Origin of the sequence: Pantoea alfalfae (genome assembly GCF_019880205.1) — a bacterium.
Classification (GTDB): Bacteria; Pseudomonadota; Gammaproteobacteria; order Enterobacterales; family Enterobacteriaceae; genus Pantoea; species Pantoea alfalfae.
Window position 1 is genome coordinate 2,756,988 of the sequence record NZ_CP082292.1, and the last position, 57,671, is coordinate 2,814,658.

Consider the following 57,671-nt stretch of genomic DNA (forward strand, 5'->3'; position numbering starts at 1 on the left):
ATCACGGTCAATCAGGCCGGTTTTATCGACTCCCTTACCCCGGAAAGCCACGCGGATCAGGCTATCCGCCTCAACGGCGAGGTGATCCCGGCGATCGCCAACCTGCACTCGCACGCCTTCCAGCGGGCGATGGCGGGTCTGGCGGAAGTGGCAGGCGATCCACAGGACAGCTTCTGGACCTGGCGGGATCTGATGTACCGCATGGTGCAGCGTCTGACGCCAAAGCAGGTGGGTGATATTGCCGCTCTGCTCTATATCGAGATGCTGAAAGGCGGCTACACCCAGGTTGCAGAGTTTCATTATCTCCATCACGACCCCAGCGGCGCGCCCTATAGCGATGACACGATGCTGCAACAGCTGATTGAAGCAGCAGAGATCGCCGGTATCGGCCAGACCCTGCTGCCGGTGCTCTACAGCTACAGCGGCTTTGGCAGTCAGCCCGCGGCGGCGGGTCAGAAGCGTTTTATTCAGCAGACCGAACACTACCTGCAACAGCAGGCGCGGCTGGATGCGTGGCAGCAGCAGCGGCCCCTGCTGAACCGTGGTCTCTGTTTCCATTCGCTGCGGGCAGTAAGCGAAAGCCAGATGCACGAGGTGCTGGCGGCCAGCGATCCGGCGCTGCCGGTGCATATTCATGTGGCTGAACAGCAGAAAGAGGTCAATGACTCGCTGGCGTGGAGCGGCGAGCGCCCGGTAGCCTGGCTGCTGAACCGCTTTGCGGTAGATACGCGCTGGTGCCTGATCCACGCCACCCATCTGGATGAGAGCGAACTGTCGCGCCTCGCACAAAGCGGCGCGGTAGCGGGTCTCTGTCCGACCACCGAAGCCAACCTCGGCGACGGCATTTTCCCGGCGGTGGAGTATATCGCGCAGGGCGGACGCTGGGGCATCGGCTCCGACAGCCATGTCTCGCTGAGCGCTCAGGAAGAGCTGCGCTGGCTGGAGTATGCGCAGCGGCTGCGCGACCAGCGTCGTAACCGGATTACCCTGCCCGGCCAGCCGTCGGTGGGCGACCTGCTATGGCAACAGGCGGCAGCGGGTGGCGCTCAGGCGTGCGGCATTCAGCAGGGCACGCTGGCGGTGGGACAACGCGCCGACTGGCTGGTGCTGCGGGATGAGGCGTGGCTTGGCAGCGTGGGTTCACATGCGGTGCTGAACCGCTGGCTGTTTGCCGGACAGCGCGATCAGATTCGTGACGTTTACGTGGCCGGTAAAGCCGTGATTGAAGATGGGGTACATCCGCAGCAGGCTGCATGTGCCGCACGCTTTGCTCAGGCGATGGCGGCGCTGCGATGATCACCCTGTTCACTTACGAGGCGCTGGCGGTCAGCCGCTGGCGCAATGGTGGCGGCGAAACCCGCGAGATCATCAGCTTCCCGCCCGGCGCAGATCGCTTCGGCTGGCGCGCCAGTATTGCGACCCTGGCACAGGATGGTCCCTTCTCTGCTTTTCCGGAGATCGATCGGGTGATTACCCTGCTGCATGGCGATCCGGTGTTATTAACCGCGCCTGACGTGCAGCATCTGCTGACGCCGCAAAAGCCCTGGGCATTTGCCGGAGAACTCGCCTTAACGGCGCAACTGCAGGGCAGCGTCAGCGAAGATTTTAATATCATGACGCGGCGCGGTGAATGGCAGGCCACGGTTGAAGTGGTTGCCGCGCCGGTCAGTAGTCTGCATGGCGTCGCCTGGGTGCTGGCAGGCGCATGGCAGACCGCGGACGGAGAAAGGCTGAGTGCGCAACAGGGCGCGTGGTGGGTCGATGTAGAAACAGTACTCAGCCCGTGCGAGCCGGATGCGCGGCTGCTGTTTACCCGACTTAGCGCCTATCCCGGCACGCGTAATGGTTGCAGGTAGTCTGGACACGGACAGCGCGGAACAAGCAGGCGTACACGTAGTACGTGAGGATGACTCGCTGCGCTCGCCTCTTCAGGGCCGCACTTCAGGGCGTTCAGGTTGCTAAAGCAGCCTGTGTGAGCACTGCCCAGGTGCAGACTGACAAATAAAATAGCCTGATGGGCTCGGCTCTTAACCGTGTCCTCTGAAGCGGCCCATTAGTTTGTAACGTGAGCCGGGATAGAGCAGTCGCGCATAGGTGACGATTTTCGTGTCGCTCCAGGTCTGACGGCGAATCAGCAGGCAGGGTTCATGTTCATCCAGCGACAAATGTTTACGCTGACGCGCATCGGGGAGCACCGCTTCAACAATGTGCTCACCTGCCGTTAGCGGCGCGACCCGCATCAGATAGGTATAGGGCGTCATCTGCTGATAATCCTGCGTCAGGTAGTCGGGCGCGACCAGCGGATTGACCAGACGGTCCTCAAGCTGCACCGGCAGATCATTTTCGTAATGCACAATCAGCGAATGGTAAAGCGTCTGTCCTGTGGTGAGCCCCAGCACGGCTGCCTGCTCAGGATCGGCTTTGTCCTGGCCGATGGCGAGAATTTTACAGCTATGCTGATGGCCGCGCTGAGCGATCTCATCAGCGATGTTATGCACCTCCAGCATAGCGGTGTAACCTTTCATCTCCGCCACGAAGGTGCCGACGCCCTGCATCCGCACCAGAAAACCTTCGCTGGTCAGTTCGCGCAGCGCCCGATTAATGGTCATGCGGCTGACGCCCAGCTCATTCACCAGTTCACTTTCTGAAGGCACACGCTGATTCGCTTTCCACAGCCCTTCACGGATCTGGCTGACGATGGCCTGCTTCACCCGCTGATAAATCGGGGCGGGCTCATCGCTCATTGCCGCCGCCAGTTGTGCCAGTGCCGTATGCTCGACCATTTGCTGTTCCTTATGCTGAAAGTCCCTTAAGTTTACTGTCTCACTGCGTGAATGTATATACATCCAGTAGCGCGCGCCGTGCCCCACTGGTGCAGTCTGCGCATCCTGATGGTGCACTCTCTCAGTCGCGTTTAACCCGCGACCCGCGCCGGGCGGACATTCGATTTTTGTGATCGGTCTGGCACGGCACTTGCTTAGTATGCTTGATTGTATAGACAAGCATAGACAAGAATTAACGCTTATGTTTCACTCGCATTATTCCGCTGGTTCAGGGCAAGGAAAGCAGCTTAGCCACGCCAGCACACTTGTATAGACAGGAGTAGACTATGTCAGGTTCGTTTCAGGCATTGCGCCTGGTGCCCGGCGAGGTGGACCTCGCCACATTACGCGCTATCTATCAGGGTAACGTCACGCTGAGTCTTGACGACAGTGCGCGTCAGGCGATTGCGGCGGCGCAGCAGACCGTGGAGACGATTGTCGCCTCCGGCAACGTGGTGTATGGCATTAATACTGGCTTTGGCAAGCTGGCGCAGACGCAAATACCGGCCAGCCGGCTGGCGGATCTGCAGCGCAATCTGGTGCTGTCACACAGCGTTGGTCTGGGCGATCTGCTGCCCGACAATGTCACCCGTCTGGTCGTCGCCACCAAAATCATCAGCCTGGCGCGCGGTCACTCTGGTGTGCGTATCGAACTGGTTGAGGCACTGCTGGCGCTGTTCAACGCCGGCGTGATGCCCTGTATTCCGGAAAAAGGCTCGGTCGGCGCCTCCGGCGATCTGGCACCGCTGGCGCACATGTCGCTGATGCTGCTGGGCGAAGGTCAGGTGCGGGTCAATGGCACGCTGATCCCGGCAACAGAGGGACTGGCAAGCGTGGGCCTGTCGCCATTTGTGCTCGGTCCGAAAGAGGGTCTGGCGCTGCTCAACGGCACCCAGGTTTCGACTGCACTGGCGCTGCGCGGCCTGTTCGAGTGTGAAAACCTGTTTGCCGCCGGTCTGATGGCGGGTGCGCTGTCGCTGGAAGCGATCAAAGGCTCGCTGAAACCGTTCGATGCCCGCATCCACAAGGCGCGCGGCCAGCAGGGCCAGATTGCGGTCGCAGCGGCCGTCAGCACCCTGATTGAAGGCAGTGAAATTCTGCAGTCGCATACCCATTGCGGCCGCGTTCAGGATCCCTACTCCATCCGCTGCGTGCCCCAGGTAATGGGTGCCTGCCTGGACAACGTCAGCCACGCGGCGCGGATTCTGGAAATCGAAGCGAACGCCGCCTCGGACAACCCGCTGGTATTCAGCGACAGCGGCGATGTGATCTCCGGCGGCAACTTCCATGCTGAGCCGGTGGCCTTTGCTGCTGACATTCTGGCGCTGGCGATTGCCGAAGTCGGCGCCATCTCTGAACGGCGACTGGCGCTGCTGCTGGACAGCGGCTTATCCGGCCTGCCCCCCTTCCTGGTGCGTGACGGCGGCGTAAACTCCGGCTTTATGATCGCTCAGGTCACCGCCGCCGCGCTGGCTTCTGAGAACAAATCGCTGGCCCATCCGGGTAGCGTCGACAGTCTGCCCACCTCTGCGAATCAGGAAGATCACGTCTCAATGGCGACCTACGCCGCGCGCCGTCTCGGCAGCATGTGCTTTAACAGCGCCGCCGTGGTGGGTATCGAGGCGATGGCTGCCGCGCAGGGTATTGAATTTAACCGGCCGCTCAAAAGCTCCTCGCTGATTGAGCAGGCCATCGACACCATCCGCGAGCAGGTCGCCTTCCTTGAAGACGATCGTCTGCTGGCGCCCGATATCGAGGCAATGCGTCAGTGGGCAAGTCGCGCTGACTGGCCTCAGGCATTGACCGCGCTGCTGCCGAGCATGCGCCCAACTTCTTGAATTAAGGAATCCTTCATGAGCGAAACTCTTTCTCAGGCTGTGGCACGTGAGATTCGTGCACCACACGGCACTACGCTGCACTGCGCCAACTGGCTGATTGAAGCGGCTTACCGCATGATTCAGAACAACCTCGACCCCGATGTCGCCGAACGTCCGGAAGATCTGGTGGTGTACGGCGGCATTGGTAAAGCGGCACGCAACTGGGAGTGCTTCGAGCAGATCCTGCGTTCGCTCCGGGCGCTGCAGCCGGATGAGACGCTGCTGATCCAGAGCGGCAAGCCGGTCGGCATCTTCCGCACACACGCGGATGCGCCGCGCGTGCTGCTGGCGAACTCCAACCTGGTGCCGCACTGGGCGACCTGGGCTCACTTCCATGAGCTGGATAAAGCGGGTCTGATGATGTACGGCCAGATGACCGCCGGTTCCTGGATCTACATCGGTGCGCAGGGCATCGTGCAGGGCACCTATGAAACCTTTGTGGAAGCGGGCCGTCAGCACTACAACAACGACCTGAGCGGACGCTGGATCCTCACCGCCGGACTGGGCGGCATGGGCGGCGCACAACCGCTGGCGGGTGTACTGGCCGGAGCCTGTGTGCTGGCAATTGAGTGCCAGGAGTCACGCATCGATTTCCGTCTGCGTACCCGTTACGTGGACTACAAAGCCACCACGCTGGATGAAGCGCTGGCGTTAATCAGCGAAGCCACCGCCGCCAAAAAAGCGATTTCGGTCGGCCTGCTGGGTAATGCCGCCGAAATCCTGCCGGAGCTGGTGAAACGCGCTCAGGCGGGCGGACCAAAGCCGGACATCGTGACCGACCAGACGTCGGCGCACGACCCGATTAATGGCTATCTGCCGATTGGCTGGGATCTGGCGCGCTGGCAGCAGGAGCGCGTCTCACAGCCGAAGGCGGTAGAAAAAGCGGCGCGCGCCTCAATGGCGGTTCATGTCCAGGCGATGCTCGACTTCTGTCATATGGGCATCCCGACTGTGGATTACGGCAACAACATTCGTCAGGTCGCGCTGGATGAGGGTGTCAGCAACGCGTTTGATTTCCCTGGCTTTGTGCCAGCCTATATCCGTCCGCTGTTCTGCGAAGGCAAAGGCCCGTTCCGCTGGGTCGCGCTCTCGGGCGATCCGGAAGATATCTACAAGACCGACGCGAAACTCAAAGAGCTGTTCCCGCACCATAAAACGCTGCATCGCTGGCTGGATATGGCGCAGGAGCGCATCGCCTTCCAGGGCCTGCCTGCCCGCATCTGCTGGCTGGGACTGGGTGAACGGCATCTTGCCGGTCTGGCATTCAACGAAATGGTCCGCAACGGCGAGCTGAAAGCGCCGGTGGTCATTGGCCGCGACCATCTCGACTGCGGCTCGGTCGCCTCTCCTAACCGTGAGACCGAAGCGATGAAAGATGGCTCAGATGCGGTATCAGACTGGCCGCTGCTCAACGCCCTGCTGAATACCGCAGGCGGCGCAACCTGGGTCAGCCTGCATCATGGCGGCGGTGTCGGCATGGGCTTCTCACAGCACTCCGGCGTGGTGATTGTCTGTGACGGCAGCAAAGAGGCCGATGCCCGTCTGGGTCGCGTATTATGGAACGACCCGGCCACCGGTGTGATGCGTCACGCCGACGCAGGGTATGAACTGGCGCAGCAGTGCGCGGCTGAACATGGCCTGAACCTGCCCATGCAGAAGTAATCCGTTGACTGGGGCGAGCAGCAGCTTGCCCCCTTTCTCGCCCGCTATTTCCTTCTTACCCCCTGGCATAAACATCACTTCCTTATTACTTATTCCATTTTGATTTAGCCTATAGCCAGATTTAGTCCTGACGGCGATAGACGCCGCATCACCCGACCACTAAAGTGAAATCTTCTCATTCTGTATGGAGCGCGACTCTGCATGACCCTTTCCCCTGCCCTGCTTGAAGATGCCCTGCGCTGGCGCCGTGAGTTTCATCGCCACCCCGAATTAGGTTACCAGGAACAGCAAACCAGCCAGTTTATTGCGGAAGAGTTAGCGCGGGCGGGTTTACAGGTGTTCCGTGGCCTGGCGGGCACCGGCGTCATCGGCACACTGGAAAACGGTCCCGGCCCGGTTATCGGGCTGCGTGCAGATATGGATGCGCTGCCGATTACGGAAAAAGGTGATGCTGAGTGGCGTTCTGCGACGCCAGGCGTGATGCACGCCTGTGGCCACGACGGTCATAGCGTCATTCTGCTGGCTGCCGCCCGCCAGCTGGCCGCCACACGTCAGTTCAGCGGCACGGTGCATTTCATCTTTCAGCCTGCCGAAGAGAATCTGGGCGGGGCACGCAGAATGGTGGAAGAGGGACTGTTCCAGCGCTTTCCGATGGATGCGATCTACGCCATGCATAACTGGCCGGGACTGCCGCTCGGCTCACTGGCGGTGAACCCTGGCGCGATGATGGCGTCGCTGGATTCGTTTGAAATTACGCTGCACGGCAAAAGCTGCCACGCGGCGATGCCGGAAAGCGGTGCCGACCCGATGGTGGTAGCAGCCGAGCTGATTCTGGCGCTGCAGACCATTCCGTCTCGCCGGCTCTCGCCGCTGGCGTCAGCCGTGGTCAGCGTGACGCAGATTCACGGTGGTGAAGCGATTAACGTCATCCCGGAGCAGATTGTTTTACGCGGCACGGTGCGCTGCCTGCAGACCAGCGTGCGCGAAAAAGTGCGCGGGCTGATTGATGAGTTTGTCGCGACCCTGCCGCGTCCGTTTGGCGTGAGTGGTGAGATTGACTGGCTGCCGGGCTATCCGGTCACCGCCAACCATGTGGCACCGGCTGAGCAGGTGCGCGAGGTAGCGCTCTCAACACTGGGTGCTGAACAGGTTCACTGGCAGGTTAATCCGTCAATGGCGTCAGAAGATTTTGCCTGCATGATGGAAGCCTGTCCCGGCGCGTATTTCTGGCTTGGCGCGGACGGCGAAACGCCCTCCGCGCCGCTGCACAACGCCCGCTATGACTTCAACGACGCGCTGCTGCCAATTGGCATCCGTTTCTGGCAGGACCTGGTTGAACAGGCGCTGCCGGTAGCCTGAGTTAATACCCGGCGGCGAGGATCTGCTGCTCCGCCGCCGCCAGCGAGTCACACCGGCCGCTGGCGCGCAGGCAGCAGGCGAGCTGCAGTCGCAGTGACGCAGGCACCGGACGCTGCTGATTCAGCACCTCTTCGATCCAGCGCGCAGTGACTTCTGCCGTCTTGTCTGTCGGCAGTTCAACGGCCACTTCTGGCTGACGCTCAACCCACACTTCCGCTTCCGCGCCCGCCCCCTTAATCATACTGATCGCCGGGCAGCGCTGGGGATTCGCATAGACTTCCCCTTCAGTGCCATTGAGCAGTATCGCAGGCGCATCGATGTCGCTGAAGAATTTCGCCACACGCGGTACATACTCAGGATGCGAGACGCTGGACAACCGCAGCGCCGCCCGCTCCGCAAACGGCGTGGCCAGTTTTGCCAGCGTGTGCGCGCTGTTACGCACCCCCATCCGCCAGCGCAGCGAGAGCTGTTTCGCCATTGGCGGGCAGAGATGATCGATGGTGATAAATGCCAGGCCCTGATCGAGTTTCGCCTGCGCCGCCTCTGCGGTGGTGACGGGCGCAATGCCCAGCGCGGCAAACACCGCTTCACTGGTGATGCGTGTCGCGTCGTCGCTGACGCCGTGTACCAGCACCGGGAAGCCGACTTTCACCAGCAGCAGCGCCAGCAACGGCGTCAGATTCCCCTGGCGGCGTGCGCCGTTGTAGCTGGGGATCACCACAGGCATCGGACGATTTTCCGGCGCACGCAACTGCATCATCTGCGCCTGCATCGCCTGATAAAAGCCGCGCATTTCGGCTTCACCTTCGCCTTTAATGCGCAGCGCTATCAGAATAGCGCCCAGCTCCAGATCCGGTACTTCACCCGCCAGCATCGCGCCATAGAGCGCCACGGCAGTATCAAAGTCGATATCGCGGGCATGATTTTTACCGCGACCCACCTCTTTAATGATTTTATTCAGTTCCATCACTCGCTTCCGGTTAAGTGCGCGGCTCAGCGCCGCGTGGGACGGCGTTTACGCACGGTATGCTTTGGCACCACGATGGCCGGTATCGCTGCCGGCTCTGGCGTTTCCGGCTGCTCAATCGGGAAGATCGGCAGTGCGGCTAACAAGCGGCTGCCGTAGGCTTTGCTCAGCAGACGGCGGTCGTAAATCACGATTTCGCCATAGCATTGATGGCTGCGAATCAGGCGTCCGACCTGTTGAATCAGGGTAAATGAGGCGCTGGGTAAACTCTGCACCTCAAACGGATAGCGCTTCAGGCTTTTCAGCCATTCGCCTTCGGTCAAAATTACCGGACTGTCCACCGGGGGAAAAGCGATTTTGTGGATATGCACCTGACTCAGCAGATCGCCTTTGAGATCCAGCCCCTCAGCAAACGACTGCAGGCCAATCAGAATGCTGGTGTCACCTTTGGTAACGCGCTGACGGTGCAAATCCACCAGGCGGCTGCGCGGCTGATCGCCCTGCACCAGCATCGAGAGCCGCAGGTCTGGCAGACAGGCGACAAACTGCTGCATCGCCCGGTTGCTGGCAAACAGCACCAGCACGCCTTTATGCTTTTTCTCCGCCATCTGCTGACGGAAGAAACCGGCCATCTCGGCGATGTGCTCCGCTTCGTGCGCCATCAGCGGCTCAAGTCGCATCTGCGGGATCACCAGCTTGCCCTGCTCCACATGGTTAAACGGTGAGTCGAGCGCCACAAAGCGGTCGCCCGCTTTTTCGCTAAGCCCTGACATCTCCTGCAGGCGGTTAAAACTGTTGAGCGATCGCAGCGTGGCGGAGGTGACCACCACATGCGGAATTTTGCGCCACAGCATTTTCTCCAGCTGGTCGCTGACGCGGATGCCGGCGCAGTGGAACAGCAGATGCGCCTGACCTTCGCGCAGCTCGCGGGTAATCCACTTCGATACCGGCGCGCCAGAGGCTTTTTCCATTGCCGCCAGCCGCCAGAGTTTGCTGATTGATTCGAACCAGCCAAACTGACGATTGAGCTGGAGCAGGTTGCGATGCAGCCGCACCATATCGACCTTGCCGGTCTGCTCACTCAGCGCATTAATCAGGCCTTCACTCAGTCCCCGCAGGGCATCGCTGAGTTTGAACAGCCGGGCGCAGAGATCCAGCAGCTCCTGCGGCAGCGCACCCAGCACAAAGCGGTATTCGCCCGGCTGGTTATTCGGCGGCAGCAGCGGATTCAGCGCCTGCGCGGTGATGGTCAGCAGTTCGCGCAGCTCATCACAGTGTGCTTTCAGTCGCTCAGGATTAGCCAGCGGCGGCGGCGACTTCGGCCGCATCTGCGTCATGATGCTCTCAACCAGCTTGATAAACAGGTCAAGCTGCAGGCTGCTCCAGCCCGGCGTGATGTCGGCGCTCATCTCCAGCGCATCGCGGGCCACTTCCGGCAGGTGATGTCCTTCATCCAGTACCAGCATCAGGTTTTTAGCGGGCGGCAACACTGACTCATTCTCCATCGCCGCCATCACCAGCGCATGGTTCGCCACCACCACATCCACCTGCTCGATTTCACGCCGCGCCACAAAGAACGGACATTCACGATACCAGTGGCAATGCGAACCCAGACAGCTCGCTTTGTCGGTGGAGAGGCGCTGCCAGAGGCTGTCGCTGACGTTCTCCTCGCTGTGATCGCGCAGGCCATCCCACTGGTAGCGATCCAGTGACTTCTGTAAGCGACCACACTGCGTCTGTTCTTCTTTGGTACTACTGACGGCGTCATCATCCAGATAAAGCAGCAGATCGCCCTGCTGATCGTCATCGGCCGCCATCGCCGCCAGATTGCGCGGACAGACATAGCGCCCGCGGCCAAACGCGGCGGTAAAAGTGAGATCGGGGATGATTTTCTTCAGCAGCGGCAGATCTTTCGTGAAGATTTGATCCTGCAGCGCCACGTTGGCGGTGCTGATCACCAGCTGCTTTTCCTGAGCGCGGCTGGCTGCGATGCCCGGAATCAGATAAGAGAGGGTTTTGCCCACGCCAGTCGGTGCTTCGACCGCCAGATGGCGCGCGTCGTCACCCGCCAGGCATTTCGCTACTTCAGCGATCATCTGGCGCTGCGGCGCACGTGGAATGAAATCAGGCACCTGCTGCTGAAGCGCTTTATACCACTGCGCTATCTGGCTTTTTACTGCGGCTGTCAGGGCCATGATTTGCGTTACCACACCGAAAAAATGGCCTGTATTTTTACACAGTATCCTGGCGGCGTCAGCTTTCGCGCCGAATTTTTCGTGACCCGCCGTAAAATCAGCGGTTGTCCGACAGCGGTGTTTTACGCCAGCACTTTGTACATATAGGTGGTGGCATCCAGCACGCCTGCGATGGATTCGGCATAACAGGGAATCGACCCCGCCACCTGCCAGCCCAGCGAGCGATAGAGATCGCTGGCGACATCGCCGCTGCGCGTATCCAGCACCAGCAGGGTTTTGCCCTGTGCGCGTGCCCGCTGCTCAGCGCGCTGCATCAGTTCACGGGCGATGCCCTGACGGCGCGCCTGCGGGTGCACCAGCAGTTTGCTGATCTCTGCGCGGTGGCGGCCATTAGGCATGCCGCTGCGGCTGATGATGACCGTTGCCACGATGCGCCCGCGCTGACGCGCGACCAGTAATTCGCTGTCGCCGCTGGTGATGCTGGCACTCCGCTGCTGCCAGAATCGCACCATCACCTCATCATCTTCAGCATCAATAAAACCGACGCTGGCACCGTCTGCCACGCAGCTCTGCAAAACGTCGGTCAGTTCACCCAGCAGCTGTTGCGCCTGGGCCGCGCTGAGAGTTGCGTAATCCGTCATGGTTTCGCCACCACCAGTAAGTAACGCGCGCCGTCAGTCAGGTGCGCCTCAAAAGCCGATTTACCGACCAGATGAAACCGCAGGCAGTCGCCGGGCTGTAGCGTCCACGCCTGAGACCCCATCGTGACGGTAAGACCGCCCTCGCGCAGCCAGATATGCTGCTCCAGCCCCTGAATGGGTGGCACATCATAATCGATTCGCGCACCAGGCCGTAACCTGCCCTCCACGAGTTCACATCTAAAATGAAGTGCAGGTGGTGAAATATTCCGACGGATAAAACCGCTGGCGTCATCCTGCCACACCGGCTGCTGATCCTCTTTGACCAGCTGACTGGACTCTTCTTCCACTTCACTGAGCAGGCGCGACATCGTTAAGCCGTATGCAACACACAAACGATTAAGCAGTGCCGCCGTGGGACTGGTCTCGCTTCGCTCAATGCGCGATAATGTCGCGCGGCTGATGCCGGTAGCGACAGAAAGTTCATCAAGTGACCAGCCGCGTTGCAGGCGTAATTCTGCCAGCCGCACCGCCAGTCGTTGCTCCGTATTCAGCTCCGGCATGGTGTTCTCTCATTTTTGGGAATAATTCTCTTATTTGAGATATAGCCTGGAAAAGCCGTATCAGTCAAGTTGTACATTGAGAAATGTATTGTACAACTTAATTTGCTTCGTTATGGTAATCGTACTCAGACCAATCGAAAGAGGAATTTATGACCTTATACAGTATCGGTGACGTCGCCGAGCGCTGTGGCATAAACCCAGTCACCCTGCGCGCCTGGCAGCGTCGTTATGGCTTACTGAAGCCGCAACGTACCGAAGGCGGACATCGTCAGTTTGACGAAGAAGATGTGCAGCGCATCGAAGAGATTATGCGCTGGATTGAAAGTGGCGTGCCGGTCGGTAAAGTGAAGGCACTGCTGGAAGGTGGCGATGTTGATGCACACGATGGCTGGACCACACTGCAGGATGAACTGATTAGCGTACTGCGCCACGTCAGGCCTGCTAAACTTCGTAATAAAATTGCCGCGATTGGTCGCGAACATCCGATTGATGCGCTGATTGATCACGTTTTTATGCCAGTGCGCCAGAAGCTGAGTCTGGATCAGAACACGGCCCGCACCATGTGCAGTCTGCTTGATGGTCTGCTGATCGACTATGTTGCATTTTGTCTGACCGCCAGTCGCAAAAAATCGGGTAAAGATGCGCTGATTATTGGCTGGGGCATCGACGATCGGACCCGTATCTGGCTGGAAGGCTGGCGTCTTTCGCAGCATGGCTGGCGGATTGATGTACTGGCAGAACCCCTGGATGTTCCCCGTCCTGAACTCTTTCCCGGCATGAATATGTTTGTCTTTACCGGTAAAAAACTGACCCGTCGTCAGCAGGAGCAGCTGTCACACTGGCAGGAACAGGGCTATGCCGTGCGGTTACATGAACCTACCTGATAACAAAAACGCACGCCGGGCACTTTGCCTCCTGCCTTGCGCGCGCTATTATCCCCGCCTCACTGTTAACAAGCTCAGGTTTCACCCATGAATGTCAAAAAAGCCTTTTTCGCCACGCTGTTTTTCATTATGGCTCTCGGCGGCACCAGCGGTCTGATGCTGGTGGGATATTCTCTTATTGTCCACTCACGCTAAGCCAGCGCTGCAGGCGTTCAAACAGGCGATCGCTCACTATTGCCAGCAGCGCCACCAGTAATGCTCCCTGAATCACATAGGCTGTATTAAATCCGCTCAGGCCGATAATCACCGGCGATCCCAGACTTTTTGCGCCCACCGTTGAGGCAATAGCCGCGGTGCCGATGTTGATGATTACCGACGTGCGTATCCCGGCGATAATCACCGGTGCAGCCAGCGCCAGTTCAATCTGCCACAACCGCTGCCAGCTACTCATGCCGACCCCGATGGCAATTTCCCGGCTGCTGGCGGGTATGCTATCAATGCCCGCCAGCGTACCCTGTAAAATCGGCAGCAATCCGTACAGCAGCAGCGCCACCACCGCCGGCCACGCGCCAAAGCCCATTACCGGCACCGCAATCGCCAGCACCGCCACCGGCGGTATCGTCTGCCCCGCCGCTACGATAGTTTCCATCAGCGGCCGGAAAGCGCGTCCCGCTCGCCGGGTCACCAGCACGCCACTGCCAATGCCGATCACGATGGCCAGCAGGCTGGCGGTGATCACCAGGAACAGATGCGCCAGCGTCAGCTGCCAGAAGCTCTCCTGCTGATAGAGTGGTCGCGCCAGTTCCGGAAACCAGCGGTGAAACAGCGGCCCGCTGTAAGGCATCAGAGTCAGCAGCGCGCCGTAGAACAGCACCAGCCACAGCAACGGATCCCTTAGCCTGCGCATGTGAAGCCCTCGCGCAGTTGCAGCAGGTCGCCAAAGTGGAGCACGCCCATTGGCTGCTGCTGATCGTCAACGACCGGCAGTTTATCGGTGCGCCGGGCGATAAACTGCGACAGCGCGTCCCGCAGCGTCAGCGCCGCAGCAATCGGTTCGCCCGCCAGCCACTCGCCGCGCCGGACGGCGTTACCGACCTGTTCCAGCGACAGCAGCCGGACGCCCATTTCACTGCGGCCAAAGAAGTCGCGCACAAAATCATTTTTCGGCTGGGTCAGCAGCTCTGCCGACCTGCCCTGCTGAACAATCTTACCGTTATCCATCAGCACAATGCGATCCGCCAGCGTCAGCGCTTCGTCAATGTCATGCGTCACCAGCACGATAGTGCGGCCAGACAGCCGATGAATACGCAGCATCTCCTGTTGCAACACGCCGCGCGTCACCGGATCGAGCGCGCCGAACGGCTCATCCATCAGCAGAACTTCCGGGTCCGCCGCCAGCGCCCGCGCCACGCCCACCCGCTGCTGCTGCCCACCGGAGAGCTGATGCGGATAGCGATTCAGCAGCTGCGCGTCAAGGTTCAGCAGCGCCAGCAGCGCCGCGATGCGCTCATCGATCTGCGCTCTGGACCAGCCCAGCAGGACCGGCACTGTGGCGATATTCTTCCGCACCGTCCAGTGCGGAAACAGGCCAATCGACTGAATGGCATAGCCCATGCGTCGGCGTAATATGCGGGCATCCAGCTGGCGAATCGACTCACCGGCAAAGCGGATCTCACCGCTATCAAACTCCACCAGCCGGTTGATCATTTTCAGCGTGGTTGATTTGCCGGAGCCGGAGGTGCCGAGCAGTACACAGAACTCCCCTTTGGCCACCTGTAGCGACAGATCTTTTACCGCCGCTTTGCCGTTAAAGGCGCGGGAAACGCCATCAAACTCAATCATCTTTTCTCTCCAGCAGTGAGATCAGCAGGCGGAACAGCGCATCAATGACGACCGCCAGCGCAATCACCGGGATGACGCCCAGCAACACCAAATCCAGCGCACTGCTTAACAGCCCCTGGAAAATAATCGCGCCAAAACCGCCCGCGCCAATCAGCGCCGCCACCACTGCCATACCCAGCGTCTGCACCAAGACGACACGCAGGCCCGCGAGCCAGACCGGCAGCGCCAGCGGCACATCCACCGCGATAAACTGCTGCCAGCCGCTCATGCCCGTGCCGCGCGCACTTTCGCGCACCTCATGCGGCACCTGTTGCAGCCCCACCACCACGCTGCGCACCAGCGGCAACAGCGCATAAAGCACCAGGGCGATCAGCGCCGGGGCCATACCAATGCCGCTGATACCCCAGTCACCGAGCCACGGAAAATGCTGAGCCAGACCGGCCAGCGGCGCAATCAGCAGACCGAACAGCGCCACCGACGGCACCGTCTGAATCACATTCAGTACACCAAACACGCTACCCTGCCAGCCGGGCCGCCGGAACAGCATGACGCCCAGCGGCAGCGCAATCATCAACGCAGGCAAGACTGTACCGGCCAGCAGCGTGAGATGACGGCTCAGCGCCGCATCAAACACCGCATGACGGTTGGCATACTCTTTCAGCAGGGAGAGATCGGCGAGCTGGCCACTGAACAGCAGCAACAGCGGCAGCAGCCAGACCTGCAGATTAAGCAGCAGCTGTGCCAGCCGATGCGGGGTCAGCTGCCGCACCTGATCGGTTATCAGCAGCAGGATCAGCGCACCGCTGCACCACAGGCCACTGGCAAAGCTGGTGCGTGCCAGACGGCTGCCCTGCTGACTCAGCAACGTCGCCTGATGACCGCTGAGCCAGATGATCGCCGCCAGCATCAGCTGAGCCGTCAGCAGCGCTACAATCAGCGTGACGCGCCCGGGCGGACGCCACAGCAGCAGCCAAAGCGTCACTAATGGCAGCAGTAATAGCCCGAAGCGGTTTATCTGCCAGCCCATCAATGGTTCACCCGCCACCAGACGGTTCGGGGCGAAGTTAAGAAACGGCAAGGCCACCAGCGCGAGGCTCAGCAGCGTCAGCAGCAGCAATGCCACCGGCTGCTGAGCCGGACGGCGTATCGCGTCCCGCGATATCTGCATCGGTTACAGCAGCTTTTTCTGCTGCAGCCACTCGGTCGCTACACTGCTGGCATCCTGACCGTCGACCGCGATTTTGGCGTTGAGTTGCTGCAGCGTCTTCTCATCAAGCGCGCTGAACACCGGCTTCAGCCAGTCGGCAATCTGCGGATAGGCTTTGAGGACCGATTCGCGGATTACCGGCGTCGGCGCGTAAATCGGCTGAACGCCTTTGGGATCGCTGAGCGTCTGCAGACCCAGTGCTGCTACCGGGCCGTCGGTGCCGTAGGCCATCGCCGCGTTAACGCCGGAGGTCTGTTGCGCTGCTGCGCTGATGGTCACAGCAGTATCGCCGCCCGCCAGCGACAGCAGCTGATCCTGCTTGAGGTCAAAGCCATAGGCTTTTTCAAAGGCCGGTAAAGCATCGCTGCGTTCGATAAATTCGGCTGAGGCGGCCAGCTTGAAGGTTCCGCCCTTTTTCAGAAAGGCGCTGAGATCGGTCAGCGAAGTGAGCTGGTTCTTCTCAGCCAGATCTTTACGCACGGCAATGGTCCAGGTGTTGTTGGCCGGAGCCGGTGTCAGCCACACCAGATGGTTTTTCTCCGCATCCAGCTTCTTCACCTTTTCATAGCCTTCAGCGGCATTCTTCCAGGCACTGTCTTTTTCATCGTTGAAGAAGAACGCGCCGTTGCCGGTATATTCGGGGTAGATATCGAGCTCGCCCGCCGTGATGGCACCGCGTACCACCTGCGTTGTGCCAAGCTGGATTTTATTGACGGTTTTTACGCCGTGCTTTTCAAGCACCTGAAGGATTACGTTGCCCAGCAGTGATCCTTCGGTATCAATTTTGGAGCCGACCCGCACCGGCTCCGCCGCCTGTACCATCCCCATACTGAGCAGCAACGCGCTGACTCCCACCCAACCCCGAACTCTGACCATGGCCTTTTCCTTATCGCAGTCTGTTGTTTTTACATGATGTTTTCGTGTGATGACGCGCAAGGCGCGGGACGCCTTAGCGTTGAGCCTGCTCGCCTGCTCGCCTGCCGCTGAAAGGGAGACTGGCAAGGCGTGCAGCGGAAATTATCTGCCTTAAAAGCGTAGCCTGGCGCAGCGGCGCTGCAGCTGACTTTATCGCAAATTTATAACGATTTGGGATTAAAAAATTATTATCAATAACCGAAATGAATTTACGTCTGGGCGTCTAAACGGCTATTCTCGAAAACCTGTTTTTATAATAAAAGACGTACAACATCATGTCCGACCTGACCTCTTCCGCCCATGTGGCAACAGCAGGGAGTTCGCCCGGTGGCGAAACACAGTGGATCCGCAGCGCAGCTGATGTCTCCCGCTTAGTGAACAGCGGCGACAGCGCCCGTAACAATGCCCGTATTGTGGTAGCGATTGCGCTGGGAGGCGTGTTCCTTGACGCCTACGACCTGGGCGCGCTGGCGTTTGGCATTAAAGACATCACGCGCGAGTTTAGTCTCACTCCGACCGGCACCGGCATGGTCGCCTCGGCCATCACCTTCGGCGCAATCATCGGCGCGCTGATTGGCGGCTATCTCACCGACAAAATTGGCCGTTATCGGGTCTTTATGGCTGATATGTTCTTTTTCGTGGTGGCGGCTATCGCCTGTGCGTTTGCCCCGAATGAGTATGTGCTGGCTGGCGCGCGCTTCGTGATGGGGCTGGGCGTCGGGATTGATCTGCCGGTTGCGATGGCGTTTCTGGCGGAGTTTTCAAAGCTGCGCGGCAAGGGGAATAAAGCGGCCAGCGTGGCGATGTGGTGTCCGACCTGGTATGCGGCAATCAGTATCTCTTATCTGCTGGTGCTGCTGCTTTATGCGGTGCTGCCTGAAAGCCACACCGACTGGCTCTGGCGGCTGATCCTTGGTTTTGGGGCCGTTCCGGCGATTGTCATCATCGCCATCCGCAGCCGTTATATGAGCGAATCCCCGGTGTGGGCGGCGAATCAGGGGGATCTGAAAGGGGCCGCCGCGATTTTACGCAGTGCCTGGAACATCAACGCGCAGGTGGCACCCGACGCCGGGCTGACCGCTGCCCCACCCGTGCGCAAGGCGAGCTGGCGCAACTATGGCGCGCTGCTGCAGGGCGTTTATCGCCGCCGCACGCTGCTGGCGACCATCACCTCTATCGCCTCGTCGTTTGCCTATAACGCAGTGGCGTTTGGGCTGCCGGTAATCATCTCAAGCTTCTTTGCTCAGTCGATGCTCACCACCATTCTGGTGTCGCTGGCGCTGAATCTGCTGTTCGCCTTTGTCGGCGGAATTCTGGCGGTGCGGCTGGTGCCGCGTCTGGGAGCGTGGAAGATGTCGGTGGCGGGTTATGGCTGTCAGTGCGTGGCGCTGCTGGGGCTGGCGCTGATTGGTCGTCCCGAAGGCGGTCAGGAAGCCGCGCTGGCGATTGGCATGCTGGCGCTGTTCCTGTTTGGTCAGGGATTCGGGCCGGGGTCTCATACTATGACCTTTGCGTCGCTGAGCTACCCGACGTCGCTGCGCGGCGTGGGCGTCGGCTTCAACCAGACGCTGATGCGCGGCAGTTCGACCGTTTCGCTGTTTCTCTTCCCGGTGCTGGTTGCCGCGCTGGGCACCGGCGTCTTCTGGGTGATCTTCCTGGCCCCGCTGGCGGGCCTGCTGGCGTTGCTGGCGATCCGCTGGGAACCGTCAGGTTATGATGTGGATGCAGAAGATTTTGAGCTGCCGGGGTAAAGAGCGCAGGCAAACCGCACCTCAGTGCGGTTTTTTTATGCCGTAATGACCGGGAAAGGAAAATGCTCCAGATAGTCCGGGATGCGCGGGAAGGTATGCAAAAACCACGGCGTGAACAGCTGTGGCTGCTGCTGCATCTGCTGCTCAATCAGCGCCATCGGACGATAATCAAAGGCATCGGCTTCCTGCGGATTCAGCTGCGGCAAAGTGTCGCAGACGGCAAAGAAGACGTGACCATATTCATGTTCGGTCAGGCCATTGCTCAGCTTCAGGTTATAGCTCAGCTCAAATACCGGCGTCAGCGTCACGATCATCCCCATCTCTTCACGCAGACGGCGCTCGGCGGCGTCGCGGGTCGATTCATGAGGATAAGGATGGCCACAGCAGGTATTACTCCACAAGCCACCACAGTGATATTTATCGCTGGCACGCCGCTGCAGTAACAGCTCCTGCCGGGAATTGAAGACGTAGACCGTCACCGCGCGGTGCAGTAATCCTTTTTCATGCACTTCCAGCTTTTCCATTTTGCCGGTGGGACGATCGAGGTGGTCAACGAGGATAACTTCAATAGCAGACATGGCGTTTCCTTGAGATTATTCCCAACTATTCTGGCACAGAATGAGCAGTCTGGGTGGAACATCGCGGAATTTTTACGCGTCTCAGGCGGAGATAAGCGGATGAAGCAGAGAGGAAATCAGGCCAGCAAGGCTGGCCTGACGAAGGATTACAGGCGGAAACTCTGAACCACCTGCTCAAGCTGGGTGCTCTGCGATTCCATCGCCTGCGCGGCAGCGGAAACCTGCTCCACCAGCACGGCATTCTGCTGGGTAGTACCATCAAGCTGGGTAATCGCCACGTTAACCTGTTCGATACCCAGGCTCTGCTCACGGCTGGCTGACATAATTTCGCTCATCAGGGTGGTCACACTGCTTACCCCTTTCATCAGCTCGTCCATGGTCTGACCCGCCTGCTCAACCAGCGCGCTGCCGGTATCGATGTTTGCCACGGACTCTTCGATTAACTTTTTAATCTCACGCGCCGAGTTGGCTGAACGCTGTGCCAGGTTGCGCACTTCCGATGCCACCACCGCAAAACCGCGACCCTGTTCACCGGCACGTGCGGCTTCTACCGCGGCGTTAAGTGCCAGGATATTGGTCTGGAATGCGATGCTGTCGATGACGCTGATGATATCGACCACTTTACGGGATGAGTGATGAATCTCACCCATGGTGGTGACCACCTGACGGACCACTTCAGTCCCCCGTGCGGCCACCTGCGAGGCATCAGCTGCCAGCTGGTTGGCATGCGTCGCATTGTCGGCGTTCTGACGCACGGTGCCGGTCAGCTGCTCCATCGACGCGGCCGTCTCGACAATCGAGCTGGCCTGATCTTCAGTACGGGAGGAGAGATTGGCGTTACCGCTGGCAATCTCCCGCGACGCAGCAGTAATCGCCAGTGCGCTGTCGCCCACCTGCTGGAGCAGCCCCTGCAGATAGCTGATGAATTGGTTAAAGCTCTGCGCCACGGCGTTAAACTCCGGGCTGTTGCTGGCGGGCAGGCGCTGCGTCAGATCGGCCCCACCCGTCGACAGCGCTTCGATGTTGCTGTTCAGCACGTTAAGACGTTTCATCATGGCGCGGACAAAGCCCAGCGAGACCAGCAGCAGGATGACCGCCAGTGGGATCTGCACCAGGCCCAGGCGGGTCAGCATATTATGCGACTGCGCTTTCAGCAGGCTGGTTGGCAGACTGCTGGCGAGATACCACGGGCTGCCAGGAATGGCCTGCACGAACAGGGTCTGCTCGCCCTCGCTGCTGTCATAGGTGGTTTCCAGCGGCTGATTGCCAACGCCGTTCAGCAACGTTTTCAGCGGTGCGGCCATCGGCATCTGCACGTCAGCCAGGTTCTCCAGCTTCGGCGCGGCATTGACCAGCGCGCCATTGCCCACGACTTTGCCGTCGGCTTCGACGATCAGCACATTGCCGTGAATGGTTTCACCCATCTGCTTCGCCAGCTGGTTGAAGAACCCCAGCGTCACGTCGATAGTCGCGACACCCCAGGCCGAGCCATTGCGGTAGATCGCCATGGCACAGTTGGTACGCGGCTGCGGGCTGGCAGCATCCTGATAAGCTTTTGCCCAGGCACACTGCCCTTTCGCGGCAGCCAGGCCATCTTTATACCAGGGTTGCTCCCAGTATTTATCGGCGGCGTCGGAGTTCCAGTAGGTGTTGACCTGCAGTTCATTACTGGCATTACGGGCAAAGAAGCTGCTGTCTTTCTCTTTGGCCGGATCGCGACGGTTTGGCAGGGGCCAGATACCGCCACCAAACACGTTGCTGTCCTGATACTGGTTTACCAGCGTCGGTAACAGGGCGTCGATAGTGGCGCTATCCATGACAGAGGCGGCTTCGGTAATCGCACGCTGCTGTGCCTGCACGCGGTTCATCTGTTCAACGATGCCAGAGGCGAGTGAATCGACCTGATAACGAACCAGACGACTTTCGCTGTCGACCAGCTGTGGCGCGACGAACTGATTGATGACCCAAACTGTAACGAGTAAAAGCGCAACAAAGAACGCGATCATTGTTGCGGTGAAGCGGGATTGTGTTGTTTTAAACATCTTTGTTCCCCTGAACCTGGTGCGGCGCGATTGCCTGATCGGGTTAACGGCTCGCTTAACGGGAACTTGAGATGAGCGGGATCACATATTCGAGAAATGTTTGATTTTTGTGAAAATTTAATTTCAAACTGGTACTATCACGTCCCCGACGGTTGCCGGGGAACAGACGAAGAGGCTTGATAAGACTGGCTTACTCTTCTGAATGGACCACCTGCAGGCGCGGGCGGAAAACATGATCATTGCCTTCTGCTGTTAACAATTCTCGTAACTTTTGGCCGCCATGCTCGTCAGCCTGCGCGAACTGCCGCTCGGCTTCCGTAATCGGCGTGGACCAGAGCAGCGTCGGGCGATCGCCATCGCGTTTCGGCAGCGTGAACTGTGCTGGCGCAGGTGCCAGTTCATTCGCCAGCAGGAAGCTTTCAAAACCGACCGGTGCCACTTCTGAGGCCAGCGTGTGGCCCTCCCCCAGCCAGGTGAGTCGCGCCCATGGCAGATGCACGAACTCCGCCAGCGCGCTCGCCATCTGCACCGCGTTGCCTTCGGTCATCACTTCACCATCGACCGCCATGCCCAGCTCGATACGGCGATACTGCGGTGCCAGCTCATCGAACAGATAATCAACCTGCGGCATCGGCCTGATACTCATGCCGAGCGTCAGGAAGTACCACACGCCCTGATGCCAGTGCTGCGAGATCGCCATCGGCGGCCAGCTGCCCTGATCGATCGCGTAATATTTCACTGATTCGCCAAAACGCGCCTGATAGCAGGCCATGAGATCCTGCTGGACCCTGTCCCACTCGCTGCCGTCGTGCCATTCGCGCCAGAACTGACGCTGATGCTCCGCACGGGCATAGTAGTCATTGGTCGATGCTGAACCCAGCGGGGCCGTCAGCCGGTTCTTTTTGATGCAGCCCGCAGAGAAGCTCACCTGCTTCTCCTGATAAAGACTCCAGCCGGGGATCACCGCCAGCAGCTGGCCGTAATACCACAGCGCAGCGCCATCATCAGAAGGCTCCCACAGCACCTGCAGACCTGCCGGGTCCAGCGCGGGCTCCGCTTCCAGATTACGGCAATACTCGGCGCTGAGCAGCGGGGCGATGCCCTGCTCCATCGCCCCGCGATCTTCCTGTGCCGGTGCAGGCAGCAGGTTACGAAGCCAGCAGCCGCGCACCGCATACTGACTGCGGAACAGGTCGGTGGGCCAGATGTAAAAATAAGCGGTGCGCTCATCCTGCTCGACAATGGCGGTCAGGGTGCGCTGCTGATTGTGGACTTCAGCAATCAGGGATTTGTACGTCATAGTGCCTCGACAAAGCCTGGAGGAATCCATTTTCCCCGAGAATAGAGCAGGATCCTGGCTGCGGCTATCTGAGACAAGGGTAATAGTCTCAAAGTGTGGGCGTTGGGGGGCGTACTGAGCTTTGTAAGTGTGACCATTGTTGGCCTTAAAGGCCGGTATGAGCGAAAAGCGGGCGTTGAGTGAGATTAAAGCTGTAAGAAATTACAGACCGATAGGGCGATTCAGGCTGCAATTTATGTTTATATAAATATTGAAAATGAGTATTTAAGCTTTTTTAAGGGGGATAGGTGCGCATTAGACCATCATCTCGATTGATCATTCTTTCGCCTGAAAATCATGTCCTGCTCTTTAGGTTCTGTCATAAAAATGATGCTCTAAAGGGAAAAACATACTGGGCAACGCCGGGAGGAGGGCTTGAAAAAAATGAATCTTTCGAGCAGGCCGCTATACGCGAATTATTTGAAGAAACGGGATTGAAAGAAACATTAACAGGACCAGCAGTAGCGTCCCGAACCTTCACAATGATGCTACCAAGTGGGGAGACAGTCCTTGCTGATGAGCGTTTCTTTATGATTAAGGCAAATACAGTAGATCTCGATCGTTCAGGATGGAGTAGCAATGAAAAGGAACTCATTCGCGATCATCATTGGTGGACAATACAAGAGCTAATACAAACCAATGAGACAATTTTTCCACGCGACTTAATCATTAACATACTTGAAAAAAGTCGGCCGGATCTTCGACGTTAAATGCGTCATAATATCCTGAACGTCCTTTTCTGGCACACAGCGGACATTCATAGCCCCTTACCCCAGCCTACCCATTCTCACCATCGCCCGATACCATGCCCCGCGCTGAATTGACCATCTCAACCCTAACGCAATCGCATTAATCTTCTGGTCAATCATCGCCTGCTGAAAGCGGCCAATCTCCGTACCGGACATTGCCTGCGCCCACGCGGGCATCAGCCCGAATCCTGACTTCAGCATGATTTTCATCACCGGTTTCGCCTGCCAGCTGGGTGCAGGGGCATTCATCAGCAATCGCGTCACTTCAGCGGTACGCTCGTCAAAGCGCAGCTCTGAACGCATCTGTTGCAGGTAATCCGCCACATCGACAACGCTTTTCGGCACCTTCTCTGCGCCCAGCGCTTCGGCAATGAGCGCCGCTTCCTGATAGTACTGATCCTGCCCGGCGCGGGTAAGCTGAGGATTTTTGTAGCGCAGATGGGCGGCCAGAAAACGGCTGGTCTCCGCCACATGCACCCAGGTCAGCAGATGCGGATCGCTGGCGGCATAGGGTTTGCCCGCGCTGTCGACGCCGCTGACTTTCAGATGAATGCGTTTCACCCTGTCGATCAGCGTCTGCGCATCCTGCGAATTACCGTAGGTAGTGACAGCGATAAACTGGCTGGTGCGGCGCAGACGGCCCATCATATCTTCGCGGAAATTGGAGTGATCCCAGACGCCCGCCAGTGCCGCCGGATGCAGCATCTGCAACAGCAACGCGCTGATCCCGCCGCACATCATGGAGGTGAAGTCACCGTGGACGCGCCAGATCACGCTGTCCGGGCCAAACAGGCCGGGATCGCCAGGTGGTTGAGAGAGGTCAAATTCATTCATCGACAGGCCGTTAAGGCGGAATACCTGCTGCTGAATGCGATCACGCAGATTAATCATAGCGGCTCTGATAGTGGATATGACGCGGCGCGCGGTAGCAGGACGCTAACGACGCGCCGCATCACCTTCCCCTGACGTCAGGGAAAAGGCTGACGGTTATAAATAGTTGAACTGCCCATCCTCGGTACGAACGGAATCGAGTCCAATCATCACGTTGAATTTGCCGGGCTCTGCAACGTGCTGCATCTGCTGGTTCCAGAACTTCAGCGCATCCACATCAATTTTGAAGGTCACAGTTTGTGACTCGCCTGCTTTCAGCATGATGCGCTTAAAGCCACGCAGCTCCTGCACCGGACGGCTGATGGAAGCGACCGGGTCGTTGAGATACATCTGCACCACCGTCGCGCCATCGCGTTTACCACTGTTGGTCACGGTCACGCTGGCTTCGATGCTGCCGTTACGCGGCATGGTCGGGGAAGACATTTTTACCGGCGACACGGTGAAGCTGGTGTAGCTCAGGCCGTAACCAAACGGATAGAGCGGGCCGTTAACCGCATCATAGTAGTGCGAGGTGTACTTGTTCGGCTTCGCAAAGTTGTAAGGACGACCGGTTGGCAGATGGTTGTAGTAGATCGGAATCTGACCCACTGAACGCGGGAAGGAAACCGGCAGTTTGCCCGACGGGTTGTAGTCACCGAACAGCACATCGGCGATGGCGTTACCACCTTCGGTGCCGCTGAACCAGGTTTCCAGCACCGCATCAGCCATGCGATCTTCATTTACTATCGACAGCGGGCGCCCGTTCATCAGGACAATCACCAGCGGCTTACCGGTGGCTTTCAGTGCCGCGAGCAGCTTCTGCTGGCTCGGTGGGATCACCAGGTCGCTGCGGCTGGAGGCTTCGTGCGCCATCCCCTGCGCTTCGCCCACGGCGGCAACCACCACATCGGCCTGCTTCGCTTTGGCAACCGCGTCATCGATCATCTGCTGCGGTGAACGCGTATCCACGGAAACCGCCTGCTCATAGAGGTTCAGGAAGTCCTGAATCCCTTTGTTGTCGCTGACGTTAGCGCCCTTCTCATAAAGCAGCGTCGCTTTGCCTTCGGTGGCAGTGCGCATGCCCTGCAGCAGCGAAACGGATTGCTTCGCCACGCCTGCGGCGGACCAGCTGCCCATGATGTCGCGCTGACTGTCTGCCAGCGGACCAATCAGCGCAATGGTGCCCGATTTTTTCAGCGGCAGCGTTTCCAAACGGTTTTTCAGCAGTACGATGCTTTTACGCGCCACATCGCGCGCTTCAGCGCGATGCAGACGGCTTTCCGCATTGGTGTCCTGCGGGTCGCTCTCTTTCGGACCTAAATGGCTGTAGGGATCGTTAAACAGGCCCATGTCATATTTGACGTTAAGCACATGGCGCGCCGCGTCATCAATTTCAGCCATCGTGACCTCACCGCTCTTCACCAGATCCGGCAGATACTTACTGTAATATTCGTCGCTCATGCTCATATCCACGCCCGACTTCAGGGCGATGCGTACCGCTTCCTGCGGATCGCTGGCGACGCCATGCTTGATCAGCTCTTTGATTGCGCCGTGGTCGCTGATGGTGATGCCTTTGAATTTCCACTTATCGCGCAGCAGATCTTTCAGCAGCCAGCTGTCCGCCGTAGCGGGGACGCCATTAATCGAGTTCAGCGCCACCATCACGCCGCCGCTGCCTGCATCCAGTGAGGCCTTATACGGTGGCAGATAGTCCTGGAACATGCGCTGCGGGCTCATGTCTACGGTGTTGTAATCGCGTCCACCCTCAACGGCGCCATAGAGCGCAAAGTGTTTCACGCTGGTCATCACGCTATAGCGATCGGCGGCACTTTTGCCCTGCATCGCCTGCACCATGCTGCGACCCATTTCGCTGGTGAGATACGTATCCTCACCGAAGCCTTCGGAACCACGACCCCAGCGCGGTTCACGGCTGACATCGACCATCGGTGCCCATGTCATATTCAGACCGTCGTCGGCCGCTTCATAGGCGGATACGCGCCCTACTTCTTTAACGGCATCCAGATCCCAGCTTGATGCCAGGGCCAGAGGAATCGGGAAAATAGTGCGCTGACCGTGAATCACGTCGAAGGCGAAAAACAGGGGGATCTTGAGGCGGCTAAGCTGCATCGCCTGATCCTGCATCGCGCGGATATCCTGACGCGTGACAGTGTTAAAAATCGCGCCAACCTGACTCTTCTGAATCATGTCGCGAATGGCTTCTTTCGGATTATCAGGTCCGACGCTGATTAAACGCAGCTGGCCAATCTTCTCGTCCAGCGTCATTTTTTTAAGCAGCTGGTTAACGAAGGCATCTCGCGCCTGTTCGGTCATCGGGTGGTTACCAGGCACTGTCTCAGCCAGTGCGGGTTGCATCGCAAGGGAGACAGCGAGACTAACAGAGTAAATCCATTTCATCAGGTTGGGTTCTCTTAAGTAACTGCGCAATATCGAATAAACAGGCGGCAGTGTGCCACAAGATGAGAATAGCAGGTAGCGGCCAGAGTCACACTGCGTTGAGGTCAGTTGACGTGCTACAGTTAGGACGCACTGATAAGACAAGGGAATTGCTCATGATACAAACCTCTGCCCTGCTTTCTGACCTGCGCCGCCTGGTCGGCCCTGCCCATCTGCTGACAGAACCTGAACAGACTGCCCGCTATCGCAAAGGCTTTCGCTCCGGCGAAGGTGAGGCGCTGGCCGTGGCGTTTCCCGGTACGCTGCTGGAACTCTGGCGGGTACTGCAAACGCTGGTGAAAGCGGATGTCATCATCCTGATGCAGGCGGCGAATACCGGCCTGACCGAAGGTTCAACGCCGCATGGCGACGATTACGACCGTCCGCTGGTGATTGTCAGTACCCTGCGGCTGGATAAGCTTCAGCTGATCGACAACGGCCAGCAGGTGCTGGCATTCCCCGGCAGCACACTCTATCAGCTGGAAAAAGCACTGAAGCCGCTGGGGCGTGAACCCCACTCGGTGATCGGCTCCTCATGCATTGGGGCTTCGGTGCTGGGTGGCATCTGTAATAACTCCGGCGGATCGCTGATTAAGCGCGGTCCGGCCTACAGTGAGATGGCCCTGTATGCGCAGATTGATGCACAGGGAAGACTGAAGCTGGTGAACCATCTGGGTATCGATCTGGGGACCTCACCGGAAGAGATTCTGGGACGGCTGGATGACGACCGCTGGCAACCCAAAGATGTGCAGCACGATGGCCGTCACGCCTCCGATCATGAATATGCCGATCGCGTCCGTGAAGTCGATGCGGATACGCCCGCCCGTTATAACGCCGATGCGCGTCGCCTGTTTGAAGCGTCCGGCTGTGCCGGGAAACTGGCGGTCTTCGCCGTGCGACTGGATACTTTCGCCAGCGAACCGCAGCAGCAGGTATTTTACATCGGCACCAATGAACCCGGTGTGCTTAACGATATCCGCCGTCACATCCTGGCGCATTTCACCCATCTGCCGGTGGCGGGCGAATATATGCACCGCGACATTTATGACATTGCGGAAGTCTACGGCAAAGATACCTTCCTGATGATCGACAAGCTGGGCACCGATAAGATGCCGCTGTTTTTCACGCTGAAGGGTCGGATTGATGCCTGGCTGAGCAAGCTCTCCTTCGTTAAACCGCACTTCAGCGACCGGCTGTTGCAGCGCCTGAGCAAACTGTTCCCGGCGCATCTGCCCAAACGCATGAAGCAGTATCGTGACAAGTATGAACATCATCTGATGCTGAAGATGTCGGGCGATGGCGTGGCAGAGGCGCGTAACTATCTGCGCGACTACTTTCGTGAAGGCGGTGGTGAGTTCTTTGAGTGTGAAGGTAAAGAAGGTGCGCACGCGTTTCTGCATCGCTTTGCGGCAGCGGGTGCGGCCGTGCGCTACCACGCAGTCCATGCAGATGAGGTCGAGGATATTCTGGCGCTGGACATCGCGCTGCGTCGCAACGATGCGGACTGGTTTGAAACCCTGCCCGATGCGATTCGCGCATCATTAAGCCACCGCCTCTACTATGGTCACTTCTTCTGTCACGTCTTCCATCAGGATTACATCGTCAGAAAAGGGGTGGATGTGCACGCGCTGAAAACGCAGATGCTGGAGATCCTGCAGGCGCGCGGCGCAGAATATCCCGCTGAACATAACGTCGGTCATCTCTATCAGGCCAAACCGCAACTGGCGGCGTTCTATCGCCAGCTCGATCCGACCAATAGCTTTAATCCTGGCATTGGCAAAACCAGCAAGCAAAAAGGCTGGGCGGTGAAGCAGGTTTAAGCGCGTTATGGGTCAGCCTGTCTGAGCAGGCTGACCGTCATACGACGCAGCCATCCACTCACTTCCTGGAATTGCCTGCCGTATTATCTCTGCTGATGACTAACATCTTCATCAAAAAATTAATTCTCCTTCCCAGATTGCACCTGCTTTATTTACTGTCATCGGTTTCTGCGCAACACCTCACAAAATACCCCGCCACCAATTGATAATTCGCGGCGCGAAAAATAGATTGTCGCCACTAAAACTAAAAGCTGTTTAATGACCTTTATTTTCTTCAGGGAGGAAGAGTCATGCGGAAAAATAATTACGCTTTAGCGTTAATGGAAATAGCCACTGTGATAATAGCCCTGTCAGCAATAATTTCATCTCCCGCTTATGCGGCCGGATTTATTGATGACGCATCGCTAAAAGGTAATGTTTTTTACTGGCAGCGGCAGCGGGATCGCAGAGACACCGATCCCGCCAGTGACTCTCAGGGACAGTATCGGGCTAATTTACATCACGCCTCGCTCAACAGTAATCTCGACTTCCAGTCAGGTTACGCCGGGGAGTGGATGGGTCTGGACTTGGCCGTTTTTGGCGCTGCTGAACTCGCCAACAGCGGCCCCGCCGCTCCTAATGAAATTGGCTTCAGTAAGGCACGTACCCGCTGGGATGAAAAGTGGAATGGCGACAGCGGCGGCGCTTCGGTTTATAAAGCCGCGCTTAAATTAAAATATAACGAATACTGGTTACGCGCCGGTTATATTCAGCCCACCGGCCAGACGATCCTTGCGCCGCACTGGAGTTTCTTACCCGGCACCTATCGCGGCGTCGAACTGAGTGCGCTATATGATTTCCAGGAAGCCGGAGCATTATCATTCTCGTGGATGTGGAGTGATAAATATAAGGCGCCCTGGTATCGTGATTTATATGATTTCCGACAGGCTGATGGCAAAACGCATATCAGCTATCTGCACTCATTCGGCATGAAATATGACTTCAAGAATAATCTGGTCCTTGAAGGGGCATTCGGTCAGGCGGCGGATTATATGGATCAATATTTTGCCAAAGCCTCCTGGTCGGCCACGCCTTATGGCAATGCACTCTCCACCAGCTATCAGTTTTACGGCGCACACGACAACGTGCAGGGCGGTGCCGCTAACCCCCGCGATGTCTATGATGGCCTCGCCTGGCTTCAGGCAATCACGATCGGTTACAACGTCGGCCCGGTGGATCTGCGCCTCGAAGGCAGCTGGGTCAAAGCAGAGGGCAATCAGGGCTTCTTCCTGCAGCGCATGACGCCGGGCTATGCCAGCTCCAATGGCCGACTGGATATCTGGTGGGATGCCCGTTCCGACTGGAACGCCAATGGCGAAAAAGCGGTCTTTGCTGGTGCGATGCTCGACTTAACGCCGTGGCAACTGGCGGGCTGGAAAGTGGGCGCATCATACGTCTGGGGCTGGGATGCCAGACCCGCCACCCTGCCCACCGTTGACCAGAGCCAGCGGCTGAAAGAGTCCGCCTGGAACCTTGATCTGATCTATCAAATCCAGCAGGGCCGCGCCAAAGATACCCTGTTTAAACTGCATTACACCCGCTACGACAACCACAGCAATCTGCCCAGTTACAGCGGCGGTTACGGCAACATTTTTCAGGACGAGAAGGACATCAAATTTATGGTTATCGTGCCGTTTACCCTGTTCTGACGCCCTGCAGACTCCCGGATATCTCTTCAGCAGCAAGGATGAATCAATATGTTTAAGTTAAGCCTTATCGCGCTCACTCTGCTGGGCGCTGCAGCCTCAGGCCACGCCAGCTCGTCAGCGCAGCAGGTGGTGAACCAAATCAGCCAGTCTGGCATCACTTATCAGGTGAATGACAACCAGGCCGCTCTGAATGGCACCGACTGCGCCGCGCTGGGTGCCGACTATGCCGCCTGCAATCGCGCGACCATTACCCTGACCAATAACGGCCCGGCACTGACCGACAAACACTGGGCCATCTACATGAGCAACGTTCACCAGACGCTGCGGGTCGAAAACGATCAGTTTAAAATGACCCACCTGGTTGGCGACTTAACCCGACTGGAGCCGACGGACAAGTTTACCGGCATTGGTGCAGGTGAGTCGGTGCAGATTCCCATCGTTAATGAATACTGGCAGCTGTTTGTCACTGATGTGATGCCGCGCTGGTATGTCACGTCCGGGCAGGCAACGCCCAAAATTATTGCCAGCACCGACCATGAAGACCCCAGCCAGTTTATGTTGCCGCTGGGTGATCACTGGCGACGCAGTGCCGATGACCACAATGTCCTGATGCAGCCCGTCAGCCGGTTTGATAAAAACAGCGATGTTGCTGCCCTGCCCGTCTCTGCGCTGCGCGGTCAAATCACACCCACGCCGCTTGAGATGAAGCTCCGCCCGCAGGATGCCGATCTCAGCCGCGGCGTCAGGCTGATGCTTACCGGGCTGACACCTGAAACCGGTGAAGCGGTAAAACAGCGCCTGACCCTGCTCGGCCTGAAAGAAGCGCCAGATGGATTCGCCATCACGACACAGATCAAGCCGGACCACTTCAGCGGCATAACGGCGAAATCGGGCGCATACAATCTGGATATCACGCCCCGCCGCGCCATTGTGGTGGCCTACGATGCTGCCGGGGCTTTCTACGGTCTGATGTCGATTCTCTCACTGGTACCTGGCGAAGGTGCGGCGCGTATCGCCGCGCTGGAAGCCCATGATGCGCCGCGCTTTGCTTATCGCGGCGCGTTTCTTGATGTTGCCCGTAACTTTCACAGTAAGCAGGCGGTGATGCGGCTGCTTGATCAGATGGCGGCGTGGAAGATGAACCGCTTTCACTTTCACCTGAGTGACGATGAGGGCTGGCGGATTGAAATTCCTGGCTTACCGGAACTGACTGACGTGGGCGCTAAACGCTGTCATGACCTGACCGAACAGCGTTGTCTGCTGCCGCAGCTCGGTTCCGGTCCGTTCAGCGATAACAACGGTAGCGGCTACTTCAGTCGTGCCGACTACATCGACATTGTGAAATATGCGCAGGCGCGCCACATTCAGGTGATCCCGGAAATTGATATGCCCGCCCACGCCCGTGCGGCGGTCATCTCAATGGAAGCGCGCTATCAGCGGCTGATGAAAGCGGGAGACGCTGAACAGGCCAGCGCGTACCGCCTGATCGATCCCACCGACGACTCCAATACCACCTCGGTGCAGCTCTACGACCGCACCAGCTATCTCAATCCCTGCATTGCGGGTTCTCAGCGCTTTGTCGACAAGGTGATCGGTGAGGTTCAGGCGATGCATCAGGAAGCGGGACAGCCATTAAGCACCTGGCATTTCGGCGGGGATGAAGCGAAGAATATCCGCCTGGGTGCAGGCTACTCTGACAAAAATAACCCTAAACCAGGTACCGGCCTGCGCGACTGGCGTAACGAAGATCTGCCGTGGGCGAAATCGCAGGCGTGCCAGGCGCTCGTGAAGAGCGGCAAAGTGGAAGATCTGACGCACCTGCCGAGCTATTTCGCCCTGTCCGTCAGTGAAATTGTTAACCGCCACGGCATTGGCAAAATGCAGGCGTGGCAGGATGGTTTAAAAGATGCCAGAAATGCCGCAGCCTTCGCTACCCCGCGCGTTGCGGTCAACTTCTGGGATACCCTCTACTGGGGCGGTTTTGACAGTGCCGCCGACTGGTCACAGAAAGGATACGATGTCGTGATCTCCAGTCCTGACTACCTCTATCTGGACTTCCCGTATGAGGTGAACCCGCTGGAGCGCGGCTACTACTGGGGCACACGTTTCAACGACGAGCGTAAAATCTTTGGCTTTGCACCGGACAACCTGCCGCAGAATGCGGAGACCTCGGTGGATCGCGACGGCAATTTTTTCAGCGCCAAATCAGAGAAGACGTGGAGTGGTGCTTATGGCATGTCGGCCCAGCTGTGGAGTGAAACCGTGCGTACTGACGCCCAGATGGAGCACATGCTCTATCCGCGCCTGTTTGCGGTCGCGGAACGAAGCTGGCACCGCGCCAGCTGGGAGCGGGATTACCAGCCAGGTCAGGAATACACGGGAGGCAAAACCCATCTCGTCGATCAGCAGGCACGCCTGCATGACTGGCAGCGATTTGCCAACCTGCTGGGACAACGGGAACTGGCGAAGCTGGATAAAGCGGGTATCGATTATCGCCTGCCGGTGCCGGGAGCAAAAATCGTAGATGGCATCCTGTCGATGAATGTCGCCTTGCCCGGCGTGATGCTGGAGTACAGCCTGGACAAAGGGGCTAACTGGCAGCGCTACGATGCTAACAGACCGCCGCAGATCAGCGGTGCCGTGACAATCCGCTCCGTCAGCCGTGACGGCCAGCGCACCAGTCGCGTGGAAACGTTGTAGTAAGCGGGATTAAGCATGAGCTGAGAAGCCAGCGTTGTGAATATAAAAAAGGCCGACAGATGTCGGCCCTTTCACACCTAAACCAGCTTCTCTTCCGGTACCGGCGCCACACCCGCCATCTGCTGACGGCGCTCAATAATCATGGTTTGCGGTGTCGAGAGCAGGATGCCCTCTTTACGCAGACGCGTCAGAATATCAAACAGCAGGTCGCTCTTCGCGCCTGAGATCTGGCGCTGACCCGCCACGTTACCCGTGACGCTCAGCACAATCCCCTGCTGGGTCAGATCTTTAAACGAAACAGACGGCTCCGGCGTCTCCAGAATGCGTTCATTCTCGTTGTAAACCTCCAGCAGAATATCGCGCACCTTCACCGGATCGATATCGAGGGGGAAAGTCAGCGTAATCGTCACCACCCCCTGCGCATTGCCCATGGTCGCATTGCGCACGTTCTGCGAAATAAACTGTGAGTTAGGCACAATCACCGTGGACTTGTCGCCCAGTTGGATCTCGGTGGCACGCACGTTAATGCGGCGGATGTCCCCTTCGATGCCGCTGATGCTCACCAGATCGCCGACTTTAACCGGACGCTCGGTTAATAGAATCAGCCCCGAGATAAAGTTCTTCACGATCTCCTGTAAGCCAAAACCGATACCAACCGACAGCGCACTGACGATCCACGCCAGCTTGTTCCACTGCAGACCCATGATCGACAGGGTAAGCAGGATAATCAGCACGTAACCGATGTTGCTGAACAGCGTCACCAGCGACACCCGCATTCCCACATCCATGGTGGTTTTTGGCAGGAAATCGGTGTCGAGCCAGCGACGCACCGAGCGCAGCACATAGATTCCGACAATCAGGCAGATTATCGCATTCACCATGTGCGCCGGTACGATGTTCAGGGATTCGAGTCCTTTACCGCCCCAGAACTCGATCACTTTTTGCAGCAGCTCAATCGGCGTTGAGGAGGCAAAAGTGCCGTTGACCAGCGCCAGCGCGACAATCAGCACCAGGAACGTTTTACCAATGGCCGCCAGCAGCGTGGCCGTCTGCTGCAGGTGACGCTCATTAATGTTAAGCGAACTCTGGATGCGACGACCGGTAGCGTTACTGGTTGAGAAGAGACTCTCACAGCCATCTTTCAGCAGATGACTGAGGAAGTAGAACGAGCCAAACAGCAGGCCGCACCAGATCACTTCATAACTCAGGAAGCGCGCCAGCGTGACGTAACCGATGAGCAGCGACACCAGAATGGCGATCCCGGTCAGCGTCAGGCCCATCTGGATCAGTCCGACCAGCGTAGAACGTGCCTCCGGTGGTGTACCCGCCTGAGTCATACGGCGACGAACGCGGTTGGTACGCATGCTGATCGCCAGCGCGGTGCTGCCGATCAGCAGGGCCGTCAGCCCGTTGGCAAAAATGGTGGTATTCAGGCTGGTGCCGACGCTGTAGTTAAACGCCTCGACCGTCTGGAAGATAAAGACCAGCACGGCGGTAATCGGTGGAAACGGTTTTAACGCCATCGCCACTTCATTGGAGATGGTCGGTAAACGCCAGCTGGGGCGACGGGTAGAGAGGAAAGCGCGTCCCAGTCCGGCAATCAGGCCACAAAAGACACTGAGCCGAACCAGTTGATCCACAAAGTCCTGAACGTTTTCAGAAACCTCATCACGGCGGGTAAAGGCCAGGGCGATGAAGTTAAAGGTGAGGACGACAGCCACCAGGGTGGTCAGGGCTATCGCTGCCGCCAGGAAACTGCGGCGCAGCTTACCTTCCGGCAGTTTGTGAATGCTGATCCAGGCCAGAAACTCTTCGCTGTAACGACGGCCAGCCGTCATCACCAGCAGCGCCGCCAGCAGCCAGAAGACACTGCCGACGCGCCAGCCCGGCTCCCAGGAAAGCGCTGCGGTGTCCTGCAACTCCTGCAGGAACTCACCAATTTTCTCGCCATCCAGATCCTGTGTGCTGAGCAACGGTGACCAGAAGCGCGCCCCGAGAATGCTGCCGGAGTTCAGCGCCAGCTGGCTTTTCAGCTGATCGCGACGCAGGTTAACAATCTGCGAGGAGAGCATCAGTGCGCCATTTTTAATGCCTTCAGCCTGCTTAATCTGGTCGTCGAGTTTGCTTTTCTGACTCTCCAGCGTGTTACGCTTGCGCGTCACCTCCGGCGTCTCTTTGACGCCGCTGTCCGCTTTCGGGGCCGGACCCAGCACCTGCAACTGGGCTTCCAGTTGCTGGCGATCGGGAACCAGCGCCTGACCCAGCGTATCGGCATTGCCGGAGAGCTCCAGCGCCATTTCATTCAGCTGCGTCAGCTTGTTTTCGCCAGCATCGACAGAAACCTGACTTTTAATTTTGTCGAGGATCTTCTGCATTTTCGGCAGTTCAACCGCGGCATTCAGCTTCGGCGGGGCATCCTGTTCCTGAGCAGCCCCGGCCGCATCATCTGCGGCCAGCGCCAGCGCCGGGGCAAACCCTACCAGCGCCAGCATTATCAATACAAAAAGGGATCGTATAAACATATGTGTAAGATTCCGGCAGCTTAATTCAGGCGATCGTCCCTCGCCAGTCGCGCATAAGTGTAGGGCTTTGCAAGGGATGGCAATATAGGAATAACGGGCATTTTTCGGGCTGATTCGGGACAGGCAGCGGCGTAAACATCGCTGTACGCCTCTGCCTGCTTCTTCCCGGCGACCTGCTCAGCCTGCAGTTCATGCCAGTGCGCGCCGTGCCCGACACCCGCTATTCTCTACTCAACGTCGGCACTGCTGGCACCATTGCTGGCAACCTGGCCCGACTTCTGCTTTTTATACGCCAGTGCAGCAGCGGGGACTGGCGCGGCTTTGCCGGTCTCAATCCAGCTGCGCAGACGGTTAGCGTCGGCGAAGTGGGTATATTTGCCAAAGGCATCCAGCACCACCAGCGCCACCGGACGATTGTTAATCATCGTGCGCATCACCAGGCAATGGCCCGCCTCGTCGGTATAACCGGTTTTGGTCAGCTGAATATGCCAGTCGTTTTTATAGACCAGATGGTTGGTATTGCGGAACGGCAGCGCATAGTTCGGATGGGCAAACACCGCCGTCTCTTCTTTTGTGGTGCTGAGCGCGCCAAGCATCGGATATTCCCGCGTCGCTTTGAGTAACTTCACCAGATCCTGTGCGCTGGAGACGTTCTGCGTTGAGAGGCCGGTTGGCTCTACATAGCGGGTCTGTTTCATGCCAAGTGACCGCGCTTTGGCATTCATTGCCTGGATAAAGGCGCGATAACCGCCCGGATAGGCGTGCGCCAGGCTGGCGGCGGCACGGTTTTCTGAAGACATCAGCGCCAGTAACATCATATTGCGTCGGCTGATCTGGCTGTTGAGCTTCACGCGCGAGAAAACACCACGCATTTCCGGCGTCTGGCTGACATCGACGTTAATCATCTCGTTCATCGGCAGATGCGCATCCAGCACCACCATCGCGGTCATCAGCTTGGTGATGGACGCAATCGGCCTGACCCGTTCCGGGTGGCTGGAGAAGAGCACTTTATTAGTGGTGAGGTCGACAATCATCGCACTGCCAGAAGCGATCTGCGGCTGAGCAATAGGCGCAAGTTGCGACAGCGAAGTCGTCGCCTGCGCCGGAAGTGAAACAATCTGCCCGGAAACGAGCAGCGCCAGCGAAAGCAGGGTGGAGCGAATTTTTGCAGGCATCGTAGAAAAAAACCCGGTTATGATTGTGTACTGTGTCAGACCGACACAGGCCGCCCGCTTCATTCACGTCGGCGCGCGGGCTGGCAGCAGCATCATACGCTTAAGGTTAAGAAATTTCCTGGTGAGATTGTTTCCGGGCGTAAAAAGAGAACTGCCGCCAGAGCGGCGGCAGTGGTCAGTCAGAACAGATGCGGTCCATATCCCCACAGCACCACGGTCAATGCCAGTAACACTTCAAAAACCAGCACGCCGATGGCAAGTGTAGAGCCGGAAAACCGCAGACTCTCTTCGCGATCGATATTCAGAAACAGCGGAATGCCAATATAGAGCAGATAGCCGGTGTAGAGCAGCGCCACAGCGGCGGCCAGCACGCAGAGCCAGACCAGCGGATAGAGTGCCACCAGCCCGCTGAGAAACAGTGGCGTCGCCACGTATCCCGCAAACACGGTGCAGCGCTGGACGCCAGGACGCTGCGGAAAATCACGCGCCATCCAGTGGATCACGCGTCCCATAACCGCGACACCGCCCAGAATAATCAGATAGAACAGAATGCCCAGCCCGATCCCGGTTGCCAGGTTAAGTTGCACATATTGCCCCTCGCCCAGATTCCAGCCCAGCTGAGTTGTACCGATAAAGGCGCAGATCACCGGAATCGCCGCCATCAACAGAACATGGTGGGTGTAATGGTGCGATACGCTCTCATTCTCTTGCTTGATATGACGCATTTCCTGATTCGGATGCGCCAGCAGACCCCAGACATGATTCATAGATTCAATCCTCTGATGCAGTGGGCTGCCCGATGATGCATCCGTCTTTAGGGGCAGCGTCTTCTCAAGTATAAACGGCAGTGAAATTTTCGTGGTGACCGGACAAAAAAACAGCATAAATAAACGGCCCCATGAGGCATGAGCGGAAGCAAAGCTAAATCGCGTATAGACTTGAAGAAACAGTCACTGAACAGGGAGGGTCATTTTGCATCTGGATATCAACGCATTAATTACGCAGTACGGTTACCTGGCACTTTTTATTGGCTGTATCGCCGAGGGGGAAACATTTACGTTGCTGGGCGGTGTTGCCGCGCATGAGGGGCTGCTGCATTACGTGGGAGTGGTGCTGGCCGCGATGGGCGGCGGCATTGTTGGCGATCAACTGCTCTACTGGATCGGTCGCCGCTGGGGCACGCGGATCCTGCACCGCTTTAAAAAGCATCAGGACAAAGTGGTCAAGGCAAACCGCCTGATTAAACGCCGCCCCAGCCTGTTCGTGATTGGCGTGCGCTTTATGTATGGCTTCCGGCTGATTGGTCCCATCATCATCGGTGCCAGCCGCCTCAACCCGATGAAATTTTTTATTCTCAACGTCATCGGGGCGGCTATCTGGTCGCTGATCTTTGTGACGCTGGGCTATTTCGCGGGCGGCATCATCGCACCGTGGCTGCATAAACTCGATCAGCATCTGAAACATCTGCTGTGGCTGGTCGGCGCGGTCGTCTTCGCCTTTGTGCTGCGCTGGGTGATCCGCCGCTGGCACAACCGCCGGGCCGATCAGCAATAAATGAACGGCGTATTCACCAGATAACACACCGGTCGCCAGACGCTGAACAGCGTCTGGCGACCTGCTGACGATAATGTAAGTCTCATCCGCCCATCTTACCCTCTCCGTCCTTATTCACCCCCGCGTTAACCATCTGTGCCCAAACGAAGCCGCATCGGCGGGCTCAGCTATAGTTAGGAGGGACACTGACAGGGAGATGAGGATGAGTAAGGTAAAACGTAAGATTGAAGACCACGGCGTCATCGGTGATTTGCGCACCTGTGCGCTGGTCGCGAATGACGGCACCATTGATTATCTCTGCTGGCCGGAACTCGACAGCCCGTCGGTGTTTGCCGCCCTGCTCGATAGCGATGATGCCGGCCTTTTCTCCCTGGCCCCTGACTGGCCCAATGCGCGGCGTCAGCAGCTTTACCTGCCCGATACCAATATTCTGCAGACCCGCTGGCTGGATGATGAGGGCGTAGCGGAAATCACCGACTACATGCCGATTTGTGATGATAAGAACAAACTGCCGCGCCTGATCCGCCGGGTCAAAATGATCCGCGGCAGCGCAACCTTCCAGCTGCACTGTTCACCGCGTCATGACTATGCCCGGGCGCAGACCCGTGCCGAAGCGCACAACGGCTGCATCGACTTCCATGCCGAAGGCCAGCCGTCATTGCGCCTTGCGGCCTCCGTGGTCATGACGCTGGAGGATGACAGCGCCACCGCCCACTTCACATTAAAGCCCGGCGAACATGCGCAGTTTGAATTTGGCAGCGTGGATGATGCACATATCGAAGCGCTGGCGACCGAACACTGTTTCGAAGAGACGCTTAACTACTGGCGACGCTGGAGCGCCCACAGCACCTATCAGGGACGCTGGCGCGAGATGGTGCAGCGTTCGGCGCTGGTCCTGAAGCTGCTGACTTCACATCAGCACGGCTCGATTGCGGCGGCGGCAACCTTTGGCCTGCCTGAAGAGCTGGGCGGCGAACGCAACTGGGACTATCGCGCCTCCTGGATCCGCGACGCCTCGTTCAGCATGTATGCCCTGATGCGGCTGGGCTACGTCGATGAAGCCAAACACTTTACCCACTGGGTTGGACGCTGTGTTGAAAACAGCCATCACGATGAGATGCGCCTGCAGGTGATGTACCGGCTGGACAGCGGCACCGAGCTACATGAGATGGAGTTACTCAATCTCTCCGGCTATGCCGACTCCCGTCCGGTTCGCATCGGCAATGACGCCTGGCAGCAGACCCAGCTCGATATCTATGGCGAGCTGATGGATGCGGTTTATCTGGCCAATAAGTATGGTGAGGCGATCTCTCAGCGCGGCTGGGAGCATGTGGTCAAAATGATCGACTGGCTGTGTGATAACTGGAATCAGCCCGATGCCGGTATCTGGGAGATGCGCGGCGAGCCGGAACACTTCCTGCATTCGCGTCTGATGTGCTGGGTGGCGCTGGATCGCGCATTGCGACTGGGCATGAAGCGATCCCTGCCGATGCCTTACGAACGCTGGGATCGGGCGCGTCGGGAGATCCGCGAAGATATCTGGGCAAACTTCTGGAACAGTGAACGCGGCCATTTCTCTGCCACCCGTCATGGGGAACATCTTGATGCCTCCATGCTGCTGATGCCGCTGGTGCGCTTCGTCGGTGCCACCGACCCGGACTGGATTGCCACGCTGGATGCGATCAAAACCAATCTGGTCAGCGATGGTATGGTGCGGCGTTACAACACGCATGAAACACCGGCCGATGGCCTTAAGGGATCGGAAGGCTCTTTTGGTGCCTGTTCATTCTGGTATGTCGAGTGTCTGGCGCGCGCAGGCCGGATTCAGGAGGCGCATTTTGAGTTTGAGAAGCTGCTGAGCTACGCCAATCCGCTGGGCCTGTACGCCGAGGAATTTGACAGCCACGGTCATGCGCTGGGCAATACGCCGCAGGCGCTGACGCATCTGGCGTTAATCAGTGCCGCCTTTTTCCTGAATCGCAAACTCAGTGGTGAACAGACGCAGTGGCAACCTTAGTCAGCGATAAGCCCGGAAAGCCCCATTTTTAGCGCCCTGCTTTCCGGAAATGCGCTAACATCCGCGGTGAATTTACGTAAAGTATTGCAGGCAGGTTAAAATCCCGATTCACAACGTCAGATTAATGAACATATAATGCGCAGCAGGTCACATTGGCCAGCATGAATTCGACACATAGACCAGCCTGAAATATGGCGATAAAGACTTGTAAAATATGAAAATTATTCGCGCTTTCGCTTCAATCGCTCTGGCCCTGGCAGCGTTCAGCCAGTCAGCCTTTGCTGTGGTTTACCCGTTACCGCCGGCCAACAGCCGTCTGATCGGGGAAAATATTGAAATTACGGTTCCTGAAGACAGCAAGCTGCCGCTGGAAGCTTTTGCGGCGCAGTACCAGATGGGCCTCAGCAATATGCTGGAAGCTAATCCGGGTGTTGACGTTTATCTGCCTAAAGCTGGCAGCAAAATGATCATCCCACAGCAGCTGATCCTGCCTGACGCACCGCGTGAAGGCATTGTGATTAACAGCGCGGAGATGCGTCTCTATTACTATCCGAAAGGTAGCAAAACCGTGGTGGTGTTGCCAATTGGTATCGGTGAACTGGGTAAAGATACCCCGATTAACTGGACCACAGCGGTAGAACGTAAGAAAGATGGCCCGACCTGGACGCCAACCAAAGGTATGCACGCGGATTACGCGGCACGCGGTGAAACGCTGCCAGCCGTGTTCCCGGCAGGCCCGGATAACCCAATGGGGCTTTACGCGCTCTATATCGGTCGTCTCTATGCGATTCATGGCACCAACGCCAACTTCGGTATCGGCCTGCGCGTGAGCCACGGTTGTGTGCGTCTGCGCGCTGACGATATTAAGTGGCTGTATCAGAACGTGCCGGTCGGCACGCGCGTACAGTTCGTTGACCAGCCGGTAAAAGCGACCGTAGAGCCAGATGGCTCACGGTACGTTGAAGTGCATAACCCGCTGTCGACCACCGAAGAGCAGTTCAACTCACGTGAACTGGTGCCGATTACGCTGACGCAGGCCGTAAGCAAAGTGCTGGTTGATGCCAGCGTCAATCAGGATCAGGTTAACGGCGCTATTCAGGGCCGCACCGGTATGCCGGTAAAAGTGAACGGTGTGGAAAACAACATCCAGACCGCACCTGTCCCGGCGCCGGAAAACCCGCAGGCTGCACCACAGGAAGAACCGATGACGCCGGTGACCCCACAGGGTGCCAGCAGTGATGCTGCGCAGCCACAGCAGCCGACCACTGAGCCAGCCGCACCGGCCGCTCCGGTAACACCAGCAGCACCGGCAGCCGCGGCCAATACCAGCTCGTAATTGCCGCCCTGCTTTTAGAAGCCGGCGCCTGTCGCTGGCTTTTTTATTGCCTGAATTAGGTCTATAGCGCTCATCTGGCCAGTTAAAGGAGATCATCAACTGCGCCGGTCTGAATGCAACACTGGCCATTCTCTGATTGTCTTTGTATACGCTGTTCCAGTTACCCGAAGTGAATATATCTTCAATCCGCATTAAAAATATCAGGAACGTTACCATTGGCCGTAAGGGTATTTTTTTCCTTTGATAAAAATCTCAGTATCTTTGCCGTATTCATAGCCGTCAGAAAAACGTGTAATCCCTTTACAGATATCCAGCTTATCTCCGGATAAAGTTTTCAGGACGGACGGTGTAATGCGATAATTAGGCTCAAACCCGATACCTTTTAGCCATACCGCTACCTTCCCCTCCGGAGCCAGGCCAATCTGGATGGTGTCATAGGTATTATTATAGGGGTCCGTTTTCCCACTGGCACTGTTCATCTTTTTTACGATGACATCAGGGACAGTCAGATGGGTCTCATACACTTTCTTATCAATTACCGAGTCCCAGCAAAAGATAAAATGTTTAGGGGGGCGATCAATATGATTCCAGTAGCCACCAGAGGCACGATCTTTATCATTCCACTTACCGATAACCTCAGGCAGTGCAGAAGTACTGTTAAGTGTATTAAAGCGATAAATCGTCCCATCAGCACCCTGAATCACGGCAAATGTCACCAGAGCAGGTAACGCTTTTGGCGTGAAGAAATTGAATTTCCACTCTGAGGGAGCATCAGTTTTGACCACTGCCGGACCCGTCTGGCCTGCACTGTGACAGCCAGTCAGTATCAGAAGTGTAATAAGTCTCGCCATGCGTCTTATTTCCATATTTTATTGCCGTCCATATCGTAAACCGTACGCTGCCAGCGTTCGTCCAGCCGGTTAGTAAATGTCACAAGCTTTGCCGGTTTGACTGCACTGCTGACTCTTCTTTAACAGTTTCACTAACCACCCTTTTAAAATGGCTGAAATGACTATCTTTCAGCCAATTAATTAAATATCGGGATCGTTACCATCGGCCGTAAGGATATTTTTTCCCTTTGATAAAATCAGGTGTATCTCCATAATATTTATATCCATTTGGATGTTTGGTTATTCCTTTACAGATATCCAGTTTGTCTCCTGAGACGGTTTTCAGAATTGATGGTGTGATACGATAATTAGGCTCAGATCGGATCCCCTGCAACCAGACGGCTACCTTTCCCCCCGGAGCCAGACCGATCTGTACTCTGTCGTAATATGCTTTTTTCCCCCAATAGTCTTTCTGCCCGGCCGGCCTGAGCATTTTCTCCAGATCGGCTTTAGGAATAGTCAGGGCCGTCTCATACACTTTTTTATCGATAATTGAGTCCCAGCAGAAAATAATATGCTTTGGCGGGCGCTCAACGTGATTCCAGTAGCCGCCAGGCGCACGATCTTTATCGTTCCATCCACCGATTACTTTAGGCAGGTCGGGAGTGCTGTTCAGCGTGTTAAAGCGATAAATCGTACCTTCAGCATCTTGTACAACGGCGAACGTCACTAATGCCGGTAGCGCTTTTGGGGTGAAAAAATCAAAGGTCCATTCTGCTGGTTCACCATTCTGAGGAGAATCATTTGTGTGTGCTTCTACCTGACAGCCAGTCAATACCAGAATAGTAAGGAGCCCTGCCATACGTTTTATTTCCATATTTTATTTCCGTCCATATCGTAAACCGTACGCTGCCAGCGCTCGTCCGGTCTGTTAGTAAATGTCACAAGCTTTGCCGGTCTGACTGCACCGCTGACCCTTCCTTCACTGTCTCTAAGTACGCTGTTCCAGTTAGCCGAGCAGTGAATATACTTCTCGGCCAGCATCAGAATTTCCGGTGTAGTAAATCCCTGTACGAATTGACTATTCCGAACCGCACGCCCCATGACAATCGCTTTTTCACTCAGTCCATTCATTTCTGCACCCAGCGCAAAATCAGGATTGGTTTCATCGACAGGTTCAAACACCACACCGGCATCCTGCGCCGCATCAAGCATCACCCGCAGCGCCACCTTCGACCAGTCATTGCGGGTTAGTCTGTCAATAACCAGCGCCGCACCGCTGCGCTTTTGTAGTGTGCCGTAACGATCGGCTGGCATTCTGTCGTCATGCCAGACATCTGCATTGACCTCCACCGCATTCAGCAGCGGCGCTATCGCCGGATAGCCGTCCATCGTTTTAAGCTGCGCGCAGGTCTGCCGATAAATCCGCGTTTCTGTATCGGGAGTTGAGAGTGGTACAGTTTCGAACTCCGGCCGGGTAAGGAAACAGGCTTCGCGTTCTTCAGGATTGTAACCTCCGCCAATGTCGGAATGCGCACCGGGAAGAGCCAGCTCAGGCCAGGCTGGTTTGACGCTGTTCAGTGCAAAGTTAAAGCGGCATTCGTGCTGCGCGGTGATATGAAATACCTTTTCCGCCACGCCCGGACGCAGTACCAGATTCACCTCACCTGTATCTGCGCTGTGCGGGTTCAGGCCGTTAACCGGCGTTCCGATGGCCGCCACGGTATCGAATATTCCCAGAAATCGGGTTCTACCGCCGGGGGTGCCGGAGAACTCAACATCACCCAGCCCGATCTTAATTGCCGAGATAATGGTCCTGTCCTGGCTGAATACCCGGTTGGCAAAATGCCGCGCCGCCGCAGCGCCACGGCTGAAGCCAAAAATATCAAACTGCAGCTCTTTAATAATGCAGGTACGGGCTTCATCGTACCTATTCAAATAGCCCTGAATACCGTTAATCAGCGCCGAAACAGCCTTATCAGTTTTTTTCACCACGCCGGTATCTCCCCGGCCCGTTCCCATACCATAAGCGTTGTCACCCACCCCGTCTTCCGTGCCTATACCCTCGATATAAATAGCGTACTGTCCTCCCCCCGTATCAGGCGTTACATCTTGCTTATATAGCGTGTTGAGCCAATGCACATTGGTGTAATAGCCAAGATAACTTCCGGCAGCGGTTCCATTTACTCCGCGATTCAGTCGTATGCACTGCTGCAAAACGGACTTAGACTCCGCATCGTTCATTCCGAAATGTGCGCCGGTACAGACAGCCTGACGGTCGGTTGTGTTATTCGCATTGTTGCCCGTTCCATCAAAGAACACACCGATGGTGAGCGTGATTTCCCGTTTCTTCTTCGCTGCCTGTGCACGCTGTTCTGGATCTGACTGCTGTGCTTTTCTCTCCGCAGCCTCAGCCCGTTCGGCTGCACGGCCAGCGTTGCAGTCGATCTCGTAAGTGTGCGTGCTGACGGAGGGAATAAAACGGGCACGACAGGGGCAGGAGCTGTAACTGTGAAGAGAGCCCGCCCACTCTTTCAGGACACCATTCACCTCATAGGTGTCCCCCATCCCCCCACAGACGCGAAACCGTCCTTCATGTTTACCGCAGGTCACCGGGTCGCCCTCCCGGACCTGCTGGCGCTCGATGCCGCCGATGGTATACGTTTCATCAGACGCGCCGCTAAGAATCCGTCCGCCGCAGGTGGTTTTATCCAGGTGATATAAAAAAAATCCTTCAGTCATAATCCCTCATGAACTTTATGGCTATTAAGTAAACGCATCATACCTTAATTATGACTTAACCCAAATTACAGGCTTCTGTTAGCGGTCCCAGTGCCTGAATGTGGCATCGCTGTTAATGGTGTTAGCTTTTAATATCGCCATCAGGTAAAGAAACTTTTCCGCAAGACCTGCCATCATTAATCTGTCATATAAAGCGCGTATCACACTCCGTTAACCCGATGCAAATCAGCATCCGGCATCAGCCACGTGAGGTACACCATGAGCGAAAACAGTCTCTCCTCCTCATCAGCCCGGGGACGCCCCGATTTCAACGGCAAGGGCAGTCGCTTCAGTAAGCCGCTGTTTTTCATTCTGCTGGTCGCCGGACTGGCGTTCGCCGGACTTAACCTGGTCAATGATGTTGAAGAAACCAATATGCCGGTCACCAGCTATCTGCCGTTCTTTCTGCTGGGACTGGCGCTGCTGATTGCGCTCGGCTTTGAGTTCGTCAATGGCTTTCACGATACCGCCAACGCGGTCGCCACGGTAATCTACACCCATTCGCTGACGCCCGGCGTGGCGGTAGTCTGGTCCGGTTTCTGTAACTTTATGGGCGTGCTGCTCTCCAGCGGCGTGGTGGCGTTTGGCATTATCTCGCTGCTGCCGGTCGAGCTGATCCTGCAGGCCAGCAGCGGCAACGGCTTTGCCATGGTCTATGCGCTGCTCTTCTCCGCCATTATCTGGAATCTGGGCACCTGGTATTTCGGTCTGCCCTCGTCGTCGTCGCATACGCTGATTGGCTCAATTATCGGCGTTGGGGTGGCTAACGCCATGCTGCACGGCCGTAGCGGACTGAGCGGCGTGGACTGGGATCAGGCACTTAAGGTCGGCTATGCCCTGCTGCTGTCGCCGGTGGTCGGTTTTGTCTGCGCCGGGCTGCTGCTGTGGGTGATGAAGATGTTTATCCGTAATCGCCAGCTTTATCAGGCGCCGAAAAGTGACCAGCCGCCGCCGGTCTGGATCCGTGGTCTGCTGATCCTGACCTGCACCGGCGTCTCCTTTGCGCACGGCTCCAACGATGGACAGAAAGGAATGGGGCTGATTATGCTGATCCTGGTGGGCACTATGCCGATCGCTTACGCCCTGAACCGATCGCTGCCGGCCGATCAGATCCCACGCGTGGCCGCACTGACCGAGGTGACCGCCCATCAGCTGCTGCAACTGCAACCGGCGACAGCACATCCTCCGGCGGCGCGCGACGTGCTGACCGGTTTTGTCGGCAGCAACCAGATGAATGCCGGGGTGTTACCGGCGCTGGCCAGGACGCTTAACGAGGTGGGCGATCAGATTCGCCGCTACGGTTCGATGGATAACATTCCTGCCCAGGCAGTGACCAACACCCGCAATCAGATGTATCTGGCCTCGGAGTCGATTAAGCACCTGCAGACCGCAAAGGTCACACTGCCGCAGGAGACCGAACGCAATCTGAAAGCGGTGAAAACTGAACTCGATAGCGCCACCCGCTTTATTCCGATGTGGGTGAAAGTGGTGGTGGCAATTGCGCTGGGGCTGGGCACCATGGTCGGCTGGCGCAGGATTGTGGTGACGGTGGGAGAACGCATCGGGAAAACCCATCTGAGCTATGCCCAGGGTGCCAGCGCCGAGCTGGTGGCGATGATGACCATTGGCGCAGCCGATGGCTTTGGCCTGCCGGTGTCAACCACCCATGTATTGTCGTCCGGCGTAGCAGGCACCATGGCGGCCAACCGCTCTGGTCTGCAGTTTTCAACCCTGCGTAATCTGGCTGTGGCCTGGGTATTAACGCTGCCGGTCTCCATTCTGCTCTCCGCCCTGCTCTACTGGGCGTTTACCCATTTCTGATAGTCAGCGCTCACCACCGGTCAGGTGGTGAGCCGTTGCTGCGTATAAAGCCGCAGTGTAATCAGCAGCGCGCCCAGTACCATTACGGCGGCAGCCAGATAGACCGACTGCATCCCCCAGTGTCCGATAAACAGTCCCGCCACCGGGCCGGTTAAGCCCAGCCCCAGATCGAGAAACGCGGAATAGGTGCCCAGCGCCGAACCCTGATCCTGACGCTCAACCCGTTTTACCGCCTCAACGCCCAGCGCCGGGAAGACCAGCGAAAAGCCGCTGCCGGTGAGAAACGCGCCCGCGCCTACCAGCCAGGCGCTGTCAGCCTGCCAGATAATCAGCAGTCCCAGACACTCCAGCAGAAAAGAGAAAAGTGACACGCGCAGTCCGCCAAAGCGAGTAATGAAGCGACCAAACCCCAGCCGCACCAGCACAAACCCCAGACTAAACAGTGTCAGCGCATAGGCCGCGCCCTGCCAGTCACGGCTGGCAAAATAGAGAGTGATAAAGGTGGCGATGACGCCAAAGCCGATAGTGCCGAAGCCCAGCGCCAGGCCATAAAGCCAGACGCGGGAGAAGACGCGATGAAAGGGAATGCGCTCACCCACGCTGACGGTGACCGCCGGTTTGCGGCTGGCCATCAGATACCCGACGACGCCCATCAGCGCAATCAGTCCGGCAAATCCGCTCATGCCAACCTGACTGTTCAGCAGCACGCCCAGCGGCGCACCAACGGCCATCGCCAGATAGGTGGCGACGCCGTTCCAGGAGATGACGCGCGCGGTCTGCAGTGGCCCGACGATGTTCATACCCCACAGGGTTGAGCCGGTGCTGCTGAAGCTTTCCCCCACGCCGAGAAACAGTCGCCCGATAGCCAGCAGCGCCAGGCTCAGCCAGGGCCAGCTGCTCAACAGTGCGGCCACGATAGTCAGCACCCCGCTCATGCCGCAGCAGATTAGTCCCAGCATCACCACCCGTTTTGGCCCCAGGCGATCGGCGAGACGGCCCGACTGTGGACGGCTGAGCAGCGTCGCAAAATATTGAATACTGATAATCAGACCAGCAATAAAGGAGCTGAAACCAAGCTGATTTTTGACGAAGCCCGGCAGCACGGCCAGCGGCAGTCCGACAGAGAGATAGCAGAAGAAGGTGAAGATAATAACGGAGAGGATTCGTTTGTTGAGCTGACTGTTGCTCAACACAGCGTTGTCAGACATAGCAGGCTTGTGGTGTGGGAAATTTTGCCCACTATACCGTCAGGCTGCTAAAGGGTCGCCTGATTTTTTATCACAAACCATGAACATGTGCATGACGGTCAATCGCCTGCGCGATGTCACCCGACGATTTTAACGCTCGGATTTCACTGAATAAGCCATCGGCTTCGCCGTACGCTTTGCGCAGATAACCGAGCCACTGTTTGATACGCGCCACGTGATAGAGGCCGGTATCGCCCTGCTTCTCCAGCCGACTATATTTTTGCAATAACCGCACCACATCGGGCCAGGCCATCGGCGGCTCATTATATTTTACGACCCGGCTCAGGTTGGGGATGTTCAGTGCGCCACGGCCAATCATCACCGCATCGCAGCCGGTTACCGCCATACAGTGTTGCGCGCTTTGCCAGTCCCATATTTCGCCATTGGCAATCACCGGAATGCGCAGCCGCTGACGAATGTCGCCAATCGCCTGCCAGTTGATCGCTTCTGCGCGATAGCCCTCTTCTTTAGTGCGCCCATGTACTGTCAGCTCGCTGGCACCGGCCTGCTGGACCGCATCGGCAATCTCCAGGCTGCGGGCGCTGGAATCCCAGCCGAGCCGCACTTTTACCGTCACCGGCAAATCGGCAGGCACCGCTTCACGCATCGCTTTCGCGCCGCGATAAATCAGATCGGGATCTTTCAGAAGGGTTGCACCGCCTCCGCTGCCGTTGACCAGTTTAGAGGGACAGCCACAGTTGAGATCAACACCCCAGGAACCCAGTTCCACCGCGCGTGCGGCGTTCTCGGCTAACCATTCGGGATGCTGCCCCAGCAGCTGCATACGCACCCGCGTGCCGGATGGCGTACGGCTGCCGTGATGCAGTTCGGGGCAGAGACGGGTGAAGGATTTTACCGGCAGCAGTTGATCGACTACGCGCAAAAACTCAGTGATGCAGAGATCGTAGTCATTCACTTCCGATAGCAGCTGGCGCACCAGTGAATCCAGCACGCCTTCCATCGGAGCCAGTAAAACCCTCATACTCAGACGTTTCCGGTGCGCTTCGGAGCCGGACGACGCGGACGGGCTGCGGGCTTATCGCCCTGAGGCGCAGCCTGGCTCTGACGACGCGCCTGAGGACGTTTGTCGCCGGATGAAGATGAACGCGATGCGCCTGCACCCTGTCCGCCCTGACCACGCCCACGACCGCCGCCACCTGCACCGCCGCGAGACTGCTGCTGACGACCGTTGATGATCGGCTCCGCTTTGATGCTCGGATCGGGCTCATAACCCTCAATCGCCAGACGCGGGATTTCACGCTTCAGCAGACGTTCGATATCACGCAGCAGTTTGTGCTCATCGACGCAGACCAGCGACAGTGCGACACCGGTTGCAGCCGCACGGCCGGTACGGCCAATACGGTGAACGTAATCTTCGGCGACGTTAGGCAGCTCGTAGTTCACGACGTGTGGCAGCTCTTCGATATCCAGGCCACGGGCCGCGATATCGGTCGCAACCAGCACGCGAATGCCGCCTGACTTAAAGTCGGCCAGCGCACGGGTACGGGCACCCTGGCTCTTATTGCCGTGGATCGCGGCAGCGGTGATGCCATCTTTGCCCAGCTGCTCGGCAAGGTGGTTAGCGCCGTGTTTGGTACGGGTAAAGACCAGCACCTGCTGCCAGTTACCTTCGCCGATCAGCTGCGACAGCAGTTCCCGCTTACGTTTCTTATCAACGAAATGCACCTGCTGCGCCACCTGCTCAGAAGCGGTGTTGCGGCGAGCCACTTCAATCATTTCCGGGTTGGTCAGCAGTTTTTCCGCCAGGCCTTTGATCTCATCCGAGAAGGTGGCCGAGAACAACAGGTTCTGACGTTTAGCCGGCAGACGGGCCAGCACGCGACGGATGTCGTGGATAAAGCCCATATCCAGCATACGGTCCGCTTCATCCAGCACCAGAATTTCGACCTGTGACAGGTCAACGGCATTCTGTTGCGCCAGATCCAGCAGGCGACCTGGCGTGGCGACCAGCACATCGACACCGCCACGCAGCTTGACCATCTGTGGATTGATGCTGACGCCACCAAACACCACCAGCGAACGCAGCGAGAGATATTTGCTGTAGTCGCTGACGTTTTCGCCGACCTGCGCCGCGAGTTCACGGGTCGGGGTCAGGATCAGGGCGCGTACCGGGCGACGACCGCGTACGGGCGTCGCGGTGGCAGAGAGTTTCTGTAACAACGGTAAGGTAAAGCCGGCCGTTTTGCCGGTGCCGGTCTGGGCACTCGCCAGCAGATCGCGGCCTGCCAGCACCACAGGAATCGCCTGGCGCTGGATAGGTGTAGGTTCGCTGTAGCCTTGTTCGGCAACCGCGCGCAAAATATCGGCACTCAGGCCGAGAGAGTCAAATGACATTACGTGGTTTACTCCGGTCCGCTCTGGCCGTGATTCACGGTGTAGTTTTCAGAGGGATAGTGACGGCAGCTGGGGCTGACGCGTGAAAAGGGCACAAACTACGATGCGTAAGCGGGCGAGTGTAGCAGCTTTAAATGAAGTGTGCGAGATAGCTCACATTTACTGACATAACTTAACGGTGCAGAAACAGGAAGGCCACCTCGCGGTGGCCTTCAACTTAACTACGTTTATTTTCGATGCGCCGCGGTGGCTCTTTCGCCAGCAGCGAAACCAGCGCCGGACCCAGCAACATCACTACGCCGAGACAGGCCAGCAGCAGGTTGTTGTGGTAAATCCGCGACACAAGGAACAGCGTCATCATGGCGGCGCCAAAGTAGTAAGTGGTGGTCGCTTCTTCAAGATAATCGCCGAGCGTACGTAAACGGGCGATACGCTGTGTCACCAGCATGGCAACAAAAACCAGTGCGTACATCGCCACCAGCGTGCTGCAGACATCAACCAGCGCCTTGTGTTTCCAGCCCCAGATCAGCGCAGCGATCACCAGCAGATGCATAGCGATATGCAACAACGTCTGACCCGTGATGATTTGAATACGATTAGACCATTTCATTCAATTCTCCTGGCAGACCCAATAGGTCGCCCAAGTGCTACCGGCACAAGCCGGAAACGGTTTCCTCAATGTAAAACAATTTTCGGATAACGCCCTAAATATCGCGCTCTCTCACCACCCATTTGTGACAAAGACTACACTTTGATTCTATTGATGATGAAAAGGAGTGCGTCGCGAGTATGCCACAAAATGCGCAAGGATTTTCAATAAAAGTCCTGACGATCAATACACACAAGGGGTTCGCTCCGTTTAATCGCCGCTTCATCCTGCCGGAATTGCGCGAAGCCGTTCGCGCAACCTCGGCGGATGTGGTCTTTCTCCAGGAGGTAATGGGCACACATGCCATCCACTCCCTTAACCATGAAGAGTGGCCTGAATCGCCTCATTATGAGTTTCTGGCCGACACCATGTGGAACGATTTCGCCTATGGCCGCAATGCGGTCTATCCGGAGGGGCATCACGGCAACGCGGTGCTGTCACGCTTCCCGATAACCGACTATGAGAACCGGGATATCTCGGTGGCAGGCAGTGAAAATCGCGGCATGCTGCACTGTCAGATCGCCCTGCCCGAGCCGCACGGCACGCTGCATGTCATTTGTGTTCACCTGGGTCTCAAAGAGGCGCATCGTCACGCGCAGATGAAGAAGATCTGTGAAATGGTCAACTCGCTGCCGCCCGACGCGCCGGTCGTCGTGGCAGGCGATTTTAATGACTGGCAGCGACGTGCGAACGCCATTTTAAAACAGGGCGCAGGCCTGAAAGAGGTATTCAGTATGAAAACCGGACGCCCGGCGCGCACCTTCCCGGCGCGCTTCCCGCTCTTGCGGCTTGACCGCATCTATGTGCGCAATGCTACCGTCAGTCATCCGTGGGCACTGCCGCGAAAACCCTGGTCCCATCTTTCCGACCATGCGCCGCTGGCGGTGGAGATTCATCTATGAATTTTAACTGGCAGGAAGGCAACCGGCTGCTGTTGCTGGAAAATGGTGAAGCGTTTTTCCCGCACGTCTTTGGTGCGATCCAGCGGGCAGAACGCTCAGTTCTGATCGAAACCTTTATTCTGTTCGAAGATGAGGTCGGTAACGCCCTGCATCGTGAGTTGCTGGCAGCGGCCCAGCGCGGCGTGCGGGTCGAAGTGATGGTCGATGGCTACGGCTCCGCTGAACTCTCTGACAAATTTGTGAACAGCCTGACCAGCGCGGGCGTGCGTTTCATCTACTACGATCCGCGTCCGCTGGTGATGGGGATGCGTACCAACGTCTTCCGCCGTCTGCACCGTAAAACGGTAGTGGTGGATGACGTGGTCGCCTTTGTTGGCGGTATCAACTTCTCGGCCGAGCACAATACTGATTACGGCCCGGAGGCGAAGCAGGATTACGCCGTGCAGGTAAAAGGCCCGGTCGTGGCAGACATCGCCCGCTATCTGCAACAGGCGATTGGCAGCGAGCAGCACACCCGGCGCTGGTGGGGATCGCGTTCTCATCGGCCGGCGGTGAATGCTAAACCCGGCGATGCCCAGGTCCTCTATGTCTTTCGTGATAACGACGAGCATCGTGACGATATCGAAGTGCATTATCTGGAGATGCTGCGCGAGGCGAAGCGCGATGTGATTATTGCCAACGCTTACTTCTTCCCCGGCTACCGGCTTCTGCGTGAGATGCGCAATGCCGCGCAGCGTGGCGTCCGGGTACGGCTGATCGTGCAGGGTGAGCCGGATATGCCGATTGTGAAAGTGGGCGCGGAGCTGCTCTACAACTATCTGGTCGATGGTGGCGTGGAAGTCTACGAATATATCCGTCGTCCGCTGCACGGCAAGATCGCCGTAAAAGATGATTACTGGGCCACTGTCGGCTCCAGCAATCTCGATCCGCTGAGCCTCTCTCTGAATCTGGAAGCTAACCTGATCATCCACGACAGGCCGTTCAACCAGACGCTGCGTGACAACCTCGAAGCGCTGCTGGCTAACGACTGCCAGCGCGTGCAGGAGGATCGTCTGCCGCCGCGCAACTGGTGGCAACTGAGTAAAAGCGTGGTGGTATTCCATTTCCTGCGCCATTTCCCGGCCATCGCGGGCTGGCTTCCGGCGCACACACCGCTGCTGGCTCAGGTCAGCGCCCCGGTACAGCCTGAAATGGAGACGCAGGATCGTGTAGAAGCAGACAACCCGGGAGCAAAATCCTGATGGCAAAAAAACATCCACGCTGGCAACTGGCAAAAAAAATCCTCACCGTGCTGTTTTTCGTCGCGGTGGTGGTTCTGCTGGTGGTTTATGCCCGCAAAGTGAACTGGGAAGATGTTTACGACGTCATCGTTAACTACAACCGCTTTGTCGTCCTGACCGCCGCCGGACTGGTGGTGCTGAGTTACCTGGTATACGGCTGCTATGACCTGATTGGCCGCGCCTACTGCGGTCATAAGCTGGCGAAGCGACAGGTCATGCTGGTGTCGTTTATCTGTTACGCCTTTAACCTGACGCTGAGTACCTGGGTGGGCGGCGTCGCCATGCGCTACCGGCTCTATTCCCGCCTCGGCCTGGACAGCGGCACCATCACCCGCATCTTCTCACTAAGCATCGCGACTAACTGGCTGGGCTATATTCTGCTGGCGGGCGTGGTGTTCAGCGCTGGCATGGTCTCTATCCCCGGCGGCTGGTTTATTGGTGAAACCACGCTGCGGCTGATTGGTGTGGTTCTGCTGGTGCTGGTGGCGGTTTACCTCTGGGCCTGCGCCTTCTCGAAGCAGCGTCGCTGGACCATTAAAGGCCAGACGCTGCAGCTGCCTTCGCTGCGCATGGCACTGCTGCAGTTTGCGGTTTCCTGCGCCAACTGGATGGTGATGGGGGCGATTATCTGGCTGCTGCTGGGACGAGACGTCGGTTATCCGATGGTGCTGGGCGTGCTGCTGATCAGCAGTATTGCCGGGGTAATCATTCATATTCCGGCGGGCATTGGGGTTCTGGAAGCGGTGTTCCTGGCACTGCTCAGCGGTCAGCACGCTTCGCATGGCACCATTATCGCAGCGCTGCTGGCCTATCGCGTGCTCTACTTTATCCTGCCGCTGCTGTTAGCGCTGGTGCTCTATCTGGGGCTGGAGAGTCGGGCGAAGCATCTGCGTCAGAAGAACGAGCAGAAGTTACAGAAGTCGTAATAAAAAGACGTTACAGAAGTCATAATAAAAAAGGGGGAGGCGCAACCTGTGCGTTTCCCCCTTTTACACCGAAAATTAGCGGCGGTTACCGAAAATCCGCAGCAGCATCAGGAACAGATTGATGAAGTCGAGATAGAGCGTCAGTGCGCCCATAATCGAGTAGCGACGCAGGTTTTCCGTGTCGCGGGCATCGATCTGCTCACCGATGTTTTTCAACTTCTGCGTGTCATAAGCGGTTAATCCCACAAACACCACCACACCGATGTAGGTAATCGCCCACATCAGCGCCGGACTTTTCAGCCAGAAGTTCACCAGCGACGCTAGCACAATGCCTATCAGTGCCATAAACAGCAGGCTGCCAAAACGGCTCAGGTCGCGTTTAGTGGTATAGCCGTAGAAGCTCATCGCGCCAAACATCCCTGCCGTGACAAAGAAGGTGCTGGCGATGGAGGAGTAGGTGTAGACCAGGAAAATACTCGCCATGGTAATGCCGGTCAGCGCTGAATAGAGCATAAACAGCCCGGTGGCTACGGCCCCGCTCAGACGATGCACCATGCCTGACAGGAAGAACACCAGCGCCAGCTGCGCGATAATCAGCCCGAAGAAGGTAATGCGATTGGCAAACACCAGCTCCATGACTGCGGGCGTGCGCGCCGCGAACCAGGAGACAAATGCGGTCAGTAACAGACCGCAGGTCATCCAGCCATAGACCTGCGCCATATAGGCTTGTAAACCGCGAGATGCGGGTTGAACGATGGAATCATTGCGTGGATATCGGTCCATGATGCACCTCTTGTTGAACGGATGAACAGCTCCCTGCCGGGAGCCATGCCAGAGTTAAGTGTGGCACAGCTCAGCTCAACTGTGCCACAACATGCCGGTTAACGCCGCGACAGACACTGCTGATAACGGCTGTCGACGCGCTGCGCAAACCACGCCGTCGTCAGATTACGGGTAATTTTCGGGCTTTCCAGCTTGATGCCCGGCAGCATTTCGCGCGGCAGCTTACGACCCGCCATTTTATCCGCCAGGGCAAAGACCTGTTTCCAGAGTTCACTGTCGCTGAATGATTCTTTCTCTCCTTTCTCCAGGTCGCGGCGAATGGCGCTGTTGCTCATATCGATCTGCTTCGAGAGCGTGCGCACAGCCAGTTCGGTACCGCCTGCCGCGTCTGAGCCATAGAGGATCAGGTCGCCATCCAGCGCCAGCTTCATGCCGGTGGCCTTTGACACCGCCGCCTGAAACGCCGCGTTGCGGCTGGCGTACCAGCCCGCATTGTAGTCGGCAAAGCGGTAGAGCGGCTGGCTGTAGTCAGCCGGGTAGCCAAGCAGGTGCATGGTGCCGAAGTAGATCCCGCCGTGACGGGTAAAGACTTCGCGCCGGATCGTGCCATCTACCGGCCACGGGTAGCCTTTGGCGTGCGCTTCGGCAAACGCAATGCTGACCTGCATCGGCCCGCCAGTGTGGATCGGGTTGAGATTGCCGAACAGCGTCTGGCCCATCGGCACCATATCGATCAGGTCATCGAAAATGGCGCTGAGATCTTTTTCACTGCGCACTTTATCGAGCCGGGCCGCATAGCTTTCGCCGGTCGGCGATTTAATCAGCAGCGCGGTGCGAACCAGGAAGGCCGGCACATGCACCTGCGCCGCACGGCGGTTGATCTCACCCCAGGCGATTTTCGGCAGTCCCGGCACGGCAGCTTCGGCGCTGAAGTTGCTCTCCTGATCCGCCACGGCAATCACCGCGCAGAGGTTACTGGCGCTGGGTTCGATCTGCTGCGTGCGGAAGGTGGTGTAGATATCGTCGCTCCAGGCCGCTTTATTGCTGACGTGCGACGGCAGCAGCCGCTGGATCTGCGCTTTGACATCTTCAGGCTGCCGTACGGGCGCCTCCGGGGTTTTCTTGCTGCTACAACCCGCCAGCACCAGTGCGGCGACCAGTGTCAGACGTTGCAGAATCGGGGTGGATGACATGCCTGTCCTCAGAATGAACTAAAACCTTACTCTATCATCGCCAGAGTTACACAGGCAGGAGAGAACTGAACTAAGGTTACCTTTTTTAACGTTAAAGGAACTTACGATGTTTAAACTCTGGCCTGCTGCGGCATTCAGCCTGTTATTAACCGGTTGCGGCGCTAATAATACGCCTGCCCAGGTGCAGTCACCGGGCGCGCCCACCTCCTCCTCGCTTAAAGTACTGGAGACCGGCGCCAGCGTGATGCAGTCACGTCCGCCCATCGACGCCATCAATACCTATCTCGATGGCTTCCATTTTTATAATGGCGACAAGAACGGTCAGATGGAGGCGCACCACTATGTCACTGTGCTGAACGACGATGTGATGCAGGCGGTGATTTACGACGGCAACACGCGCGACGCGCGGCTGATGGGCGTGGAGTACATCATCAGTGAACGGCTGTTTAAGACCCTGCCGCCCGAAGAGAAGAAGCTGTGGCACAGCCATCAGTATGAGGTGAAGTCCGGCACGCTGATTGCGCCAGGCTTACCGAAAGTTGCCGACCATGCGCTGATGACGCGCATCGTGAATACCTATGGCAAAACCTGGCACACCTGGCACACCGACCGCGACAAAACGCTGCCGATCGGCATTCCGGCGCTGATGATGGGCTTTACCGAAGATGGTCAGATGGATTCCCGGCTGCTGGCGGATCGCGATCGTCGCTTTGGCGTGGACAGCAAACAGATCCGGGCCGATCGGGCGGATATCGTCGCGCATCCGGCGGCACCTGGTGCCAACGCGTGGGAAAAGGGTCAGGTCATCCAGCTGAAGCGTACCAGTGGCGACGGTGAGCACAGCCACGGTCAGACCGGCTTTGGCCCGGCAGAGCAGCTGAAGCAACCTTAAGCGATGGGATGTGCAGGCCTGGGCGGGCAGGCGTCCAGAGAAAACTCAGCGGGCAGAAACCCTCCGGCCCGCTGAGCCATAATGTTGTCTTAGTCCCAGCGCCGGGCCGCCTGATGGTCGCTGTCGCGGGCATCCACCCAGCGATCGCCCTGCTCTGTCGCTTCGCGCTTCCAGAACGGCGCGCGGGTTTTCAGATAATCCATGATGAACTCCGCGGCAGAAAAGGCGCTGCCGCGATGGGCGCTGGTAACGCCCACCAGCACGATCTCATCGCCCGGAAACAGCTCGCCAACGCGGTGGATTACCGTAACGCGCTGCAGCGGCCAGCGTTCACGCGCCGCATCCACAATCTCCTGCAGCGCTTTCTCGGTCATGCCGGGATAGTGTTCCAGCGTCAGCGCCGCCACGTCTGCACCCAGGTTGTGATTACGCACTTTGCCGGTAAAGGTCACTACGGCACCATCTTCGTCACAGGCCGCCAGCCAG

47 protein-coding genes (2 of these 47 cut by a window edge) are annotated in these 57,671 nt (G+C 57.5%); 20 read left to right on the top strand and 27 right to left on the bottom strand.

What is annotated here, in order from left to right; translation table 11 throughout:
• On the top strand, positions 1–1,296 hold the 3' portion of the coding sequence (locus tag K6R05_RS12965) for a formimidoylglutamate deiminase (protein WP_222924296.1). 60 nt of this gene lie to the left of the window's left edge; only the last 1,296 of its 1,356 coding nucleotides appear in the window; the start codon falls outside the window, past its left edge; its stop codon occupies positions 1,294–1,296.
• Positions 1,293–1,856, top strand: a complete 564-nt coding sequence (locus tag K6R05_RS12970) for a HutD/Ves family protein (protein ID WP_161736600.1) — start codon at positions 1,293–1,295, stop codon at positions 1,854–1,856. Before K6R05_RS12965 ends, K6R05_RS12970 begins: the two co-directional genes overlap by 4 nt.
• Positions 1,857–2,027: 171 nt before the next feature.
• On the opposite strand, the gene hutC is transcribed toward K6R05_RS12970, so the two are convergent.
• On the bottom strand, positions 2,028–2,783 hold the full coding sequence (gene hutC / locus K6R05_RS12975) for a histidine utilization transcriptional repressor HutC (RefSeq protein WP_222924297.1): 756 nt from the start codon (positions 2,781–2,783) through the stop codon (positions 2,028–2,030).
• A 326-nt stretch (positions 2,784–3,109) separates the two neighbouring features.
• Here hutC and hutH point away from each other — a divergent pair, with 326 nt between their 5' ends.
• The 3 genes from hutH to K6R05_RS12990 all read left to right on the top strand — a co-directional run bounded on the left by hutH (position 3,110) and on the right by K6R05_RS12990 (position 7,720).
• The gene (gene hutH / locus K6R05_RS12980) at positions 3,110–4,660 is read left to right on the top strand and encodes a histidine ammonia-lyase (protein ID WP_161736590.1); all 1,551 of its coding nucleotides are present in this window, start codon (positions 3,110–3,112) and stop codon (positions 4,658–4,660) included.
• 15 nt (positions 4,661–4,675) lie between these two features.
• On the top strand, positions 4,676–6,361 hold the full coding sequence (hutU, locus tag K6R05_RS12985; protein WP_222924298.1) for a urocanate hydratase: 1,686 nt from the start codon (positions 4,676–4,678) through the stop codon (positions 6,359–6,361).
• 201 nt (positions 6,362–6,562) lie between these two features.
• Positions 6,563–7,720: a M20 aminoacylase family protein gene (locus K6R05_RS12990; RefSeq protein WP_222924299.1), complete on the top strand. Its 1,158-nt coding sequence runs from the start codon at positions 6,563–6,565 to the stop codon at positions 7,718–7,720.
• Position 7,721: 1 nt separating this feature from the next.
• Here K6R05_RS12990 and ybiB read toward each other — a convergent pair whose 3' ends face one another.
• From ybiB to K6R05_RS13010, 4 genes are all read right to left on the bottom strand, one after another.
• The gene (ybiB, locus tag K6R05_RS12995) at positions 7,722–8,687 is read right to left on the bottom strand and encodes a DNA-binding protein YbiB (protein WP_161736592.1); all 966 of its coding nucleotides are present in this window, start codon (positions 8,685–8,687) and stop codon (positions 7,722–7,724) included.
• A gap of 26 nt (positions 8,688–8,713) precedes the next feature.
• On the bottom strand, positions 8,714–10,882 hold the full coding sequence (gene dinG / locus K6R05_RS13000) for an ATP-dependent DNA helicase DinG (RefSeq protein ID WP_161736593.1): 2,169 nt from the start codon (positions 10,880–10,882) through the stop codon (positions 8,714–8,716).
• A 122-nt stretch (positions 10,883–11,004) separates the two neighbouring features.
• The gene (locus K6R05_RS13005; RefSeq protein WP_161736594.1) at positions 11,005–11,523 is read right to left on the bottom strand and encodes a GNAT family N-acetyltransferase; all 519 of its coding nucleotides are present in this window, start codon (positions 11,521–11,523) and stop codon (positions 11,005–11,007) included.
• On the bottom strand, positions 11,520–12,083 hold the full coding sequence (locus tag K6R05_RS13010; protein WP_222924300.1) for an XRE family transcriptional regulator: 564 nt from the start codon (positions 12,081–12,083) through the stop codon (positions 11,520–11,522). Before K6R05_RS13010 ends, K6R05_RS13005 begins: the two co-directional genes overlap by 4 nt.
• Positions 12,084–12,232: 149 nt before the next feature.
• Here K6R05_RS13010 and K6R05_RS13015 point away from each other — a divergent pair, with 149 nt between their 5' ends.
• Positions 12,233–12,967: a MerR family transcriptional regulator gene (locus tag K6R05_RS13015; RefSeq protein WP_161736596.1), complete on the top strand. Its 735-nt coding sequence runs from the start codon at positions 12,233–12,235 to the stop codon at positions 12,965–12,967.
• 87 nt (positions 12,968–13,054) lie between these two features.
• Positions 13,055–13,162, top strand: coding sequence for a YohO family small membrane protein (locus K6R05_RS22500; RefSeq protein ID WP_013357227.1), 108 nt, complete (start codon positions 13,055–13,057; stop codon positions 13,160–13,162).
• Here K6R05_RS22500 and K6R05_RS13020 read toward each other — a convergent pair.
• Genes K6R05_RS13020 through osmF form a run of 4 tightly spaced genes read right to left on the bottom strand, consistent with a single transcriptional unit; the run spans position 13,143 to position 16,892 of the window.
• Positions 13,143–13,874 (bottom strand): ABC transporter permease, encoded by a 732-nt coding sequence (locus K6R05_RS13020; protein ID WP_161736597.1) that lies wholly within the window; start codon positions 13,872–13,874, stop codon positions 13,143–13,145. The two genes, K6R05_RS22500 and K6R05_RS13020, sit on opposite strands and share 20 nt — an antisense overlap.
• Entirely contained in the window at positions 13,862–14,809 is a 948-nt protein-coding gene (locus K6R05_RS13025; protein WP_222924301.1) for an ABC transporter ATP-binding protein, read from the bottom strand. Before K6R05_RS13025 ends, K6R05_RS13020 begins: the two co-directional genes overlap by 13 nt.
• A complete protein-coding gene (locus K6R05_RS13030) occupies positions 14,802–15,977 on the bottom strand; it encodes an ABC transporter permease (RefSeq protein ID WP_222924302.1) in 1,176 nt (391 codons plus the stop codon). The genes K6R05_RS13025 and K6R05_RS13030 overlap by 8 nt, the downstream gene beginning before the upstream one ends.
• Positions 15,978–15,980: 3 nt before the next feature.
• The gene (gene osmF / locus K6R05_RS13035; RefSeq protein WP_222924303.1) at positions 15,981–16,892 is read right to left on the bottom strand and encodes a glycine betaine ABC transporter substrate-binding protein OsmF; all 912 of its coding nucleotides are present in this window, start codon (positions 16,890–16,892) and stop codon (positions 15,981–15,983) included.
• A 314-nt stretch (positions 16,893–17,206) separates the two neighbouring features.
• Between osmF and K6R05_RS13040 the strand changes: the two genes are divergently transcribed.
• Positions 17,207–18,682: an MFS transporter gene (locus tag K6R05_RS13040; protein WP_222924304.1), complete on the top strand. Its 1,476-nt coding sequence runs from the start codon at positions 17,207–17,209 to the stop codon at positions 18,680–18,682.
• A gap of 35 nt (positions 18,683–18,717) precedes the next feature.
• Here K6R05_RS13040 and idi read toward each other — a convergent pair whose 3' ends face one another.
• The 3 genes from idi to K6R05_RS13055 form a co-directional block, all read right to left on the bottom strand.
• Positions 18,718–19,260 (bottom strand): isopentenyl-diphosphate Delta-isomerase, encoded by a 543-nt coding sequence (gene idi, locus K6R05_RS13045; RefSeq protein ID WP_161736950.1) that lies wholly within the window; start codon positions 19,258–19,260, stop codon positions 18,718–18,720.
• A gap of 146 nt (positions 19,261–19,406) precedes the next feature.
• Complete coding sequence (locus K6R05_RS13050) at positions 19,407–21,302, bottom strand: methyl-accepting chemotaxis protein (protein ID WP_222924305.1); 1,896 nt, start codon at positions 21,300–21,302, stop codon at positions 19,407–19,409.
• Positions 21,303–21,492: 190 nt separating this feature from the next.
• Positions 21,493–22,602 (bottom strand): suppressor of fused domain protein, encoded by a 1,110-nt coding sequence (locus K6R05_RS13055; RefSeq protein ID WP_161736952.1) that lies wholly within the window; start codon positions 22,600–22,602, stop codon positions 21,493–21,495.
• 287 nt (positions 22,603–22,889) lie between these two features.
• On the opposite strand from K6R05_RS13055, the gene K6R05_RS13060 reads away from it, so the two are divergent.
• On the top strand, positions 22,890–23,351 hold the full coding sequence (locus K6R05_RS13060; protein WP_222924306.1) for an NUDIX hydrolase: 462 nt from the start codon (positions 22,890–22,892) through the stop codon (positions 23,349–23,351).
• 57 nt (positions 23,352–23,408) lie between these two features.
• On the opposite strand, the gene K6R05_RS13065 is transcribed toward K6R05_RS13060, so the two are convergent.
• Entirely contained in the window at positions 23,409–24,281 is an 873-nt protein-coding gene (locus tag K6R05_RS13065; protein WP_222924307.1) for an oxygenase MpaB family protein, read from the bottom strand.
• Positions 24,282–24,377: 96 nt separating this feature from the next.
• Positions 24,378–26,675 carry a beta-glucosidase BglX gene (gene bglX / locus K6R05_RS13070; RefSeq protein ID WP_161736774.1) on the bottom strand — a complete coding sequence of 766 codons (2,298 nt, stop codon included), beginning with the start codon at positions 26,673–26,675 and terminating at the stop codon, positions 24,378–24,380.
• Between the two features lie 155 nt (positions 26,676–26,830).
• Here bglX and dld point away from each other — a divergent pair, with 155 nt between their 5' ends.
• The 3 genes from dld to K6R05_RS13085 all read left to right on the top strand — a co-directional run bounded on the left by dld (position 26,831) and on the right by K6R05_RS13085 (position 32,922).
• Entirely contained in the window at positions 26,831–28,534 is a 1,704-nt protein-coding gene (gene dld, locus K6R05_RS13075) for a D-lactate dehydrogenase (RefSeq protein ID WP_161736773.1), read from the top strand.
• A gap of 320 nt (positions 28,535–28,854) precedes the next feature.
• Positions 28,855–30,222 (top strand): chitoporin ChiP, encoded by a 1,368-nt coding sequence (gene chiP, locus K6R05_RS13080; RefSeq protein ID WP_309568530.1) that lies wholly within the window; start codon positions 28,855–28,857, stop codon positions 30,220–30,222.
• A gap of 48 nt (positions 30,223–30,270) precedes the next feature.
• Positions 30,271–32,922 carry a beta-N-acetylhexosaminidase gene (locus K6R05_RS13085; RefSeq protein WP_222924309.1) on the top strand — a complete coding sequence of 884 codons (2,652 nt, stop codon included), beginning with the start codon at positions 30,271–30,273 and terminating at the stop codon, positions 32,920–32,922.
• 77 nt (positions 32,923–32,999) lie between these two features.
• Here the strand turns inward: K6R05_RS13085 and K6R05_RS13090 are convergent, their stop codons facing one another.
• The 3 genes from K6R05_RS13090 to K6R05_RS13100 form a co-directional block, all read right to left on the bottom strand.
• The gene (locus K6R05_RS13090) at positions 33,000–35,444 is read right to left on the bottom strand and encodes a DUF3772 domain-containing protein (protein ID WP_222924310.1); all 2,445 of its coding nucleotides are present in this window, start codon (positions 35,442–35,444) and stop codon (positions 33,000–33,002) included.
• 227 nt (positions 35,445–35,671) lie between these two features.
• A complete protein-coding gene (gene pbpG, locus K6R05_RS13095; RefSeq protein WP_222924311.1) occupies positions 35,672–36,619 on the bottom strand; it encodes a D-alanyl-D-alanine endopeptidase in 948 nt (315 codons plus the stop codon).
• Positions 36,620–36,798: 179 nt separating this feature from the next.
• Positions 36,799–37,386: a Yip1 family protein gene (locus K6R05_RS13100; RefSeq protein ID WP_161736215.1), complete on the bottom strand. Its 588-nt coding sequence runs from the start codon at positions 37,384–37,386 to the stop codon at positions 36,799–36,801.
• 205 nt (positions 37,387–37,591) lie between these two features.
• Between K6R05_RS13100 and K6R05_RS13105 the strand changes: the two genes are divergently transcribed.
• The 3 genes from K6R05_RS13105 to K6R05_RS13115 all read left to right on the top strand — a co-directional run bounded on the left by K6R05_RS13105 (position 37,592) and on the right by K6R05_RS13115 (position 41,526).
• Positions 37,592–38,173: a DedA family protein gene (locus tag K6R05_RS13105; RefSeq protein WP_161736216.1), complete on the top strand. Its 582-nt coding sequence runs from the start codon at positions 37,592–37,594 to the stop codon at positions 38,171–38,173.
• 202 nt (positions 38,174–38,375) lie between these two features.
• Positions 38,376–40,190 (top strand): glycoside hydrolase family 15 protein, encoded by a 1,815-nt coding sequence (locus K6R05_RS13110; protein WP_161736217.1) that lies wholly within the window; start codon positions 38,376–38,378, stop codon positions 40,188–40,190.
• Positions 40,191–40,404: 214 nt separating this feature from the next.
• Positions 40,405–41,526, top strand: a complete 1,122-nt coding sequence (locus K6R05_RS13115) for a L,D-transpeptidase family protein (protein ID WP_222924312.1) — start codon at positions 40,405–40,407, stop codon at positions 41,524–41,526.
• A gap of 209 nt (positions 41,527–41,735) precedes the next feature.
• Here K6R05_RS13115 and K6R05_RS13120 read toward each other — a convergent pair whose 3' ends face one another.
• The 3 genes from K6R05_RS13120 to K6R05_RS13130 all read right to left on the bottom strand — a co-directional run bounded on the left by K6R05_RS13120 (position 41,736) and on the right by K6R05_RS13130 (position 45,098).
• Positions 41,736–42,392 (bottom strand): DUF2931 family protein, encoded by a 657-nt coding sequence (locus tag K6R05_RS13120; RefSeq protein ID WP_222924313.1) that lies wholly within the window; start codon positions 42,390–42,392, stop codon positions 41,736–41,738.
• A gap of 181 nt (positions 42,393–42,573) precedes the next feature.
• The gene (locus K6R05_RS13125) at positions 42,574–43,233 is read right to left on the bottom strand and encodes a DUF2931 family protein (protein ID WP_222924314.1); all 660 of its coding nucleotides are present in this window, start codon (positions 43,231–43,233) and stop codon (positions 42,574–42,576) included.
• A complete protein-coding gene (locus K6R05_RS13130) occupies positions 43,224–45,098 on the bottom strand; it encodes a type VI secretion system family protein (protein ID WP_222924315.1) in 1,875 nt (624 codons plus the stop codon). Before K6R05_RS13130 ends, K6R05_RS13125 begins: the two co-directional genes overlap by 10 nt.
• Positions 45,099–45,356: 258 nt before the next feature.
• Here K6R05_RS13130 and K6R05_RS13135 point away from each other — a divergent pair, with 258 nt between their 5' ends.
• Positions 45,357–46,958, top strand: a complete 1,602-nt coding sequence (locus tag K6R05_RS13135; protein ID WP_222924316.1) for an inorganic phosphate transporter — start codon at positions 45,357–45,359, stop codon at positions 46,956–46,958.
• Between the two features lie 20 nt (positions 46,959–46,978).
• On the opposite strand, the gene K6R05_RS13140 is transcribed toward K6R05_RS13135, so the two are convergent.
• The 4 genes from K6R05_RS13140 to K6R05_RS13155 all read right to left on the bottom strand — a co-directional run bounded on the left by K6R05_RS13140 (position 46,979) and on the right by K6R05_RS13155 (position 51,170).
• The gene (locus K6R05_RS13140) at positions 46,979–48,166 is read right to left on the bottom strand and encodes an MFS transporter (protein ID WP_222924317.1); all 1,188 of its coding nucleotides are present in this window, start codon (positions 48,164–48,166) and stop codon (positions 46,979–46,981) included.
• Between the two features lie 70 nt (positions 48,167–48,236).
• Positions 48,237–49,187, bottom strand: coding sequence for a tRNA dihydrouridine(16) synthase DusC (dusC, locus tag K6R05_RS13145; protein ID WP_222924318.1), 951 nt, complete (start codon positions 49,185–49,187; stop codon positions 48,237–48,239).
• Positions 49,188–49,189: 2 nt separating this feature from the next.
• On the bottom strand, positions 49,190–50,560 hold the full coding sequence (gene rhlE / locus K6R05_RS13150; RefSeq protein ID WP_110331543.1) for an ATP-dependent RNA helicase RhlE: 1,371 nt from the start codon (positions 50,558–50,560) through the stop codon (positions 49,190–49,192).
• A 217-nt stretch (positions 50,561–50,777) separates the two neighbouring features.
• Entirely contained in the window at positions 50,778–51,170 is a 393-nt protein-coding gene (locus tag K6R05_RS13155; protein WP_031594396.1) for a YbhQ family protein, read from the bottom strand.
• 179 nt (positions 51,171–51,349) lie between these two features.
• Here K6R05_RS13155 and K6R05_RS13160 point away from each other — a divergent pair, with 179 nt between their 5' ends.
• From K6R05_RS13160 to K6R05_RS13170, 3 genes are read left to right on the top strand one after another with little or no spacing between them, the layout of a single operon-like run.
• On the top strand, positions 51,350–52,111 hold the full coding sequence (locus K6R05_RS13160; protein WP_013357197.1) for an endonuclease/exonuclease/phosphatase family protein: 762 nt from the start codon (positions 51,350–51,352) through the stop codon (positions 52,109–52,111).
• The gene (gene clsB, locus K6R05_RS13165; RefSeq protein ID WP_222924319.1) at positions 52,108–53,352 is read left to right on the top strand and encodes a cardiolipin synthase ClsB; all 1,245 of its coding nucleotides are present in this window, start codon (positions 52,108–52,110) and stop codon (positions 53,350–53,352) included. Before K6R05_RS13160 ends, clsB begins: the two co-directional genes overlap by 4 nt.
• Complete coding sequence (locus K6R05_RS13170; RefSeq protein ID WP_222924320.1) at positions 53,352–54,317, top strand: lysylphosphatidylglycerol synthase transmembrane domain-containing protein; 966 nt, start codon at positions 53,352–53,354, stop codon at positions 54,315–54,317. Before clsB ends, K6R05_RS13170 begins: the two co-directional genes overlap by 1 nt.
• Before the next feature lie 75 nt (positions 54,318–54,392).
• Here the strand turns inward: K6R05_RS13170 and K6R05_RS13175 are convergent, their stop codons facing one another.
• Both K6R05_RS13175 and K6R05_RS13180 read right to left on the bottom strand, forming a co-directional pair.
• Positions 54,393–55,100 carry a Bax inhibitor-1/YccA family protein gene (locus tag K6R05_RS13175; RefSeq protein WP_061061965.1) on the bottom strand — a complete coding sequence of 236 codons (708 nt, stop codon included), beginning with the start codon at positions 55,098–55,100 and terminating at the stop codon, positions 54,393–54,395.
• 98 nt (positions 55,101–55,198) lie between these two features.
• Positions 55,199–56,293, bottom strand: a complete 1,095-nt coding sequence (locus K6R05_RS13180; RefSeq protein ID WP_161736225.1) for a DUF1615 domain-containing protein — start codon at positions 56,291–56,293, stop codon at positions 55,199–55,201.
• Positions 56,294–56,399: 106 nt separating this feature from the next.
• Here K6R05_RS13180 and K6R05_RS13185 point away from each other — a divergent pair, with 106 nt between their 5' ends.
• Positions 56,400–57,185, top strand: coding sequence for an OBAP family protein (locus tag K6R05_RS13185; RefSeq protein ID WP_222924321.1), 786 nt, complete (start codon positions 56,400–56,402; stop codon positions 57,183–57,185).
• Between the two features lie 89 nt (positions 57,186–57,274).
• Here the strand turns inward: K6R05_RS13185 and moaE are convergent, their stop codons facing one another.
• Positions 57,275–57,671, bottom strand: partial view of a molybdopterin synthase catalytic subunit MoaE gene (moaE, locus tag K6R05_RS13190; RefSeq protein ID WP_161736227.1) — the 3' portion only. The gene runs 56 nt beyond the window's last position; 397 of the gene's 453 nt are visible here — the last part of the coding sequence; its start codon lies off the right edge, out of view — the gene reads right to left on this strand; it ends in the stop codon at positions 57,275–57,277.

Bases quoted from the DNA above. Each gene is read 5' to 3' on its own strand.
- K6R05_RS13140 (WP_222924317.1), bottom strand. From the start codon at position 48,166: ATGTCTGACAACGCTGTGTTGAGCAACAGTCAGCTCAACAAACGAATC.
- idi (WP_161736950.1), bottom strand. From the start codon at position 19,260: ATGTCTGCTATTGAAGTTATCCTCGTTGACCACCTCGATCGTCCCACC.
- hutC (WP_222924297.1), bottom strand. From the start codon at position 2,783: ATGGTCGAGCATACGGCACTGGCACAACTGGCGGCGGCAATGAGCGAT.
- dusC (WP_222924318.1), bottom strand. From the start codon at position 49,187: ATGAGGGTTTTACTGGCTCCGATGGAAGGCGTGCTGGATTCACTGGTG.
- K6R05_RS13135 (WP_222924316.1), top strand. From the start codon at position 45,357: ATGAGCGAAAACAGTCTCTCCTCCTCATCAGCCCGGGGACGCCCCGAT.
- dinG (WP_161736593.1), bottom strand. From the start codon at position 10,882: ATGGCCCTGACAGCCGCAGTAAAAAGCCAGATAGCGCAGTGGTATAAA.
- K6R05_RS13185 (WP_222924321.1), top strand. From the start codon at position 56,400: ATGTTTAAACTCTGGCCTGCTGCGGCATTCAGCCTGTTATTAACCGGT.
- K6R05_RS13155 (WP_031594396.1), bottom strand. From the start codon at position 51,170: ATGAAATGGTCTAATCGTATTCAAATCATCACGGGTCAGACGTTGTTG.
- K6R05_RS13100 (WP_161736215.1), bottom strand. From the start codon at position 37,386: ATGAATCATGTCTGGGGTCTGCTGGCGCATCCGAATCAGGAAATGCGT.
- K6R05_RS22500 (WP_013357227.1), top strand. From the start codon at position 13,055: ATGAATGTCAAAAAAGCCTTTTTCGCCACGCTGTTTTTCATTATGGCT.
- pbpG (WP_222924311.1), bottom strand. From the start codon at position 36,619: ATGCCTGCAAAAATTCGCTCCACCCTGCTTTCGCTGGCGCTGCTCGTT.
- K6R05_RS13180 (WP_161736225.1), bottom strand. From the start codon at position 56,293: ATGTCATCCACCCCGATTCTGCAACGTCTGACACTGGTCGCCGCACTG.
- K6R05_RS13130 (WP_222924315.1), bottom strand. From the start codon at position 45,098: ATGACTGAAGGATTTTTTTTATATCACCTGGATAAAACCACCTGCGGC.
- hutH (WP_161736590.1), top strand. From the start codon at position 3,110: ATGTCAGGTTCGTTTCAGGCATTGCGCCTGGTGCCCGGCGAGGTGGAC.
- K6R05_RS13005 (WP_161736594.1), bottom strand. From the start codon at position 11,523: ATGACGGATTACGCAACTCTCAGCGCGGCCCAGGCGCAACAGCTGCTG.
- K6R05_RS13065 (WP_222924307.1), bottom strand. From the start codon at position 24,281: ATGATTAATCTGCGTGATCGCATTCAGCAGCAGGTATTCCGCCTTAAC.
- K6R05_RS12990 (WP_222924299.1), top strand. From the start codon at position 6,563: ATGACCCTTTCCCCTGCCCTGCTTGAAGATGCCCTGCGCTGGCGCCGT.
- K6R05_RS13085 (WP_222924309.1), top strand. From the start codon at position 30,271: ATGTTTAAGTTAAGCCTTATCGCGCTCACTCTGCTGGGCGCTGCAGCC.
- K6R05_RS13010 (WP_222924300.1), bottom strand. From the start codon at position 12,083: ATGCCGGAGCTGAATACGGAGCAACGACTGGCGGTGCGGCTGGCAGAA.
- K6R05_RS13055 (WP_161736952.1), bottom strand. From the start codon at position 22,602: ATGACGTACAAATCCCTGATTGCTGAAGTCCACAATCAGCAGCGCACC.
- bglX (WP_161736774.1), bottom strand. From the start codon at position 26,675: ATGAAATGGATTTACTCTGTTAGTCTCGCTGTCTCCCTTGCGATGCAA.
- K6R05_RS12970 (WP_161736600.1), top strand. From the start codon at position 1,293: ATGATCACCCTGTTCACTTACGAGGCGCTGGCGGTCAGCCGCTGGCGC.
- K6R05_RS13015 (WP_161736596.1), top strand. From the start codon at position 12,233: ATGACCTTATACAGTATCGGTGACGTCGCCGAGCGCTGTGGCATAAAC.
- K6R05_RS13050 (WP_222924305.1), bottom strand. From the start codon at position 21,302: ATGTTTAAAACAACACAATCCCGCTTCACCGCAACAATGATCGCGTTC.
- K6R05_RS13030 (WP_222924302.1), bottom strand. From the start codon at position 15,977: ATGCAGATATCGCGGGACGCGATACGCCGTCCGGCTCAGCAGCCGGTG.
- hutU (WP_222924298.1), top strand. From the start codon at position 4,676: ATGAGCGAAACTCTTTCTCAGGCTGTGGCACGTGAGATTCGTGCACCA.
- osmF (WP_222924303.1), bottom strand. From the start codon at position 16,892: ATGGTCAGAGTTCGGGGTTGGGTGGGAGTCAGCGCGTTGCTGCTCAGT.
- rhlE (WP_110331543.1), bottom strand. From the start codon at position 50,560: ATGTCATTTGACTCTCTCGGCCTGAGTGCCGATATTTTGCGCGCGGTT.
- K6R05_RS13090 (WP_222924310.1), bottom strand. From the start codon at position 35,444: ATGTTTATACGATCCCTTTTTGTATTGATAATGCTGGCGCTGGTAGGG.
- chiP (WP_309568530.1), top strand. From the start codon at position 28,855: ATGGAAATAGCCACTGTGATAATAGCCCTGTCAGCAATAATTTCATCT.
- K6R05_RS13025 (WP_222924301.1), bottom strand. From the start codon at position 14,809: ATGATTGAGTTTGATGGCGTTTCCCGCGCCTTTAACGGCAAAGCGGCG.
- K6R05_RS13170 (WP_222924320.1), top strand. From the start codon at position 53,352: ATGGCAAAAAAACATCCACGCTGGCAACTGGCAAAAAAAATCCTCACC.
- dld (WP_161736773.1), top strand. From the start codon at position 26,831: ATGATACAAACCTCTGCCCTGCTTTCTGACCTGCGCCGCCTGGTCGGC.
- clsB (WP_222924319.1), top strand. From the start codon at position 52,108: ATGAATTTTAACTGGCAGGAAGGCAACCGGCTGCTGTTGCTGGAAAAT.
- K6R05_RS13120 (WP_222924313.1), bottom strand. From the start codon at position 42,392: ATGGAAATAAGACGCATGGCGAGACTTATTACACTTCTGATACTGACT.
- K6R05_RS13040 (WP_222924304.1), top strand. From the start codon at position 17,207: ATGTCCGACCTGACCTCTTCCGCCCATGTGGCAACAGCAGGGAGTTCG.
- K6R05_RS13175 (WP_061061965.1), bottom strand. From the start codon at position 55,100: ATGGACCGATATCCACGCAATGATTCCATCGTTCAACCCGCATCTCGC.
- K6R05_RS13020 (WP_161736597.1), bottom strand. From the start codon at position 13,874: ATGCGCAGGCTAAGGGATCCGTTGCTGTGGCTGGTGCTGTTCTACGGC.
- K6R05_RS13125 (WP_222924314.1), bottom strand. From the start codon at position 43,233: ATGGAAATAAAACGTATGGCAGGGCTCCTTACTATTCTGGTATTGACT.
- ybiB (WP_161736592.1), bottom strand. From the start codon at position 8,687: ATGGAACTGAATAAAATCATTAAAGAGGTGGGTCGCGGTAAAAATCAT.
- K6R05_RS13160 (WP_013357197.1), top strand. From the start codon at position 51,350: ATGCCACAAAATGCGCAAGGATTTTCAATAAAAGTCCTGACGATCAAT.
- K6R05_RS13115 (WP_222924312.1), top strand. From the start codon at position 40,405: ATGAAAATTATTCGCGCTTTCGCTTCAATCGCTCTGGCCCTGGCAGCG.
- K6R05_RS13110 (WP_161736217.1), top strand. From the start codon at position 38,376: ATGAGTAAGGTAAAACGTAAGATTGAAGACCACGGCGTCATCGGTGAT.